A 56849-nucleotide genomic window follows, 5' to 3' on the forward strand; every position below is an offset into this window, starting at 1 on the left:
GCTCACGCATCAGCACGTACGCCACACCCCGCACCTCGACCTCGGCGCGGTCCTCCGGGTCGTACAGCACCCGGTCGCCCGGCTCCACGGTCCGCCCCGCGCCGGTTCTGCGTCCCGCTCCGCCTCACTGGGCGCCGGGACGCACCAGTCCGCTCTCGTACGCGTACACCGCGGCCTGCACGCGGTCGCGCAGGGAGAGCTTGGTCAGCACGTGTCCCACATGCGTCTTGACCGTCGTCTCGCTCACGAACAGGTCGGCGGCGATCTCCGCGTTGGACAGCCCGCGCGCCACCAGCTTCAGCACCTCCACCTCACGCTCGGTGAGGGTGTGCAGGGCGTCCGGCACGGGCTCCTCGCCCGAGGGCAGGTGGTCGGCGTACTTGTCCAGCAGGCGGCGCGTGATGCTCGGCGCCAGCATGGCCTCTCCCGACGCCACCACCCGGATGGCCTGCACCAGCTCGACGGCCGGCGCGTCCTTCAGCAGGAAGCCGCTGGCCCCGGCGCGCAGCGCCTCCACCACGTACTCGTCGAGGTCGAACGTCGTCAGCACCAGGACCTTCGCCGGGCCGTCCCGCCCGGGGCCGGTGATCTGGCGCGTCGCCTCCACCCCGTCCATCCGCGGCATCCGGATGTCCATCAGGACGACATCGGGCTGGAGCGCCCGCACCTGGTCGATGGCCTGCAGGCCGTCACCGGCCTCACCGACCACCGCGAGATCGCCCTCCGCCTCCAGGATCATCCGGAAGCCGGTGCGCAGCAGTGGTTGGTCATCGACGAGCAGGACGCGGATAGCCACGTGATCTCCTTAAAGGCCTTCGAGGGCCACCGGCCGACCGGCCTCGGCCGGCTCCATTCTGCCCTGCGCGGCCTCCACCGGTCCGGCCGGGCGCACGGACAGCGGATACACCGGGGGAGTCCCGCCGAACTCCGGACAGACCGCCCGGTGGTCGCACCAGCCGCACAGCTTCGTCGGCCGCGGGCGCCACTCGCCGGTCTCCGTGGCCAGCCGGATCGCCTCCCACAGCGCGAGCAGCTTGCGCTCCACCCGCTCCAGGTCGGCCGGGACGGGGTCGTACGTCATGACGTCCCCGCTGCCGAGGTAGACGAGCTGGAGCCGGCGGGGCACCACCTTCTTCAGGCGCCACACCACCAGGGCGTAGAACTTCATCTGGAACAGGGCGCTCTCCGCGTACTCCGGCCGGGGCGCCTTGCCCGTCTTGTAGTCGACGATGCGGACCTCGCCCGACGGGGCGACGTCGACCCGGTCGATCACCCCGCGCAGCCGGAGCCCCGAATCCAGCTCCGTCTCGACGAACAGCTCCCGCTCGGCGGGCTCCAGGCGTGTCGGGTCCTCCAGCGAGAACCACCGCTCCACGAGCCGCTCCGCCTCGCCCAGCCACCCCGCCAGCCGCTCCCCTCCCGGATCTCCCTCGAACAGCTCCGTCAGCTCGGGCTTCGACTCCAGCAGCCGGTCCCACTGGCCGGGGACCAGCGCCCTGGCCGCCGGAGCCGTACGGTCGGCCGCGGGGGCGTCGAACAGGCGCTCCAGCACCGCGTGCACCAGAGTGCCCCGGGTGGCCGCCTCACTGGGCTTCTCCGGCAGCCGGTCGATGACCCGGAAGCGGTAGAGCAGGGGGCACTGCATGAAATCGTTCGCGCGCGACGGCGACAGGGACGTGGGCGGCTGAGGCTGGCGCGGTACGGACGTCATGTCGAAGACCCTACGGCCCGCCGCCGACACCCCGCGGCATACCATCGACCGGAGAGCTCGCGCACGGCACGATCGTGGCCAATCCACCTACCGGAGGGATCCCGTGGACGACAGCGGCGACAGCGGGCACCCGCAGCAGCCCGGCGCAGGAGGCGAGGGCCCCGGCACCGGACCGGACAAGGACAAGCCCCGGCGCCCGGCGGAACCGGGCGGCGGCCTGCTCATGGGCCGCCCCTTCGGCGTGCCCGTCTACGTGGCACCCAGCTGGTTCGTCGTCGCGGCCCTGATCACCTGGGTCTTCGGCGGGCAGCTCGACCGCGTCCTGCCGGAACTCGGCGGCGCCCGTTACCTGGTGGCGCTCTTCTTCGCCATCGCCTTCTACGCGTCGGTGCTCGTCCACGAGCTCGCCCACACCGTCGCCGCCCTGCGCTACAAGCTGCCGGTGCGCCGCATCCAGCTCCAGTTCTTCGGCGGGGTCTCCGAGATCGAGAAGGAGACCGAGACGCCCGGCCGCGAGTTCGTCCTCGCCTTCGTGGGGCCCCTGCTCTCCCTCGTCCTCGGCGGCCTCTTCTTCATCCCGCTCCAGTTCGTCGAGGCGGGCACCGTCCCCGGCGTGCTCCTCGCCGGGCTGATGATCTCCAACCTCATCGTCGCCGCGTTCAACCTGCTGCCCGGCCTGCCCCTCGACGGCGGGCGGATGCTGCGCGCCGTCGTCTGGAAGATCACCGGCAAGCCGATGAGCGGCACCGTCGCCGCCGCCTGGGTCGGCAGGGGCCTCGCCATCGCGGTCTTCGTCGGCCTCCCGCTGCTCACCCACACCGGGGCCCTCGGCAACGCGACCGAGGACATCAGCGGCTTCGAGACCGTCACCGACGCGCTCCTCGCGGCCATCCTCGCCGCGATCATCTGGACCGGGGCCGGCAACAGCCTGCGGACCGCCCGGCTCCGCGAGCACCTCCCCGACCTGCGGGCCCGCACCCTGACCCGGCGCGCCGTGCCCGTCGAGTCCGCGACCCCGCTCTCGGAGGCCCTGCGCCGCGCCAACGAGGCCGGCGCACGCGCCCTGGTCGTCGTCGACGGACAGGGCGCCCCCAAGGGCGTCGTCCGGGAGGCGGCCATCGCCGGGGTCCCCGAGCACCGCCGCCCCTGGGTGCCGGTCAGCGGCCTCGCCCAGGACCTCACCGACGGCATGCGGGTCTCCGCCGAACTCGCCGGCGAGGCGCTCCTGGACCGGCTCAAGGCGACCCCCGCCACCGAGTACCTCGTGGTCGAGGACACCGGTGAGATCTACGGCGTCCTGTCCACCACCGACGTCGAGCGCGCCTTCATCAAGGCGATGGCCCGGCCCTCGGCCTGACGCCCCGGAAAGGGGCCCCCGAAATACCGGTACGCTGTTCACATGTCCGAACCGACCGGTGCCGCCCGCCGTCGCGGCCCCTTCAAGGTCGGGGACCAGGTCCAGCTCACCGACCCCAAGGGACGCCACTACACCTTCACGCTCGAAGCCGGGAAGAACTTCCACACCCACAAGGGTTCTTTCCAGCACGACGAGCTGATCGGTGCTCCCGAGGGCAGTGTTGTCCGTACCACGGGAAACGTCGCCTACCTCGCGCTGCGCCCCCTGCTCCCCGACTACGTCCTGTCCATGCCCCGCGGTGCCGCCGTGGTCTACCCCAAGGACGCGGGGCAGATCCTGGCCTTCGCCGACATCTTCCCCGGCGCACGCGTCGTGGAGGCGGGAGTCGGCTCCGGAGCGCTCAGCACCTTCCTGCTGCGCGCCATCGGTGAGCAGGGCATGCTGCACTCCTACGAGCGCCGCGAGGACTTCGCCGACATCGCCCGGCAGAACGTCGAGCGCTACTTCGGCTCGCCGCACCCCGCCTGGGAGCTCACGGTCGGCGACCTCCAGGACAACCTCTCGGACTCCGACGTCGACCGCGTCGTGCTGGACATGCTCGCGCCCTGGGAGTGCCTGGAGGCCGTCTCCAAGGCGCTGGTCCCCGGAGGCATCCTCTGTGCCTACGTCGCGACCACGACCCAGCTCTCCCGCACCGTGGAGTCCATCCGCGAGATCGGCTGCTTCGCCGAGCCGCAGCCGTGGGAGTCGATGATCCGCAACTGGCACGTCGAGGGTCTCGCCGTCCGGCCCGACCACCGGATGATCGGCCACACCGGCTTCCTCGTCACCGCCCGCCGCCTCGCGGACGGTGTGGAGCCGCCCCTGCGCCGCCGCCGCCCCTCCAAGGGCGCCTACGGCGAGGACTACGACGGCCCCGGCGGCCGCAGCGGCGGCGCGAAGCGCGACGACTGACCCCCGCCCCCCGTACCGGCGCCGCCGCCGTGTTCCCGGACCGACCCGGGAACACGGCGGCGGCGCTTTCGTGCGGACCGCCACGACCCCGCGGTTCCCCCCGGGTGTGAGGTGTGGCACGATGCTGGCCACCCCCTCCCGCCGGCCTCCGTCCGGCACCGGCCGTCCAGGCCTCCAGGAACCACAGGAGACATACCGCGTGCAGACCTCCGCGCTCCCGGACCTCGCGCACACCGACGCCAAGCCCGTGCACTGGCTCGCCACGGCGACGGCGATGGCCGCCGTGGTCGCCGCCGCGGGTCTGTTCCAGCCGGACGCCACCGCCACCGCCTCGGCGTCCGAGCACCGGGCCGCCGCACGCGACAGCGCGGCGCCCGCCGTGACGGCCCCCGACCCGGCCGGCGTCACCTATCCGCTCGACTGCGGGCCCGTCGGGCAGACCGTGGCCCGGAGCGCTCCCGGAGACCTCGACGGGGACGGCGGACCCGAGACCGTGGCCGTCGTGCACTGCGCCGCCGGGTCCGGCACCCCGCCCAGCGGCATCTACGTGCTGACAGGGCGGAACGGCGCCGCACCCCGAGTCGTGGCGACCCTGGTGGACCCCGCCGAGAAACTGAACGTCACCGACTTCACCGTCCGTGACGGACGGATCTCGGCGACCCTGCTCGGCTACTCCTCCCCGAGCGTGCCGCGCTGCTGCCCGGACGAGCTGGAGAGCGCCACCTGGCAGTGGAAGGGCAACGCCTTCGTGAGGTCCGCCGGTCCCGCCGGCTCCACCGCCCGCAGCGCCTGAGCCGTCACTCCGCGTCCGGTCCGTACACCTCCACGCTGTCCGAGACGCGACGGACGTGGATGCAGTCGCCCGGGCACTCCTTGGCCGAGTCGACGACGTCCTGGAGCAGGGGCAGCGGCACCGGGGTGGTGGCCCCCTTGTCCTGGAGCAGCTCGTCCTCGTCGCTCTTCACGTACGCGAGACCGTCGATGTCCAGCTCGAACACCTCGGGTGCGTACTGCACGCAGATGCCGTCGCCGGTACACAGGTCCTGGTCGATCCACACCTCGAGGTCCTGGGTGGCGCCGTCGCCCGGGGCGTCCTGCTGCACGGTCATATGTCCTGCCGTTCCCTGCGTATGCGAAGCAATTGAAGCGATCCCTGACGGGTGTTGAACGCTTCGACGATACAACCGGCTGCTTTCCGGTGCCGAAGGGTGGGTATTCCCTTGGCGTGAGTGAGGGCGCAAGGGTGAAGATCGGACAGACTCCCGGGTCTTTGTGATCTAGGGGTTTCAATCATCACCCACCCAGGTAGGGTCAGGAAGCGTCCAGCTCCCCTTGGAGGAGGTGAGGACCGTGGCAGCCCACGACGACGACATCAACCGCGGCACCCGGCCCGCGCGCGGGTCAGAAGACCCGGCCGGCCAGGTCGCCTATCTCGAGCAGGAAATCGCCGTCCTGCGACGTAAGCTCGCCGACTCTCCGCGTCATACGAGGATTCTCGAAGAGCGGATCGTCGAGTTGCAGACCAACCTGGCGGGCGTGTCCGCACAGAACGAGCGGCTCGCCAACACGCTCCGCGAGGCCCGCGACCAGATCGTCGCCCTCAAGGAGGAGGTCGACCGGCTGGCCCAGCCACCGGCCGGCTTCGGTGTCTTCCTGCAGGCCAACGAGGACGACACCTGCGACATCTTCACCGGGGGCCGCAAGCTCCGGGTGAACGTCAGCCCCAGCGTGGAGCTCGAAGGCCTCCGGCGCGGCCAGGAGGTCATGCTCAACGAGGCGCTCAACGTGGTCGAGGCCATGGAGTTCGAGCGGGCCGGGGACATCGTCACCCTCAAGGAGATCCTCGAGGACGGCGAGCGCGCCCTGGTCATCGGGCACACCGACGAGGAACGGGTGGTGAGGCTCGCCGAGCCGCTGCTGGACATCACCATCCGCCCCGGCGACGCCCTGCTGCTGGAGCCCAGGTCCGGCTACGTCTACGAGGTGGTCCCCAAGAGCGAGGTCGAGGAGCTCGTCCTCGAAGAGGTCCCGGACATCGACTACGAGAAGATCGGCGGCCTGGGCGACCAGATCGAGCTGATCCGCGACGCCGTCGAGCTCCCGTACCTCCACCCGGACCTCTTCAGGGAGCACGAGCTCCGCCCGCCGAAGGGCATCCTGCTCTACGGCCCTCCCGGCTGCGGCAAGACGCTCATCGCCAAGGCCGTCGCCAACTCGCTGGCCAAGAAGGTCGCCGAGGTCACCGGGCAGCCCGCGGGCAAGAGCTACTTCCTCAACATCAAGGGCCCCGAGCTCCTCAACAAGTACGTCGGTGAGACCGAGCGGCACATCCGCCTGGTCTTCCAGCGTGCCCGGGAGAAGGCCGGCGAGGGCACCCCCGTCATCGTCTTCTTCGACGAGATGGAGTCCCTCTTCCGCACCCGTGGCTCCGGTGTCAGCTCGGACGTGGAGAACACCATCGTCCCCCAGCTGCTCGCCGAGATCGACGGTGTGGAGGGCCTGGAGAACGTCATCGTCATCGGCGCCTCCAACCGCGAGGACATGATCGACCCCGCGATCCTGCGCCCCGGCCGCCTCGATGTGAAGATCAAGATCGAGCGTCCGGACGCCGAGGCGGCCAAGGACATCTTCGCGAAGTACCTCACCCCCTCGCTGCCGCTGCACTCGGACGACCTGGACGAGCACACCGGGTCGAAGGAGGCCGCCGCCCACGCGATGATCCAGTCCGTCGTGGAGCGGATGTACACGGAATCAGAGGAGAACCGCTTCCTCGAGGTCACCTATGCGAACGGCGACAAGGAAGTCCTGTACTTCAAGGACTTCAACTCCGGGGCGATGATTCAGAACATCGTGGACCGGGCGAAGAAAATGGCCATCAAGGCATTTCTCGAGCAGGGCCAGAAGGGCCTGCGCGTCTCCCATCTCCTCCAGGCGTGCGTGGACGAGTTCAAGGAGAACGAGGACCTGCCCAACACCACCAATCCGGACGACTGGGCCCGGATCTCCGGAAAGAAGGGCGAGCGGATCGTCTTCATCCGCACGCTCGTCACCGGAAAGCAGGGCGCGGACACCGGTCGTTCCATCGACACGGTGGCGAACACCGGACAGTACCTGTAATACGCGGACCGGCTGCGGACGCCCGAAGGGTGTCCGCAGCCGGCCGTTCTCCCGGCAGCGCCGGCCACACCCGAACAATGACGCAATGGATCTCCCCACCGGCGCAGCGGCGCTCTAGGCTCTGCCGTACCGCCGAGTCGCGCAGTGCGGGGACGGGCACCGCGGACCAGCAGCGGTTCGCGAGCGCCGCTCCCGGAGGGGAGCGCCGCCGGGCAAGGAGGGCCGCATGACCGTACGGCGAGTGATGGGCATCGAGACGGAGTACGGGATCTCCGTCCCCGGTCAACCCAACGCCAATGCCATGCTCACCTCGTCCCAGATCGTCAACGCCTACGCGGCGGCGATGCACCGGGCGCGCCGCGCCCGCTGGGACTTCGAGGAGGAGAATCCGCTGCGTGACGCGCGAGGCTTCGACCTCGCCCGTGAGACCGCCGACTCCAGCCAGCTCACCGACGAGGACATCGGCCTGGCCAATGTCATCCTCACCAACGGTGCGCGGCTGTACGTCGACCACGCGCACCCCGAGTACAGCTCACCCGAGATCACCAATCCGCTGGACGCGGTGCTCTGGGACAAGGCCGGCGAACGGGTGATGGCCGAGGCGGCCGAGCGGGCCGCGGCGATCCCCGGGGCCCAGCCGATCCACCTCTACAAGAACAACACCGACAACAAGGGCGCGTCCTACGGCACGCACGAGAACTACCTGATGAAGCGGGAGACCCCCTTCTCGGACATCGTGCGCCACCTGACGCCGTTCTTCGTCTCGCGCCAGGTGGTCACCGGCGCGGGCCGGGTCGGCATCGGCCAGGACGGCCACGAGCACGGCTTCCAGATCAGCCAGCGCGCCGACTACTTCGAGGTCGAGGTCGGCCTGGAGACCACGCTCAAGCGCCCCATCATCAACACCCGCGACGAGCCGCACTCGGACGCCGAGAAGTACCGCAGGCTCCACGTGATCATCGGCGACGCGAACCTCTCCGAGATCTCGACCTACCTCAAGCTCGGCACCACCTCCCTGGTCCTGGCCATGATCGAGGACGGCTTCATCAACGTCGACCTGGCGGTCGACCAGCCGGTCCGCACCCTCCACCAGGTCTCGCACGACCCGGGCCTGAAGCAGCTGGTCACGCTCCGCAGCGGCCGGACACTCACCGCGGTGCAGCTCCAGATGGAGTACTTCGAGCTGGGGCGCAAATACGTCGAGGAGCGGTACGGCGCGGACGCCGACGAGCAGACCAAGGACGTCCTCGTGCGCTGGGAGGACACCCTGAACCGGCTGGAGAACGACCCGATGAGCCTGTCGGGCGAGCTGGACTGGATCGCCAAGCGGGAGCTCATGGAGGGCTACCGGCGCCGGGACGGCCTGGACTGGGACGCCCCGCGCCTGCACCTGGTGGACCTCCAGTACGCCGACGTACGGGCCGACAAGGGCCTGTACAACCGTCTGGCCGCCCGGGGCAGGATCAAGCGGCTGCTGGACGAGAGCGACGTGGAGCGGGCCCGTACGAAGCCCCCGGAGGACACCAGGGCCTACTTCCGGGGCCGCTGCCTGGAGCAGTACGCCGACGACGTCGCCGCGGCCTCCTGGGACTCGGTCATCTTCGACCTGCCCGACCGCGACTCGTTGCAGCGGGTGCCCACGATGGAACCGTTGCGGGGTACACGCACCCATGTGAAGGAGCTCCTGGACCGCTGCCGCACGGCGGAGGAGCTGGTCCGGACGCTGACCGGGGCCTGAAAGACGTCCCGGCTGGGAATCAATCAGATGACCTCCTGACGTTGAGGAAAGTACCGGGCCAATGTCGGACCCCGTGGGTAGGGTCTGATCAAGTGCTTCGAACCGAGCGGGGTGAGCTACATGGCGACCAAGGACACCGGCGGCGGACAGCAGAAGGCGACACGTTCGACCGAGGGGACCGAGGAGCAGGCGCAGGACGCGCAGGCATCCGAGGACCTCAAGGAGCGGCAGGAGAAGCTCAACGACGACGTCGACGACGTCCTCGACGAGATCGACGACGTGCTCGAGTCCAATGCCGAGGACTTCGTCCGGAGCTTCGTGCAAAAGGGCGGGCAGTAAGCGGAAGTCCCCGGACCGGCACACGAGAAGTGGCATTCCGGCTGTGAGAGCGGTCCGCTCCTTCCCTGCGTCGCGCCGGACGGGAATCCACCCGCCGGGTTCCGGCCCCGGTGCCGGGGGTGCGTGGCCTCACAGGGGCCCGCGCACCCCCGGCACCACCGGGCGGGCCGGGGCGTTCACCCGGAGCTCCACCGCGGCCCGGCCGGGGCCGTGATCCCGTCGCGGCGGGCGTCCGCACGATCCGCTCAGCTGCTCCCGCCGTTCATGTGGATCACTGTCACAAGACGGGTAGGGTCCGAGGCGTACTGTGCTTCAACTGCAATCCGGCCATCGGCACGTTGGGGGACGATCCTGACTCCTTGCGCGGGGCCATCGCATACCTGGAGGGAAACGCGTGGAAGCCAACACTCGTAGCACCGGGCGTCTACCAGCTGCCTTCCTGACGCCGGGATCGTCCTCGTTCATGGACTTCCTGTCCGACCACTCACCCGAGATCCTTCCCGGCAACCGCAGCCTGCCGCCGCTGCAGGGCGCCGTGGAGGCGCCGCACGGCACGACCATCGTCGCGGCCTCGTTCCCCGGCGGCGTGGTGCTCGCCGGTGACCGGCGGGCGACCATGGGCAACATGATCGCGCAGCGCGACATCGAGAAGGTCTTCCCGGCCGACGAGTACTCCGCGGTGGGGATCGCCGGCACGGCGGGCCTCGCCGTGGAGATGGTCAAGCTGTTCCAGCTGGAGCTGGAGCACTTCGAGAAGGTCGAGGGCGCCACGCTCTCCCTGGAGGGCAAGGCCAACCGCCTCTCCACGATGATCCGCAGCAATCTGGCGATGGCCATGCAGGGCCTCGCGGTCGTCCCGCTGTTCGCCGGGTACGACGTCGACCGTGAGAAGGGCCGGATCTTCTCCTACGACGTCACCGGCGGGCGTTCCGAGGAACACGGCTACGCGGCCACGGGCTCCGGCTCCGTGTTCGCGCGCGGGTCGATGAAGAAGCTGTACCGCAACGACCTGACGGAGGAGCAGACGCTCACCCTGGTCGTGCAGGCGCTGTATGACGCCGCCGACGACGACTCCGCCACCGGTGGCCCGGACGTCGCCCGCCGGATCTACCCGATCGTCACCGTCATCACCGACGAGGGCTTCCGCAAGCTGGCCGACACGGAGTCCTCGGAGATCGCCCGCGCGATCCTGGAGCGCCGGCTGGAGCAGCCCGACGGCCCCCGTGCCGCGCTGCTCTGACCCCTCCGACTCCTCCTCGACGCACTCTCACTGACAGAAAGGGACGGACAGCCGGTGTCGACTCCGTTCTATGTCTCACCCCAGCAGGCCATGGCCGACCGGGCGGAATACGCCCGGAAGGGCATCGCCCGCGGTCGCAGCCTGGTCGTGCTGCAGTACGCCGACGGCATCGTGTTCGTCGGCGAGAACCCGTCCCGCGCGCTGCACAAGTTCAGCGAGATCTACGACCGGATCGGCTTCGCCGCCGCCGGCAAGTACAACGAGTACGAGAACCTCCGCATCGGCGGGGTCCGCTACGCCGACCTGCGCGGATACACCTACGACCGGGACGACGTGACGGCCCGTGGGCTGGCCAACGTCTACGCCCAGACGCTCGGCACCATCTTCTCCAGCGCGGCCGAGAAGCCGTACGAGGTGGAGCTGGTCGTCGCCGAGGTCGGTGTCGGGCCGGAGGGCGACCAGATCTACCGGCTGCCGCACGACGGCTCGATCGTGGACGAGCACGGCTCGGTCGCGGTCGGCGGGAACGCCGAGCAGATCAGCAGCTTCCTCGACCAGCGCCACCGGGACGGGATGTCCCTCGCCGAGGCTCTCAAGCTGGCGGTGCAGGCGCTCTCCCGCGAGGCCAACGGCAACGAGCGGGAGATCCCCGCCGAGCGCCTCGAAGTGGCGGTCCTGGACCGGACGAGGCCGCAGCAGCGCAAGTTCAAGCGGATCGTCGGCCGGCAGCTCACCAGGCTGCTGGACGCGGACGGCGCGGGGGCGACCCCGACGGACGCCCCGTCCGACACCGAGGAGCCCGAGGGCGGCACTCCGGCCGCCGGTACCGACACCCCCGGGAAGGGAACCGACACGCCCGGGAAGGGCAGCGACGGTCCCGACGCGGGCACGGACGGCGGCACGAAGGAGTAGCCGGCTCCCAGAGCCCCGACGGTGCCCCCGGCCACGGCCGGGGGCACCGTCATGCCGGGGGCACCGTCATGCCGGGGGCACCGTCATGCGACGGGCGGGGGTGCGGTGGAGCCGCGTGCCACCAGGCGCACGGGGAGGTCGTGCCGCGCGGCGGGCCGGCCCTCCAGAACGTCGAGCAGGGCCGCCATGCCCTGCTCGCCCACCTGCTCGGCCGGGAGGCCCACCGTGGTCAGCTCCGGTTCCACCGCCGTGGCGAGGGCCAGATCGTCGAAGCCGGTCACGGAGATGTCGTCGGGGACCCGCAGCCCCCGTCTCCGCACCGCCTTGCAGGCACCGGCGGCCAGGATGTCGTCGTCGCACACGAGGGCGGTGGGCGGCGGGCCGGGGGAGCCCAGCGCCCTCTCGACGGCCTCGCGTCCCGCACGTACGTCCAGGGGGGCCGTCACGGTGTGCAGGACGGTCCCGGGGACGCCACCCAGCGCCTCCCGCAGCGCCCGGGCGCGCACCGCGAAGGTCCAGGTGTCGACGGCGGACGCGAGGTGCACGAACCTGCGGTGGCCGAGGCCCAGCAGGTGGTCCGCCACCTGGCGCATGCCGTCCGCGATGTCGAGGTTCACCCACGCCGCCGCGCCGTGGTCCTCGGGGTCGCTGTCCAGCATCACCAGCGGGAGGCCGGTGCCCCGCAGCGCGCCCAGGGCGTCCGCGGCCATCGACGAGGCGATCACCCCGTCCAGCGCCGCACGGGCCGAGGCGAACGGGTCCCGGGCGGGTCCGGTGCCGTCGGGGGACGGGTAGAGGACCACACCGAAGTCGTGCTCGGCGGCGACGGCCGCGGCCCCGGTGTGCACCCGGGCGAAGAACTCGTTGGTCAGCGCGGGCACGACGAGCAGCGCCGTGCGGGTGCGGCCCGTCCGGAGGCTGCGGGCCGCGAAGTTCGGACGGTAGCCGAGCTCCCGGGCGGTGCCGCGCACCCGCTCGGCGGTCGCCGCCGACACCCTGCCCCGCCACTTGTCGCCGAGCACGAGCGAGACCGTGGCCTGCGAGACGCCCGCGTCCCGTGCCACGTCACGGCTGGTCGGCCGGGATGGGGCGGGCTGCCGCGCGCTGCTCACTCGTGCCTCCGTGCTGGGCCGGTCGGACGCCGCGGGATGGACCGCCGGGCTGCCCACATGGTACGTATGAGCCCCGACGTTATACGTAAAACCCCGCGGCTGTGACACCGTCGGGGGAGAGGGGCGGACATGGCCGCGGGGTATCTGGACATCCTCCGGACGCGGCACGCCGCCCGGCTGCTGACCGGGACGCTGGTCGGACGGCTGCCCAACGGCACCGCCCACATCGCGATCGTCCTGTTCACCCGGGCGGAGGGCGGCAGCTACACCCTGGCCGGCGCCCTCGCCGCGGCCTACGGTCTGGCCACGGCGGTGGGCCAGCCCCTGCTCGGCCGCGCCGTCGACCTGTACGGCCAGCCGCGCGTCCAGTTCCCCGCGGCCGTGGTCTCCGCACTCGGCATGGCGGTGCTGGCGCTGGCGGGCCTCGGCTCGCTCCCGCTGGCGTACGCGGCGGTCGTCGTGGCCGGTGTGTCCACACCGCCGCTGGAGGGCGGGCTGCGCGCCCTCTGGCCGACCGTCCTGGGCCGTGAGGACCGGGTGCACCGGGCGTACGCCATGGACGCGGTGGCCCAGGAGGTCATGTTCACCGTGGGCCCCCTCCTCGTGACGGTCCTGGTCGCGCTGTGGTCGCCCGCCGCCGCGCTGCTCGTCATCAACGTCCTGGGGGTCCTGGGGGCGCTGTCCGTCGTCCTGTCCGAGCCCTCCCGGACGTGGCGCTCGGCACCCCGCGAGGCGCACTGGCTGGGCGCCCTGCGCTCGCCCGGACTGCTCGCCCTGCTGGGCGCCTTCTTCTTCGTGGGCCTCGCGCTCGGCTCGATCACGGTGGCGGGCGTCGCCTACGCCGACGACCAGGGCCGGGAGTCCGTGTACGGCTGGCTGATGGCCGCACTCGGCCTCGGCGCGCTGATCGGCGGAGTGGTCTACGGGGCGCGGCAGTGGGCCGGAGCGCCCGAACGCCGGCTGCGGGGCATCGTCGCGCTGCTCGCCCTGGGCTACCTGCCGCTGATGCTCACGCCCGGCGTACCGGCCATGACCGCGCTGGCGGCGCTCGCCGGGGTGTTCCTGGCGCCCGCGATCGCCTGCTCGTTCATCGTCGTGGACCGGCACGCGCCGCAGGGCACCGTGACCGAGGCGTTCTCCTGGCTGGTGACGACCTTCGGCGTGGGCGCCGCGGCCGGAACCGCGGTGGCCGGCCCGGCCGTCGAGGCGGGCGGCACGGCGTGGAGTTTCGCCGTCGCGGGGGCCGGTGGAGTGGCGGCGCTGCTGGTCCTGCTCGCCACCGGAAGGGTCCTCGCAGCTCCCGGGCGTACGCCCGCGGTCGTGGCCGGTTCGGAAAATGATCGGAACGGTGCAGCCGAACCCGGTTTCAGCTCAGGCCGTAAGGCGTAATGTTCAGTCATGGACCGCCGCATTTTCGGGCTGGAGAACGAGTACGGCGTCACGTGCACGTTCAGGGGACAGCGCCGACTGTCACCTGACGAAGTGGCGCGCTACCTCTTCCGCCGTGTCGTGTCATGGGGCCGCAGCAGCAATGTCTTCCTGCGGAACGGCGCCCGCCTCTACCTCGACGTGGGATCGCATCCGGAATACGCAACACCCGAATGCGACAACGTGACCGAACTCGTCACGCACGACAAAGCGGGCGAGCGCATTCTCGAAGGCCTGCTCGTCGACGCCGAACGACGCCTGCACGAGGAGGGAATCGCGGGCGACGTCTATCTCTTCAAGAACAACACCGACTCGGCCGGAAACTCCTACGGGTGCCACGAGAACTACCTCGTGGCGCGGCACGGGGAATTCTCCCGGCTCGCGGACATCCTCATTCCGTTCCTCGTCACCCGTCAGCTCATCTGCGGCGCCGGCAAGGTGCTCCAGACGCCGCGCGGAGCCGTCTACTGCGTGAGCCAGCGGGCCGAGCACATCTGGGAGGGCGTCAGTTCCGCCACGACCCGCTCCCGGCCCATCATCAACACCCGGGACGAGCCGCACGCCGACGCCGAGCGCTACCGCCGGCTCCACGTCATCGTCGGCGACTCCAACATGTCCGAGACGACCATGCTCCTCAAGGTCGGCGCCACCGACCTCGTGCTGCGCATGATCGAGGCGGGCACCGTGATGCGCGACCTGACCCTGGAGAACCCGATCCGGGCCATCCGCGAGGTCAGCCACGACATCACGGGGCAGCGCAAGGTGCGCCTGGCCAGCGGCCGGGAGGCCTCCGCCATCGAGGTCCAGCGCGAGTACTACGAGAAGGCCGTCGACTTCGTCGAGCGCCGGGGCATCCGCACCGGCACCGTCGACCAGGTCCTCGAACTGTGGGGCCGCACCCTGGACGCCATCGAGGCCGAGGACCTCGACCGGATCGGCACCGAGATCGACTGGGTCATGAAGTACAAGCTCATCGAGCGGTACCGGGCCAAGCACAACATGACGATGTCGAACCCGAGGGTCGCCCAGATAGACCTCGCCTACCACGACATCCACCGTCGCCGGGGCCTCTACTACCTCCTGGAGCGCAAGGGCCAGGCCACCCGCATCTGCAACGACCTGAAGATCTTCGAGGGCAAGTCGGTGCCCCCGCAGACCACCAGGGCGCGGCTGCGCGGCGACTTCATCCGCCGGGCCCAGGAACAGCGGCGGGACTTCACCGTCGACTGGGTCCACCTCAAGCTCAACGACCAGGCGCAGCGCACCGTGCTGTGCAAGGACCCCTTCCGTTCCGTCGACGACCGGGTGGAGAAGCTGATCGCGGGCATGTGATCCGGGACAGGACGTCCCTCCCGGACGCGGCCGGGCCCCGTACGTTCCTCGTACGGGGCCCTCCGTTCGGCCCGGGGGCCGTCCCGTCGTCCCTGGTGGACGGGCGTGCGGCGGCGGACATGGTGCACCGCGAGGCGCAAGGGCGTTCGCATACCGGACGTATGCGGGTGTTCCGACGGCGCGGCGGGGCGCCGCAGTTGTCCTCGCGCGCCCGCCGGGGACGACGGGACAGCCCTTAGAGTGGCGGGGACCGTTCACGTGCCGTCTGAGATCTGAGGAACCAGTGCGCCGACTTGCCGGCCTTCTCGTCGTCCCCCTTCTGCTGCTGTCCACAGCGGCATGCGGCGACGACAAGGCCTCCGACTCCGCCTCGACCGAGAAGGGCTTCCCCGCGATCACCGCGGGCGCGAAGTTCGGCGAGAAGCCCACCCTGGCGAAGGGTGAGGGCGATCCCCCCAAGGAGCTGAAGACCGACGTCATCAGTGAGGGTGACGGCGCGCAGCTCAAGAACGGCGACGCGATCCAGGTCAACTACCTCGGTCAGGCCTGGGACTCCACGAAGCCGTTCGACAACAGCTTCGACCGCAAGCAGCCCTTCGACCTGACGCTCGGCGCGGGCATGGTCATCCAGGGCTGGGACAAGGGACTCGTCGGCAAGAAGGTCGGCAGCCGCGTCGAGCTGGTGATCCCGCCGGACCTCGGCTACGGCGAGCAGGGCCAGGGCGACATCAAGCCGAACGCGACCCTCGTCTTCGTCGTCGACATCGTGAAGGCGACCCAGATCCCGGCGTCCGCCGAGGGGTCCGAGGTGGCCCAGGACAACATCGACCTCCCCAAGGTCGGCACGAAGACCGACGGCAAGGCCCCCACGGTCACGATCCCCAAGAGCGACCCGCCGAAGAAGCTGGTCTCCAACTACGTCCTGGAGTCCAAGGGCGAGGTGATCAAGGAGACGGACAGCGTGGTCGTGAACTACGTGGGTCTGCTCTGGAAGGACAGCAAGCCCTTCGACAGCACCTACCAGACCGGCAAGACCCAGACCTTCCCGCTGGCCCAGGTCACCCTGAAGGGGCTCAAGAACGGACTGGTCGGCAAGAAGGTCGGCAGCCGCGTGCTGCTCGTCATCCCGCCGGACCAGGCCTTCGGTGACGAGGCGCAGCAGTCCATCCCCGCCAAGTCCACCCTCGTGTTCGCCGTGGACCTCCTGGCGAAGATGTAAGACTGTCCCGGTTACGCAGTTCATCAGTAAGAGGAGCAGCTCAGTGAGCATCGACAAGCCCGAGATCGACTTCCCGGGTGGCGAGCCGCCGGCCGACCTGGAGATCAAGGAAATCTGGGAGGGCGACGGACCGGTGGCCCAGGCGGGTCAGACCGTCTCCGTGCACTACGTCGGTGTGGCCTTCTCCACCGGCGAGGAGTTCGACGCCTCGTGGAACCGCGGCACCCCGCTGCAGTTCCAGCTCGGTGCCGGTCAGGTCATCGCCGGCTGGGACAAGGGTGTCCAGGGCATGAAGGTCGGCGGCCGTCGCCAGCTGACCATCCCCGCGCACCTCGCCTACGGCGACCGGGGCGCGGGCGGCGGCGCCATCGCCCCGGGCGAGACGCTGATCTTCGTCTGCGACCTCGTCGGCGTCTGATCCGTCCGTCCGCAGCAGTCAGGGCCCGTGCCGTGAGGCACGGGCCCTCGCTTTGGCCCGGACACCCCGGGGCGGTACGGTCGACGGTCGGAGAGCACGTCGAGAAAGGGCGTCGATGGCGATTGCCAAGGCCGAACGGCTGATGAACCTGGCACTGTGCCTGCTGGGTACCCGGCGTCCGCTCAGCAAGCGTGAACTCCGCGGGTCCATCGAGGCCTACCTGGAGGCGGGCACCGACGAGTCCTTCAACCGGATGTTCGAGCGGGACAAGGACGACCTGCGCGAACTCGGCCTGATCATCGAGACCGTCGAGAACCTGGACGGCGACACCGGATACCTCGCGCGCCGCGACAGCAACCGGCTGCCCCCGATCACCCTGGACGCGGAGGAGGCGGCGGCCCTCGGGCTCGCCGCGAAGGTCTGGCAGCAGGCCCGCCTCGCCGGCGCTGCCAGCGGCGCCCTGCAGAAGCTGCGGGCCGCCGGCATGCCGGAGGCCGGGGACGCCTACGAGCCGCACAGCGCCCTCGAACCCCGCATCCCGGTCCACGAGGCCGCCTTCGAACCGCTGATGCTCGCCTGCCGGGACCGCCGCCCGGTGACCTTCGACTACCGCAAGGGCAACGCCGCCCGCCCCGAGCAGCGCCAGGTCGAGCCCTGGACCCTCGAATGCTGGCGCGGCCACTGGTACCTCGCCGGCTGGGACCGGGACAGGGGCGCCGAGCGGGTGTTCCGGCTGTCCCGGATCTCGGGGCGGGTCCGCTCCCGCGCCGGGGCCTTCACGGCCGCCGTCCCCGACGCCGTCACCGTCCGGGAGACCGTGGAGAGCTGGGCCGGCGAGACCGCCACCCGGACCGCCCGCATCCGGCTGCGCGCCGGTTCCGGCTACCCGCTCCGCTCCCGTGCGACCTCCGTACGGGAACTCGGCGACGGCTGGGACGAGTTGGAGATCCCGTACGGGCACGGGCTGGACGCCTGGCTGGTCGAGTTCGGGCCCGACGTGATCGTCAGCGAACCCGCCGATCTGCGGGCCGACGTGATGGACCGGCTGCGCGCCGTGGCCAAGGACTGAGGGGGACCCGTACTCGTGGCCACGAACGCGATCGACCAGACCCGGCGGATGCTCTCCCTCGTCACCTATCTGCGCGAGCGGCCCGGCGCGCACGTCCAGGACGTGGCCCGGGCCTTCGGGATCACCGAGGACGAGCTGATCTCCGACCTCGACGTCCTGCCCATGTGCGGGACCAGCTTCCGCGGCGGGGACCTGCTGGACATCGACACCGACGGCGACCGGATCTGGTGGCACAACCCCGACGACGTCGCGGAGCCGCTGCGGCTCGCCGCCGACGAGGCGACCGCCCTGCTCGTCGCCGCCCGCGCCGTCGCCACGCTCCCCGGACTGCGGGAGAGCGACCGGCAGGCCCTGGTGCGCGCCACCGCGAAGCTGGAGACGGCGGCCGGCGAGGTGGGGGCGGCCAGCTCGCGGCTCTCGGTCACCTTCGAGTCCGAGGGCGGCGTCTTCGCCGACGTGGACCGTGCGATCTCCGAACGCCGCCGCCTCTGGCTGCGCTACTACTCGCCCGCGCGGGACGAGCTCACCGAGCGGGAGGTCGACCCGATCAGGCTGTTCGCGGTCGGCCGCACCTACCTGGAGGGCTGGTGCCGGCTCACCGAGGCGCGGCGCACGTTCCGGCTCGACCGGGTCGCCGAGATCAGGCTCCTCGACGCGCCGTCCGCCCCGCCCGAGCTGGAGCTGCGCGACCTCTCCGCGGGGCTGGTCCAGCCCGCAGCCGAGGACCCGGAGGTGGTGATCGAGGTCGGCCCCGGCGGCCGGTGGGTCGCCGAGTACTACCCGCACGACAGCGCGGAGGAACTGCCCGACGGCGGTCTGCGGATCACCCTGCGCACCCCCGACCCGGCCTCCCTGCGCAGGCTCGCCCTGCGGCTGGGCGGCGAAGGGCGCATCACGTCGCCCCCGGACCTGGCCGAGAGCGCCAGGCTGGCGGCACGCGAGGCGCTGGCCGCCTACGACGGCGCGCTCTGAGCGGCCGGCCCCGGTGCACCGAGGAGACAGAGGCCCCATGACCGCGCCACCGCGCACACCGGCCGGACCCGTCACGGTTCCGGTGCCCGACGCCGTACGCTTCCGGGCGGCCTGCCCGGACTGCCGTGAGCGGTTCGAGCTCGCGGCGGGTGCCCTGCGGCTCGCGATAGGGGCCGGTCGCCGCACCACCTTCTACTCCTTCACCTGCCCCGTGTGCGGCACCGCGGTCCGCAAGCCGGCCGGGGAGCGCGTCGTCGAGCTCCTCACCGGCGGCGGGGTGCGGACGCTGCGCCTGCACACCGCCCCGCGGTAACGAGAGACGTCGAGGAAACCCCCATGTTCTGGCCCATGCTCGCCATCGCTCTGGGATTCGCCGGCCTGGCCGTGCTCGGCGTCCTGGCCGTCCGGGTCTTCGTCGAGGCACAGCGGCTCGCCGGACAGGTCTCCGCCACCACGCGGCGGATCAACCGAGCGGCCGAGGATCTCGAACGAGCGGCCGCCACCCTCGCCGACACCGGGGAGTCCCGGCCACGGCGGAGCGCGGCCTCCTGATCCGCCGTTCCGGGGGGTACGCTGCTGGAGCGGCCCAGGCCGGGAGGTGCGGGCCGCAAACGGGAGTACGCACAGGCATTGCCCGGCGTTCACCCCTGCGGGTTACGATCGCTGCCAGCGCGAAGGCCGGATCCGGTCCGGCCGGACAGGTCGCGAGCCCACCCTCCGGACGCCTCAGTGAAAAGGAAGTCGCACATGATCGGCAATCTGAAGCCCCTCGAGATCGTTCTGATCATCGCTGTCGTCCTGCTGCTCTTCGGTGCCAAGAAGCTTCCCGACATGGCGCGTTCGCTCGGCAAGTCGGCCCGCATCCTCAAGAGCGAGGCCAAGGCGATGAAGAAGGACGACGCGGAGCCCGCGGCGCCCACCACGGAGACCGTCGCGGACCCCACCCCGCCCGCGGCCCCCGCCCGCACCATCCAGGCCGCTCCGGGGGACGTCACCAGCGCCCGCCCGGTGAACAGCGACGCCAAGCCCACCGCCCAGAGCTGACAGCCTGATCCGCACCGCCGCACGCTGTCGTACGAGACGAGGGAAGTGGGTTGCTCAAGTCCGCCCGCAAGCAGGAGAAGGACGACGAGGGGCGGATGCCTCTCCTCGATCACCTGCGTGAGCTGCGCAACCGCCTGCTGAAGTCGGTCCTGGCGATCGTCGTCGCCGTGATCGTGGCGGCCTTCTTCCAGAAGGAGATCTTCGAGTTCCTGATGAAGCCGATCCTGGACTCGGTCGGCTGCAAGAACGGCGCCGTGACCATGGTCAACGGCCGGCCCTGCGCCGAGATGACCACCAACGGTCTGCTGTCGCCGTTCACCATCGCGCTGAAGGTGTCCCTGATGGCGGGCGTGCTGGTGGCCACTCCGGTGTGGCTCTACCAGCTGTGGGGGTTCGTGGCCCCCGGCCTCCACAAGCACGAGAAGCGCTACTCGGTCGCCTTCGTCGTGGCCGGGGTGCCGCTGTTCGTCGCCGGCGCCTACCTGGCGTACGCGATCCTGCCGCAGACCGCGGAGATCATGCTCGGCTTCACGCCGGACAACGTGAAGAACCTGCTGCCGCTGGACGACTTCCTGGACCTGATCACCCGCATGGTGATCGTCTTCGGCCTGGCCTTCGAGCTGCCGCTGCTGCTCATCCTCCTCAACCTGACCGGCGTGCTCTCCGGGGCCCGCATGCTGCGCTGGTGGCGCGGCATGATCGTCGGCCTGACCGCGTTCGCGGCGATCGCCACCCCCGGCGGCGAGCCCATCTCGATGCTGCTGCTCGCGGGTCCGCTCGCGGTGCTCTACTTCATCGCGGTCGGCATCTCGCTGCTCAACGACAAGCGCAGGCGGCGGGCCGACCCCGACGCCGGACTCGACGACGACGAGGCGTCGCAGCTGGACCTGAACCCCGAGGCGGTGGGCGCCGTCGAGCCGGTGTCCCGGCCGGCCCTGCCGGGACAGTCGAACGGTGACGCGGACGGCGGGCGCTCGCAGCGGCTCAACGGTTACGACGACATCACCTGACCGGTAAGGTCCCGCGGGTGACCAGCGAGATCACCCTCTTCGTCAATCCCACCGCGGGCGGCGGCCGGGGCGCGCGTGCCGCGCAGCCGGCCGCTTCCGCGTTCCGGGACGCCGGCTTCTCCGTGCGGACGGTCCTCGGCGTGGACGCCGGCGACGCCCTGGGACGGGCCCGGGAGGCCGTGGCGGGCGGGACCGGAGCGCTCATAGCCGTGGGCGGGGACGGCATGATGTCCCTCGCCCTCCAGGCGGTGGCCGGCACCTCGACGCCGCTCGGCGCCGTGGCCGTGGGCACCGGGAACGACTTCGCGCGCGCCCTCGGGCTGCCGGTCCGCGACCCGGCCGCGGCCGGGCGGCTGGCCGCCGAGGCGCTGAAGGCCGGGGCGGTCCGCTCGATCGACCTGGGCCGGGCGGGGGAGCGGTGGTTCGGCTCCGTGCTGGCGTCCGGCTTCGACTCGCGCGTCAACGACCGGGGGAACCGGATGCGCCTGCCCGGCGGGCGTTTCAGGTACGACCTGGCGGTCCTCGCCGAGCTGGCGGCCCTCAGACCGATCCCCTACCGGGTCAGGCTGGACGGCGGCCCGGTGACCGAGACCGAGGCGACGCTGATCGCGGTGGGCAACGGCACCTCGTACGGCGGCGGCATGCGGATCTGCGCCGGCGCGGTGATGGACGACGGGCTGTTCGACGTCACGGTGGTCGGCCCGTGCAGCCGGACCACCCTGCTGAGGGTCTTTCCCCGGGTCTACCGGGGGACGCACCTGGACCACCCGAAGGTCACCGTCCACCGGGTGGCGTCGATCGAGCTGGCGGCGCCCGGTGTCACGGCGTACGCGGACGGCGAGCCGCTGGGCGCGCTGCCGCTCACCGCCACCTGCGTACCCGGCGCGGCGCGGGTCCTTGCAGCGTGAATTAAAGATCGGGCTGACTGTCGTACGGGGCGGGTAGGCTCGTAGCAAGATGACAGAGGACCTCTCACCAGCTGAGCGATACCAGGCGTCCCGGGTCCGGGCGGCCGAGCAGGCCACCGCCCTCGGACCCTTCCGCGAGATGTACGCCTTCGGCCTGGACCCGTTCCAGATCGAGGCCTGCAAGGCGTTGGAGGCCGGCAAGGGAGTGCTGGTCGCGGCCCCCACCGGGTCGGGCAAGACGATCGTCGGTGAATTCGCCGTCCACCTGGCGCTGCAGCAGGGCCGCAAGTGCTTCTACACCACGCCGATCAAGGCCCTGTCCAACCAGAAGTTCACCGATCTCGTCCGGCGGTACGGCGCGGACAAGGTCGGCCTGCTGACCGGCGACAACAGCGTCAACGCGGACGCACCCGTGGTCGTGATGACCACCGAGGTCCTGCGCAACATGCTGTACGCGGGTTCCCAGTCCCTCACCGGCCTCGGGTACGTGGTCATGGACGAGGTCCACTACCTCTCCGACCGCTTCCGTGGAGCCGTGTGGGAGGAAGTGATCATCCACCTGCCGGAGTCGGTGACCCTGGTGTCGCTGTCGGCGACCGTGTCCAACGCCGAGGAGTTCGGCGACTGGCTGGACACCGTGCGGGGCGACACCCAGGTCATCGTCTCCGAGCACCGGCCCGTCCCGCTGTGGCAGCACGTCATGGCCGGGCGCCGGATGTACGACCTCTTCGAGGAGGAGACCGACCACGGCGGCCGGGGCAGCGGCCGCCGTGAGGTCAGCCCGGACCTCGTCCGGCTCGCCCGGATGGAGAACCAGCGCGGGTACAACCCGCGTGAGCGCCGCCGCGGGAAGATGGTGCGCGAGGCCGACCGCGAACGCGAGCGCCGCCAGCGCAGCCGCATCTGGACCCCGTCCAGGGCGGAGGTCATCGACCGGCTCGACGCCGAGGGGCTGCTGCCCGCGATCACCTTCATCTTCAGCCGGGCCGGCTGCCAGGCGGCCGTCCAGCAGTGCCTCCAGGCCGGGCTCCGGCTCAACGACGAGGACAAACGCCGGCTGGTGCGGGAGATCGTCGAGGAGCGCACGGCGTCCATCCCGCCCGAGGACCTGCACGTCCTCGGGTACTACGAATGGCTCGAAGGGCTGGAGCGCGGCATCGCCGCCCACCACGCCGGGATGCTGCCGACCTTCAAGGAGGTCGTGGAGGAGCTGTTCGTCCGGGGGCTGGTCAAGGCCGTCTTCGCCACCGAGACGCTGGCGCTCGGCATCAACATGCCCGCGCGCTCGGTGGTCCTGGAGAAGCTCGTCAAGTGGAACGGCGAGCAGCACGCGGACATCACGCCCGGGGAGTACACCCAGCTGACCGGGCGGGCCGGCCGCCGGGGCATCGACGTCGAGGGGCACGCGGTCGTCCTCTGGCAGCGCGGGATGGACCCCGGCGCCCTCGCCGGGCTCGCGGGCACCCGCACCTATCCGCTGCGCTCCAGCTTCCGGCCGTCGTACAACATGGCCGTCAACCTCGTGCAGCAGTTCGGCCGGCACCGGTCGCGCGAGCTGCTCGAGACCTCCTTCGCCCAGTTCCAGGCGGACCGCTCCGTCGTCGGGATCTCCCGCCAGGTCCAGCGGAACGAGGAGGGCCTCGCGGGCTACAAGGAGGGCATGACCTGCCACCTCGGGGACTTCGAGGCGTACGCGCAGCTGCGCCGCGACCTCAAGGACCGGGAGACGGAGCTTGCGAAGCAGGGGGCGTCCCAGCGGCGTGCCGCGGCGGCGTCCTCCCTGGAGAAGCTGAAGCCCGGCGACGTCATCCACGTGCCGACCGGGAAGTTCGCCGGGCTCGCGCTGGTCCTCGACCCGGGTCTGCCCGCGGGGCGGGCCAACGGCCACCGGGGCCTGGACCACCACGACGGCCCGCGTCCGCTGGTGCTGACCGCCGAGCGGCAGGTCAAGCGGCTGGCGCACATCGACTTCCCGGTGCCGGTCGAGGCGCTGGAGCGGATGCGGGTGCCCAAGTCCTTCAATCCGCGTTCGCCGCAGTCCCGGCGGGACCTGGCCTCCGCGCTGCGGAGCAAGGCGGGCCACATCGATCCGGGCCGGCACCGCAGGCAGCGGGCCGCCGCGGCCGACGACCGGGAGATCGCCCGGCTGCGCACCGAGCTGCGCGCCCACCCCTGCCACGGCTGCGACGAGCGCGAGGACCACGCCCGCTGGGCGGAGCGCTACCACCGGCTGCAGCGGGACACCCGGCAGCTGGAGCACCGGATCGAGGGCCGGACGAACACCATCGCCCGGACCTTCGACCGCATCGTCGCCCTGCTGACCGAGCTCGACTACCTCCGGGGCAACGAGGTCACCGACAACGGCCGGCGCCTGGCGCGCCTGTACGGCGAGCTCGACCTGCTGGCCAGCGAGTGCCTCCGGGACGGCGTCTGGGAGGGGCTCAACCCGGCGGAGCTCGCGGCCTGCGTCTCCGCGCTGGTCTACGAGGCGCGTCAGGCGGACGACGCGGTCGCGCCCAAGCTGCCGTCCGGGCCGGCGAAGACCGCGATGGGCGAGATGGTCCGGATCTGGGGCCGACTGGACGCCCTGGAGGAGGACTTCAAGATCAGCCAGACGGAGGGGGTCGGCCAGCGCGAACCCGACCTCGGCTTCGCCTGGGCGGTCTACATGTGGGCGTCCGGGCGGTCGCTGGACGAGGTGCTCCGCGAGGCGGAGATGCCCGCCGGCGACTTCGTGCGGTGGTGCAAGCAGGTCATCGACGTGCTCGGGCAGATCGCCGCCGCCGCTCCCCGGGACGGGAGCTCGGTCGCGAAGAACGCCCACAAGGCCGTCGACGCGGTGCTGCGGGGTGTCGTGGCGTACAGCTCGGTGGGCTGAGCGGGTCACCGCGGGGCCCGGTCGCAGGGACCGGCCCGCAGGACGGCCCCGCGACCGGACGCGCAGGACGGGCACCGCCCGCGTACCGCCCGAATCAGCACGCCGCCCGGGGCCGCCCGTCCCGGCATGCCGCCCCGGGGCCGTCCGCCTCTCGGTGCTGCGCCGCGACGGGCCGCCCGGTGGAGCGACGAGTGGCCACCGGCCGGTCGTCCCGGTCCGTGGCCACCGCTGTGCGCCCTCCCGTCAGGTTTTCTTGTTCTTCATCGAAAGTCCCGCGCAGGCCGCCCCCAGCACGATCGCCAGCCCGCCGACGATGACGTTGTTGAGGATGACGCCCATGTCGGGGCCCTGGCCCACGACCCAGGTCGACGCGATCAGCCAGGCACCCAGCGCGACGATGGCCATGCTCATCCCGGTCATCCGCTCCGGCATGGCCGTGAAGCAGAGTGCCAGCACGGCGATCGCGAGGCCGATGACGAGGTTGTGCGTCACCAGGGAGGGCTGGTTCGCGGTGAAGTGGAGCACCCACGGAGAGACGGCGCAGTAGATGCCGAGCAGGAACACGGGCGCGTCCGCCATGGCGGTGGTGCGGCGCCCGCTGATCACACGGTCGTGCCGTGCCCGCATCTCTTCGGCGTCCGGGTGTCCGGAGATGTCCCTTCCGGTATGACCGGAAACGTCCTTTCCGGTGTGCGAGATGTTACTCATGAGGAAGTTCTCCTTCGCACTTGCTGGAGCGACCGCGGTCGGGAAGTGCGGCCATCAGCTCTCCACTCCAGTGTGCTCTTATATGCCCCTTATGTGTAGCTTTCTGGTGGTCGAATCCTGCGGATCCGTCGAGCCGCGGGGGCAGTGCCGACCGGCCACCTGACCGCTCCGGTCGGGCGCACGCACGGCGCCGGACCCACGGCACGAGCCCCGCGGTCCGCGCCGCTCCGGTCAGATCGGAGAGCGCGGCCCGCGGGGCTCGTGGGTCATCCCGTCAGCGTGCCGACGGCATGACGGTTCAGGCAGCCGGCATCAGGACGGTGTCGACGATGTAGACCGTGGCGTTGGCGGTCGGGACGTTGCCGCAGACGACCTTGGAGGAGTCGTTCACGGTGTACTCCTCGCCCGAACCCGCGGTCGTCAGCTTGGTCTTGGCCAGGGTGTCGAACGAACCCTTCTCCAGCTGCATCGGCGTCAGCTTCTCGCCGACCACGTGCGCGGTGAGCACCTTGGTGAGCTCCTCCTTGTTCGCGAGCAGCTTGTCCAGGTCGGCCTTCGGGATCTTGGCGAAGGCGTCGTTGGTCGGGGCGAACACCGTGATGTTCTCGGCGCTGTTCAGGGTGTCGACGAGGTCGGCCTGCTTGACGGCCGCCACCAGGGTGGACAGCGCCGGGTTGTTCGACGCGGCCGTGGCGACCGGGTCCTGGGCCATGCCCGAGAACGAGCCCTTGCCCTCCTTCGGCACCGACGCACAGCCCGGGCCGAACGGCTCGTCCATGGTCGAGGCGCTCTCGGTCGCCTTGGCGGGCGCGCTCGACGCGGCCTTGTCCGCACCGGAGTCGGACGAGGAGCTGTCGGAGTCGCCGGAGCAGGCGGTCAGGGCCAGGGGCAGCAGGACGGCGGCGGAGGCGGCGACGGCGACGCGGCGGAGGTGACGGTTGTTCATGGTGTTCTCCTGAGGAATTCGTTGTTCGACTGAAGGGAAAGTGAGGAGACGAGATCGGGAGGATCCGGTGATCAGGTCACGTCGACCACCACCGAATGCCAACCGGTGGCACCGTCGGGGACGGTGCCGACCCGCTTGTCGGTCTGGGTGGCGCCGGTGCGGTCCGTCGCACGGACCTCGAGGGTGTGATGGCCGGGAGTGGCGGGCCACTCCCACACCCACTGGCGCCAGGTGTCACGGCCGGCCTCCGCGGCCAGCCGCGCGGTGTGCCACTCCCCGCCGTCCACCCGGACCTCGACCCGGGCGATGCCCCGGTGCTGGGCCCAGGCGACACCGGCGACGGGTACGGTCCCGGCGCGCGGAGCCGCGAAGGGACGGGGCGTGTCGATCCGTGACTGGGTCTTGATCGGCGCCTCGCGGGACCAGTCGCGCTTGACCCAGTAGGCGTCGTACGCGTCGAACGTCGTGAGCTCGATGTCCTGGATCCACTTGCACGCCGAGACGTAGCCGTAGAGGCCGGGCACGACCATCCGGACCGGGAAGCCGTGGTCGAACGGCAGCGGTTCGCCGTTCATGCCCACCGCGAGCAGGGCGTCGCGGCCGTCCATGACGTCCTCGACCGGTGTGCCGATGGTCATCCCGTCCACCGAGCGCGACACGAGCTGGTCCGCCGGGCCGCCCTTCGACGGGGGCTTGACGCCCGCCTCGCGCAGCACGTCGGCCAGACGTACGCCGATCCACCGGGCGTTTCCGACGTAGGGACCGCCCACCTGGTTGGACACGCAGGTCAGCGTGATGTCCCGCTCGACCAGCTCCCGCTTCAGGAGGTCCTGGAAGCTCAGGGTGACCGGCCGTGCGACACCCTTCCCGTGGATCCGCAGTCGCCACCCGTCGGCGTCGACGCGCGGGACCACCAGTGCCGTGTCCACCCGGTAGAAGTCCTTGTTCGGGGTGGTGAAGGAGCTGAGGCCCCGGATGTCCAGCTTCGCCCCGGCGGGAATCGCCGGGGCCGGTGAGGCCGGAGCGGGCAGCACCACGTCGCCGCGGGAGGCGGCGACCCCGGCCAGCTGGTCACCCTGGAGCCGTCGCCCGAGGAATCCCGCACCGGCCGAGGCCGCCGCCGCCGCGGTCGCCGCGACGACGAAGCCGCGGCGGTCGAACGCGCCCCGGACCCGGTCGTCCGGCTCCGTCCCCCCAGCCGCGGGGGGCGGGCCGGTGACCGGGGCCAGTCGGCCGACCAGGAGATACAGCACTCCCGCCGCGACCAGCGCGCCCACGACCGAAGGCAGTGCATCGGTCGGACGGCCCTCGGGCCGTCCGACCGCGGACACCGCCCCGACCACTCCGAAGACCAGGACGGCCGCGGCGCCGGCCCGCCGGTACCGCAGCGCGAGGATCCCCACCGCCATGGCGAAGAGCGCCAGGAGGACGAGGATCCCGAGCTGCAGGACCAGCTTGTCGTCGGTGCCGAAGTTCCGGACGGCGAAGTCCTTCACGGCCGGGGGAGTGCGGTCGATGACCGCCCCGCCCACCGCCGTGACCGGACCCGCCTCGGGACGCACGGCGGCCGCGACCAGTTCGGCGACGCACAGGGCGGTGAACCCGGCGATCACTCCGCCGAGCGCGGCGCACGCGGCGCGCACCCGGCGGGACCGGGCGGTCCCTTGCTTCTGCGAAACGTCTTGGTCTGTCGTCACGCCGGGAATTCGACGCGGATCGGCGGACGGATTGGTCGTTCACTCGATCGAATTAATTCCGATCATCGGCCAATCCGCGGGGACCGCTGTCTCGAATGACCTCTGAGGGGCACTGGGAAACGGACCCGGCCAGGCATGCAACACCGGAAGGAACCCGAATGACTGGGGAGCGGCGGCGCACAGCCGTAGTGGGCAGCGGGGTCGCGGGACTGACCGCCGCGCACGTCCTGGGAAGGGCGCACGACGTGACGCTCGTCGAGGCGGACGAGCGGGCCGGCGGGCACGCGCACACCCACGACCTGACCACGTCGGACGGCGGGACCCATCGCGTCGACTCGGGGTTCATCGTGCACAACCGGCGGACCTACCCGCACCTGCTCCGGCTCTTCGACGAGCTCGGAGTGGCCACGCAGGAGTCGGAGATGAGCATGTCCGTGCGCTGCGAGGGGTGCGGACTGGAGTACGCGGGCGCCCGCGGCGCCGCCGGCCTGTTCGCGCAGCCCGGTTCCGTGCTGCGCGGCCCGTACCTGCGCATGCTCACCGAGGTGCCGCGCTTCCACCGCGCGGCCAGGGCCCTGCTCGCCCTGCCGGAGGGGACCGCCGAGATGACCCTCGGCGAGTTCGCCCGGCGCGGGCGGTTCTCCCCCTACTTCCGCGCGCACTTCCTCACCCCGGTGGTCTCCGCCGTCTGGTCCTGCGACCCGGTGACCGCGCTGAGCTACCCCGCCCGCTACCTCTTCCGGTTCCTGGAGCACCACGGGATGCTCACGATCGGCGACTCGCCGGTCTGGCGCACCGTCACCGGCGGCTCCCGCGAGTACGTCGACCGCGTCGTCAAGCAGGTGCACACGCTGCGGACGAACGCCCCGGTCACGTCCGTCCGCCGGCACAGCGACGGCGTCGAGATCGTCACCGCGGACGGCACGACGGAGCAGTACGACGCGGTGGTCCTCGCCACCCACCCCGACCAGGCCCTCCGGCTGCTCGCCGACCCGACCGACGAGGAGCGGCGGACGCTCGGGGCGTTCCGCTACTCCCGCAACCCCACACTGCTGCACACCGACACCACGCTGCTGCCCCGCAGCCGCGGGGCGGCGGCCTCCTGGAACTACGTCATGCCGTCCTGCGCCGCCGACGCCGACCGGGTCACCGTCAGCTACGACATGAACCGCCTCCAGCGGCTCGACGCTCCCGAGCGGTTCGTCGTCACGCTGAACGGCGCCGACCGGGTCGACCCGGACCTCGTACGCGCCCGGATGGTGTACGAGCACCCCGTCTTCACGCCCGAGTCGGTCGCCGCCCAGGCACGGCTGCCCGCCCTCTCCGGACCGGTCACCGCCTATGCCGGGGCCTACCACGGCTGGGGGTTCCACGAGGACGGCTGCCGTTCCGGCGTCGAGGCGGCCGCCGCGCTCGGGGTGGCCTGGTGACCGGCGCCCTCTACCCGTGCACCGTGGCGCACGTGCGGACCTCCCCCCGCCGCTACGCCCTGCGGCACCGCACCTACCTGTGGCTCATCGACCCGGACCGCCCGCCGCGGCTGCCGGCCGTCCTGCGCCCGCTGGCGGGCTTCGACGCCCGTGACCACTTCGGCGGGACCGCGCCCACCGTCAGGGCCGGACTCGAACGGTTCCTGCACAGCCGGGGCGTCGAGCTCGGTGACGGCACCGTCACCATGCTCACCCAGGCCCGGGTCCTCGGCCACGTCTTCAACCCGCTGACCGTCTACTGGTGCCGCCGCGCCGACGGAAGCCCGCTCTGCGTGGTCGCCGAGGTGCACAACACCTACGGCGAACGGCACTGCTACCTGCTGCGCCCGGACGCCGAGGACCGTGCGGACACCCGCAAGGACTTCTACGTGTCGCCGTTCTTCCCGGTCGACGGCGACTACCGGATGCGGCTGCCCGAACCGGACGGGCGACTGAGCCTGACCGTCCACCTGGAGCGCGAGGGTGCCCGCCCGTTCACCGCGACCGTACGGGGTACACGGCGTCCCGGTACGCCCGTTCAGCTGCTGCGGCTGTTCCTCCGCCACCCGTTCTCCACGGTGGTCGTCTCCGCCGCCATCCGCTTCCACGGCATCCGGCTCTTTCTCCGCCGGCTGCCCGTCCAGCCCCGCCCCTCCCACCCCACCCAGGAAGGCATGCAGTGAAGGTGCCCACCTCTCCCACTTCCCCCAGCGCTCCCACCCCGTTCGCCTCGCCCGTGCCCAGTGGCGCGGTCCCGGCCCAGGCGCGGACCGGGACGCCGTTCCTCGGGGGTGCCGACCCGCGGCGCTGGCCCGACGTCGCCGCCCAGCCACGGGCCTCCGCGGTCCGGACCGCGGTGGCCGAACGCCTGGTCAGGCACGCGCTGGCCCGGCTCCCGCTGCGCGCCCGGCTCGCCGGCCGCGACAGCATCGGACTGGGCGGGCCGCTCATGGAGATCCGCCGGCCGGACGCGTTCTTCCGGCGGATCGGTGCGAGCGGGCTCATCGGCTTCGGCGAGTCCTACATGGCCGGCGAATGGGACTCGCCCGATCTGGTCGGCGTCCTCACCGTCCTCGCGGGGAACGCGGCCGAGCTCGTCCCCGCACCGCTCCAGAGGCTGCGCCGTCTGTGGGCGCTGCGGCAGCCCGCCTCGCAGGCCAACACCCCCGAGGGCTCCCGGGACAACATCAGCCACCACTACGACCTGTCCAACGACCTGTTCGCGCTCTTCCTCGACGAGACGCTGAGCTACTCCTCGGCGGTCTTCCGCGGATTCCCCGCCGACCAGGACCTGCTGCCCGCGGCCCAGCACCGGAAGATCGACCTGCTGCTCGACTCGGCCGGTGTGGGCCCCGGTACCGAACTGCTGGAGATCGGCACCGGCTGGGGCGAACTCGCCCTCCGCGCCGCCGCCCGCGGTGCCCGCGTCACCACCCTCACCCTCTCCCGCGAGCAGCAGGAGCTGGCCCGGGGCCGGATCCGGGAGGCCGGTCACGAGGACCGCGTCGACGTGCGGCTCTGCGACTACCGGGACGTCACCGGCACCTACGACGCGATCGTCAGCGTCGAGATGATCGAGGCCGTCGGCGAGGAGTTCTGGCCGGTGTACTTCCGGACGCTGGAGCGCTGCCTCGCCCCCGGCGGCCGGGTCGCGCTCCAGGCCATCACCATGCCCGACGACCGGATGCTCGCCAGCCGCAGCACCTACACCTGGATCCAGAAGTACATCTTCCCCGGCGGACTGCTCCCCTCCACCGAGGCCGTCGAGCGCGCCACCACCGCCCACACCGGGCTGCGGATCCGGCAGCGCAGCACCTTCGGCCTGCACTACGCCGAGACCCTGCGCCTGTGGCGGGAACGCTTCGAGGAGCGTGCCGCCCAGGTCGACGCACTCGGCTTTGACGCGGTCTTCCGCCGCATGTGGACCTTCTACCTCGCCTACTCCGAGGCCGGATTCCGGTCCGGTTACCTCGATGTGCAGCAGATTCTCCTGACCCGTGAGGACACCGCGTGAACACCCTTACCGACGCCCCGGGAGCCGGAGCGGCGCAGCGCATCGCCCCGGTCATCGAGCAGTTCCTCGGCGGTCCGCCGCCGGTCAGGATCAGGATGTGGGACGGCAGCGAGACCGGCCCCGAGGACGCCCCCACGGTGCACGTCCGTTCCCGTCGCGCCCTGCGCAGGCTGCTGTGGCAGCCGGGCGAACTCGGCCTCGCCGAGGCCTACATCACCGGTGACATCGACATCGCCGACGACCTCGCGGCCGGGCTGCGCGCCATGCGCCGCGCGTCCCGGGACCAGGGCCTCGGCCTGCCCCGTCCCGGTGTCGCCGACCGCCTCCGCGCCGCCGGGACGGCGCTGCGCCTCGGCGCCGTGGGCCCGCGTCCGCCGGTGCCCGCGGCCCGGGCCGGGCTCAGCGGCGCCCTGCACAGCAAGGCCCGCGACCGGGCGGCCATCAGCCACCACTACGACCTCTCGAACGCCTTCTACTCCCTGCTGCTGGACGAGACCATGGCCTACTCGTGCGGCTACTGGACCGGGACCGGCCCGGACTACGGAGCCGCCGACGCCCAGCGCGACAAGCTGGAGCTGATCTGCCGCAAGCTCGGCCTGCGGCCCGGCGCCCGCCTCCTCGACATCGGCTGCGGCTGGGGATCGCTCACCCTCCACGCGGCGAGCAGGCACGGGGTCCGCGTCACCGCGGTCACCCTGGCCAAGGAGCAGGCGGCGTACGTGCGCGGACAGGTCGAGGAGCGAGGTCTCCAGGACCTCGTCGAGGTGGTCAACTGCGACTACCGCGACGTCACCGGCCGGCCGGACTTCCGGGGCGGGTACGACGCCGTGTCCACCGTCGAGATGGGGGAGCACGTCGGCGACGCCGAGTACCCGGCGTTCACCGCGCTGCTGCACTCGGTGCTCCGTCCGCAGGGCCGTGCCCTGGTCCAGCAGATGTCCCGCGGCACCACGGCTCCCGGCGGCGGCGCGTTCATCGAGTCCTACATCGCGCCGGACATGCACATGCGACCGCTCGGCGAGACGGTCGGACTCCTCGAAGGGGCGGGCCTGGAGGTCCGTGACGTGGAGTCGATGCGCGAGCACTACGTGCTGACGGTCGAGGCCTGGCACCGGACGCTGGAGGAGCGCTGGTCCGAGTTCGTGGCCCTCGTCGGGGAGGAGACCGCCCGGGTCTGGCGCCTCTACCTGGTGGGTGCCGCGCTGGCCTTCGAGGAACGCCGCATGGGCGTGGACCAGATCCTCTCGGTGCGGCCCGACGCGCACGGCGCGGCGGAGATGCCGCCCACCCGCCACCGCTGGTACGAGGGACTCGGTGCTGCGGCCGGTGCGGGCACGACCGCGCCCGCCGGACCGGTCGCCGCGGGGCCGCGTGCCGGGGCCGGCCGGTGAACGGCTTCGCCTGGCAGGCCTTCGCCGTCAACCTGGGAGCGGCCGCGGGCGCCGCCCTCGCCGTCATGCTCGTGACCTTCCTGATCGCCCTGCGCAAGGGCATGCACCGGATCGTGGACGTGGCCTGGGGCCTCGGCTTCACGGCCGTCGCCCTCGTCTCCTACGCCCTGTCGGCCGACGACGGCGACCCCGCGCGCCGGCTCCTGGTGACCGTGCTGACCGCGGTCTGGGGCACGCGCCTGGCCGTCCACATCGGACGCCGGGGCCGGGGACACGGGGAGGACCCGCGCTACGCCGCCATGCTCGCCAAGGCGCCCGGCAGCCCCGCCCTGTACGCCCTGCGCAAGGTGTACCTGCTCCAGGGCGCGCTGGTCTGGCTCATCTCCCTTCCCGTGCAGGCGGGTTACTACCTGCCTGGGCCGCTCGACGCGTGGGCCTGGGCAGGTGCGGGGCTGTGGGCCGTGGGGGTCGCCTTCGAGGCGGTGGGTGACGCACAGCTGGCCCGTTTCAAGCGCGATCCCGCGAACAAGGGCCGGATCATGGACCGGGGCCTGTGGTCCTGGACCCGTCACCCGAACTACTTCGGTGACTTCTGCGTCTGGTGGGGGCTGTTCCTCGTGGTCTGCACCGACCCCGCGGTGGCCGCCGCCACCCTCGTCTCGCCCCTGGTGATGAGCCTGCTGCTGACCAAGGGCAGCGGCAAGGCACTGCTGGAGCGGCACATGGAGGGACGGCCGGGGTACGCCGAGTACGTCGCCCGCACCAGCGGCTTCTTCCCCTTGCCGCCGGGCACGCTCCGCAGGGGCTGAACAGCGGGACACGAGTGGGCCCCGGCCGGTTCTCCGGCCGGGGCCCGCCCTTGTGCGTGCGGTGCGGACCGCTCAGGCGTCCTGGAAGTCCATCAGTGCCACCGGCGCCGAGGTCGGCTCGTCGGACCCGCCCTCGGGCTCGACCGTGATGCCCATGCCGGAGGCGCGGTCCACGGGGCCGTCCAGCAGGACCGCGTCGTCCTTCGAGGACGGGTCCATCAGACCGGCCGACCGCATGGTGCCGTGGTCGTTGAACCACAGCTGGTAGACCTTGCCGCCCGGCGGCTTCGCCATGTCCGAGGCCATGAAGACCGCCCGGTTCACGCTCTGCGAGACCACCAGGGTGCCGCGGGCGCCGTCCCCGAGGTCCGAGGCGGTCGTCCGCGCGTCCGACGCGGTGAGGACCCGCGCCAGCTGCTCGTTGTACCGCTGGGCCAGGTCGGTCTCCTGCCGCGCGTCCCGGGCGACCTGGTTCTGCCACACGGCGACCCCGCCGAACGCGGCGGCCGCCGCCACACAGGCGGCGAGCGCGTACGTCGACCAGCGGCCGGCCCGGCCGGCGGAAGCCCCGGCGCGTGCGCTGCGCGAATGCGGCGGCGGCACCTGACGTACGGTCGTGATGTCCCGCAGCACCCGCTCACGGAGCGCGGGGGACGACGGTGCGGACACCGCGAGCCCCAGCCGGGCTGCGGTGGCGGACAGCTCCTTCACCTCCTGGGCACACGCCTCGCAGGCGCCCAGATGCCGTTCGAACGAGATGCGTTCGTCCTCCGGCAGCGCGTGCAGGGCGTAGGCCCCGGTCAGCGTGTGCAGTTCGGCCGTGCTCATGCGCTCACCCCCAGGCAGTCGCGCAGCCGGATGAGTCCGTCGCGCAGCCGTGTCTTGATGGTTCCCAGCGGTACGGACAGCAGTTCGCCCACCTCGCGATAGGTCAGTCCGCGGTAGTACGCCAGCGTCACCGACTCACGCTGGATCTCGGAGAGGGTCCGCAGACAGCGCCGTACCTGTTCTCTCTCCAGACGGCTCTCGACCTGCTCGGAGACCTCGTCGAAGTCCGGTGTGCGGTCGAGCAGCGCGGCCTTGTGCTCCCGGGCCGCCGACGCCTCCGCCGAGCGCACCCGGTCCACCGCGCGGCGGTGGGCGAGCGTCAGTACCCAGTTCATGGCACTGCCGCGCGCGGGCTGGTAGCGGGGGGCGGTCCGCCACACCTCGACCAGGACCTCCTGCGCCACCTCCTCGGACTGGGCCGGGTCACGGAGGACACTCCGCACCAGACCGAGGACCGGCCCGCTGACCTTGTCGTACACCTGGGTGAAGGCGTTCTGGTCACCGCGGGCGACCTGGACGAGCAACTCGTCCAGGGTGGGCCCCATCGAAGGGATCCCACTGATCTGTACGGCTTCTTTCACGTGGGGGTTCCTCCCGGAGCACGCATCGATTCACTGATGATTCGGAGTCTGCGCCCCTCCGGATTGGTCGAACATCTCATGGATGTGACGGACCGCCTGCATCCAGGACGTCGGAAACACGGAACCCGGCCGCCGTCGGGGACGGCGGCCGGGTTCCGTGGACGGCCGGGGTGAGGGGCTTCCGTCCGGACCGGTCCGGATCAAGGACTGACCGGTCCGGACCGGAGCCGACCCGTCCGGGTCAGGAGCCGACCGGCCCGGACCGGTCGGCGGGCCGCTCCGGGGGTACGGCGGGTCTCAGGCGGCGCGCTCCTGCTCGCGCTCCACCTGCTCGTTCCACTCACGCTTGACCGCGCGCCAGGCGTCGTCGTTCTGGCCGAGGCGCCAGTAGCCGGAGATCGAGAGCTGTCGCAGGGGGATGCCGCGCTCCAGCCGGAGGTGGCGCCGGATCTCCTTCACGAAGCCCGCCTCGCCGTGCACGAAGGCCTGCACCTCGCCCTCGGGGAACTCCAGCGCGCTCACCGCCGCCACCAGGGCCTCGCCGACCGGGCGGTCACCGCGGTGCAGCCAGGTCACCGAGACGCCGTCCGGGGCCACCAGCTTCTGCTCCTCCGAGGCGTCCGGCACCTCCAGGAAGGCGTGCACCGGCGCACCCTGCGGCATCCGCTCCAGCGAGGCGGCGATCGCCGGCAGGGCGCTCTCGTCGCCCACCAGCAGGTGCCAGCCGGCCGAGGCCTGCGGCGCGTAGCCGCCGCCGGGACCCAGGAAGGTCACCTGGTCGCCGGGCCTGGCCCGGGCCGCCCAGGGGCCCGCCAGGCCCTCGTCGCCGTGCACCACGAAGTCGATCGCCAGCTCGCGGGCGGCGGGGTCCCAGGAGCGGACGGTGTAGGTGCGGGTGGTGGGCCACAGCTCGCGGGGGTACTCCTCGCGGATCGCGGCCATGTCGAACGGGTGCGCGTAGCCGGCGCCCTCCGGGGCGAAGCACAGCTTGACGTAGTGGTCGGTGAACCCGTCGAGGGCGAAGCCGGCCAGGCCGTCGCCGCCGAGGACCACGCGCACCATGTGCGGGGTGATCTGCTCGGTGCGCAGTACCTGCGCCCCCTGCGCCTTGGGTGTCCGGCGTTGCGGCTGCTCTGCCACGAGGTTCTCCCTGCTCTGGGCGCACACGGCGTTCTGCTCACTTAGGCTAGCCTAAGCTAGCATCTTCATGCCTGGAGCGTGAGGAGCAGGCGCTGCAGGGCGCCCCCCAGGCCCCAGCGCGTCGCCAGGGCCTCCAGGGCCGCCGGGTCGCGGGGCTCGCGGGGGAGCGCGGGATCGAAGGCGGGCAGCGGGACGTCACCGGCGACCCGGACGACCTGGGGTGCCACCGCCACGTAGTCCCGGGCCTCGTCCAGGCGCCTGCGCTGGGACGGGGTCAGCCGGGCGGCCGGGTCGTCCACCGCGGCCATGATCCCGGCGAGGTCGCCGAAGGCGTCCAGGAGCTTGGCCGCCGTCTTCTCCCCGATGCCGGGGACCCCGGGCAGTCCGTCGCTCGGATCGCCGCGCAGCAGCGCCAGGTCGACGTACCCGGCGCCGTCCACGCCGTACTTCCCGCGCAGCCACGCCTCGTCCGTCACCTGGAGCGTCCCGACGCCCTTCAGCGGATACAGGACCCGCACCCCGCGGGCGTCGTCGACCAGCTGGTAGAGGTCCCGGTCGCCCGTCACGATGTCCACCGGTCCCGCGGCCCGCCCGGCCAGGGTGCCGATGACGTCGTCCGCCTCGTACCGGGCGACCCCCACCCGGGCGATGCCGAGGGCGTCGAGGACGGCCTCGATCACCGGGACCTGCGGGGAGAGGGTGTCGGGGACCTCCTCCTCGTCGGGGACGCCGACGGCGGTCTCGGCGGCCACCCGGTGGGCCTTGTACGTCGGGATCAGGTCGACCCGCCACTGCGGCCGCCAGTCGGCGTCCATGCAGGCCACCAGGTCGTCCGGGCGGTGGTCCTGCACCAGCCGGGCGATGAAGTCGAGCAGTCCGCGCACGGCGTTGACGGGGGTGCCGTCCGGCGCGCGCACCGAGTCCGGGACGCCGAAATAGGCGCGGAAGTAGAGGGAGGCGGTGTCGAGGAGCATCAGGCGTCGCGTCACACCCCGATGATGCCGCACCCCACCGACACCGCACGGCCGGCGAGGTCGTGGCTCCCGGGTCACACGGGCGTTCGAAGTGAGCTGGATCACACACATGTTTGGGTTGCGTAAGTGCGGGCAGGCGCGGCACCGGAGCGGACCACGTCCATTTCTCGACGGATGGGCCGTGCTCTGCGGACCGAATCCGCACCGCTCCACGGTCTGCCGAAGGGGGTGGCAGACCGTTCTCGGTTCAACGCGTGAGGTGTATGTGTCAAGGCTGCAGGCTGAGCACTTGTACAAAGTGTTCGGCAGACGACCCGATCAAGCCGTGCAGAAGCTCGAAGGCGGTACGCACCGCGACGAGTTGCGCGCCGACGGCACGACCGCAGCGGTGATCGACGCCTCGTTCACCGTGGAACCGGGCCAGATCTTCGTGGTCATGGGACTCTCCGGATCCGGAAAGTCGACCCTGCTGCGGATGCTCAACGGGCTGCTGGAGCCCACCGCCGGACGCGTGCTGTTCGACGGCCAGGACCTCACCGCCCTGAGCCCCCGCGACCTGCGCACCGTCCGCTCCACCAAGATCAGCATGGTCTTCCAGCACTTCGCGCTCTTCCCTCACCGGAGCGTGCTGGAGAACGCCGCGTACGGCCTGGAGGTCCAGGGCGTCCCGCGTGCCGAACGTGAGGCGCGCGCGACCGAGGCGCTGGAGCTGACCGGCCTCGCCGGCTGGGAGAAGTCCTGGCCCGACGAGCTGTCCGGCGGTATGCAGCAGCGTGTGGGCCTGGCCCGCGCGCTCGCCACCGACGCCGACCTGCTGCTGATGGACGAGTCCTTCAGCGCGCTCGACCCGCTGATCCGCCGCGACATGCAGGACCAGCTGCTCGAACTGCAGAAGCGCCTGAAGAAGACGATCGTCTTCATCACCCACGACCTCAACGAGGCCATGCGCCTCGGCGACCGCATCGCCGTGATGCGGGACGGTGCGATCGTCCAGCAGGGCACCGCCGAGGACATCCTCGTGCGGCCGTCCAACGACTACGTCGCCTCCTTCATCCAGGACGTCGACCGCTCCCGGGTGCTCACCGCCGGTTCGATCATGGAGGCGCCCGAGGCGGGCCGCTCCCACGCGGACCTGCTCGCCGAGGCCTCCGCGACGGTGACGTCGGAGACCCCCATAGCCGAGCTCTTCGTGCCCTTCTCCACCAGCGGGGCGGCCGTGGCCGTCACCGGTGAGGAGGGCGGCGTCGTGGGCGTCGTCCCGCGCGAGCGGCTGCTCGCGGCGCTCGGTGAGGAGCCCCAGGTGGAGCCCCCGGCCGACGCCGCGGCACCCGCCTCCCGGACCGAGGTCAAGAAGGTGATCGCCGGTGCCTAGGCTCTCCTTCGGAAGCTGGGTCGAGGACGCGGTCGACTGGCTCCAGTCGAACCTCACCTTCATCTTCGACTTCATCAAGACCGTCCTCGGCGGCATGTACGACGGCGTCAACGCCGTGCTCGGCGGCGCCGAGCCGCTCCTGATGGCCGGCATCTTCGCCGTCATCGCGTTCTGGCTGCGCGGGGTCATCCCCGCGGTGCTCACCTTCGCCGGCTTCGCGCTCATCGACTCCCTCGCCCTCTGGGACGAGGCGATGGCCACGCTCTCGCTGGTGGTCGTGGCTGCGGTCATCACCATCGTGATCGCGGTGCCCACAGGCATCTGGGCGGCGCGCAACAACCGGGTCAGCTCCGCGCTGCGGCCGGTGCTCGACGTCATGCAGACGATGCCCGCCTTCGTCTACCTGATCCCCGGCGTCATGTTCTTCGGCGTCGGTGTCACCCCCGGTGTGATCGCCACCATCGTCTTCGCGATGCCGCCCGGCGTCCGTATGACCGAGCTGGGCATCCGCCAGGTCGACAGCGAGCTGGTCGAGGCCGCCGAGGCCTTCGGCACCACGCCCAAGCACACCCTCACCCGGGTGCAGCTCCCGCTCGCCCTGCCGACGATCATGGCCGGTATCAACCAGGTCATCATGCTGGCCCTGTCGATGGTCGTCATCGGCGGCATGGCCGGCGCCGGCGGTCTCGGCGAGAAGGTCTACGCGGCCATCACCCAGCTCCAGGTCGGCCTCGCCGCCGAGAGCGGCATCGCCGTCGTCATCCTGGCCATGTACCTGGACCGGATGACCGGCGCGCTCAACGAGCGGGTCTCCCCGCTCGGCCGCCGTGCCGCCGCCAAGGTCGCCGCCGGTGCGCGACGCCTGAAGTTCGCCCACTACAAGCCGGGCACCGCCGTCGCGATGACCGGTGTCGTGGTCCTCGCGCTCGTCGCGGGCGGGCTCAACATCGCCGGCTCGTCCGACGCGGAGGCCGGTCAGGCCGACAGCGCGAACGTCGGCAAGGGCCAGAAGATCAACATGGGCTACATCCCCTGGGACGAGGGCATCGCCTCCACGTTCCTGTGGAAGGAGATCCTGGAGCAGCGCGGCTTCGAGACCGGGATCACCCAGCTCGACGCCGGTCCGCTCTACTCCGGTGTGGCCCGCGGTGACATCGACTTCCAGACGGACTCCTGGCTGCCGACGACGCACAAGGACTACTGGGACAAGTACAGCGACCAGCTGGACGACATGGGCGCCTGGTACGGCCCGACGTCGCTGGAGCTGTCGGTCCCGTCCTACGTCAAGGGCATCGACTCGCTCGAGGACCTCAAGGGCCAGGGCAAGAAGTTCGACGGCAAGATCATCGGCATCGAGTCCAGCGCCGGGATGATGGGCACCCTCAACGAGAAGGTGCTCAAGGAGTACGGCCTGGAGGGCGAGTACAAGGTCGTCTCCTCCAGCACCTCCTCGATGCTCGCCGAGCTGAACGCCTCCATCAAGAAGAAGGAGCCGGTCGTGGTGACCCTGTGGTCGCCGCACTGGGCCTACGGCAAGCACGACCTGAAGAAGCTCAAGGACCCGAAGGGTGCCTGGGGCAAGGGCGAAGAGGTCCACACCGTCGCCCACAAGGGCTTCGCGGAGAAGTCGCCCGCCGTCGCCGCCTGGCTCAAGGACTTCAAGCTCACCGAGAAGCAGCTCACGAGCCTGGAGAACGAGATCCAGACCGCGGGCCAGGGCAAGGAGCAGGACGGCGTCCGCGCCTGGCTGAAGAAGAACCCCGGCCTCGTCGACAAGCTGGCCCCGGTGCCGGGCGGCGCGGGCGGCTCGCAGCAGGGCAAGGACGCGGGCAAGACCGTCAACATGGGGTACTTCCCGTGGGACGAGGCCATCGCCTCCACCTACCTCTGGCAGAACATGCTGGAGGACCGCGGCTACAAGACCACGGTCAAGCAGCTCGACCCGGGCCCGCTCTACACCGGTCTGGCCCAGGGACAGCTCGACGTCCAGTTCGACTCCTGGCTGCCGACCACGCACAAGGACTACTGGGACCGCTACAAGGACAACCTCACCGACCTCGGATCCTGGTACGGCCCGACGTCGCTGGAGCTGTCGGTCCCGTCCTACGTCAAGGGCATCGACTCGCTCGACGACCTCAAGGGCCAGGGCAAGAAGTTCAACGGCAAGATCATCGGCATCGAGTCCAGCGCCGGGATGATGGGCACCCTGAACAAGAAGGTGCTCAAGGAGTACGGGCTCGAAGGTGAGTACGAGGTCGTCTCGTCCAGCACCTCGTCGATGCTGGCCGAGCTGAACCGGTCGATCAAGAAGAAGGAGCCGGTCGTGGTGACCCTGTGGTCGCCGCACTGGGCCTACGGCAAGCACGACCTGAAGAAGCTCAAGGACCCGAAGGGTGCCTGGGGCGAGGGCGAGCAGATCCACACGGTCGCCAAGAAGGACTTCGCCAAGGACTTCCCGGAGCTGACCGGCTGGCTGAAGGACTTCAAGCTCAGCGAGGCGCAGCTGGCCTCGCTGGAGGTGGAGCTCCAGAAGGGCGGCGCCGGCAAGGAGAAGGAGTCCGCCCGCCGCTGGATGGACGCCAACCCGGACGTGGTCGCGAAGCTGGCACCCGTCAGCTGACCCACCCGGCCCACACCGGCCATGACGAAGGGGACGGCCCCGGTAGCGAACCGGAGCCGTCCCCTTCAGGCTTGTCCGAGGGAGTCCCCGAAGGTTCCCGTCCGCCGGCTTCCCCCTCCGTCGTGCGAACGACATGCGTAGGGTGCTGGCAACCGGGAGGATGGCGAACCGGGGAGGGAGCCGGACATGGACGACAAGGAAACCCTTCGAGTGGGTGCCGCGGTCCGCCGACGCCGCAGGGCCCTCGATCTCACCCTGGCCGCGGTGGCCGGGCGCAGCGGGCTGTCCGTACCGTTCCTCAGCCAGATCGAGAACGAACGGGCCAGACCGAGCCCACGGTCCCTGGACCGGGTGGCGGAAGCACTGGAGACCACGACCGAGCGGCTGCGGGCGGCGGCGGACTCGGCGCGCGCCGTCGACGTCGTACGGGGCGGCGGCGAGGACGGGGTGCGGCGGCTGGTGCGCGGGCGGCACCAGCTCAGCGCCCTGGAGTTCGTCGGCGAGCAGGACCTCGGGCGCGAGTTCCAGCACCGCAACGACGAGGTGATGTACGTCGTGGAGGGCGCGGTCGACGTCGAGGCCGAGGGCCGGGCGCACCGGCTGGGCAAGGGCGACAGCCTCTTCCTCTCCGGCGGGGTGCGTCACCGGTGGCGGGCCACCGAACCGGGCACCCGGCTGCTGGTCGTGTCGGTCGCCGAGCACATCGACGCGACCTACGACGCCCGCCGCTGACCGGTGACCCGGGCACGCCCCCTGCGGGAGCGGCCCGCGGCGCCCGGATCAGGCGGTGCGGACCGCCGGCACGCGGGGCCCGGGCGCCGCGGGCAGCGTCCCGCCGACGAGGCCGCCCAGCGTCCGCGCCCCGGCGAAGGCCCAGGCGGCCACCAGCAGGACGTAGAGCCCCGCGGCCAGCCAGCCGAACGCCTCCAGCCCGGTGTGCCGGGCCAGTCCCGCCGCGCCGGTGACGCAGGTGCCCACCGGGAAGGTGAACCCCCACCAGGTCATCGTGAAGCGCATCCCCCGCCGCAGCGCGCGGATCACCAGCACGGCGGAGACGGCCAGCCACAGCAGGGCGAACCCCGTCACCGGCACCCCGTACAGCACGGCGAAGGCGGCGAAGGCCGGGGCGTACGGCGCGGACACCGCACCCGGTGCCACGTCGGCCAGCTGGTTGACCGCGGTCGTGGACTGGCCCATAGGGCCGAGCACCAGGAACAGCGTCGGGGTCAGCGCGAGCGGCAGGGGCCCCTCGTGGACCAGCCGTGCGAAGACCAGCGGCAGGACCACCAGGGTGGCCAGCAGCGACAGCCCGAACATCGCGTAGCAGGCCAGCAGGAGCGCCTCGCGCCCCTGGCCGGGCGGCAGCTCGGGGACCAGCAGCGGGCCGACGGCGGCCGAGACCATCGGGGCGACCAGCGGCAGCAGCCAGACCGGCGACGCGGTGCCCGGCGCGGGACGGTGCCGCAGGATCATGAGACAGGGGATCGCCACGGCCGCGGCGAGGCCCGCGACCGTGCCCGCGGTGAACAGCAGGACGTCCACCGTGACCGCGGCCCGGTGCCCGAGGACGTCCCGGCCGACCACCAGCGTGCCCGCGCCGACGGCGAGGAGCGCCATGGACGCGCAGCCGTGGAACGGGGCGACAGCCGGGTCCAGCAGATGGGCGCGGGCCTGGTCGCGGTGCAGGACCCAGTGCCCGGCGCGCGCCGCCAGCACGGCGGCCAGCAGCACCGCGGACAGCGCCCACACCACGACGCAGCCGGCCCGCAGCCCCGGCACGCCGAAGGGCAGCGCCGCCCCGGCCGTGGCCACGATCGCCGTGCCCATGACCGTGGCGTACCACTGGGGGCCGAAGTGGCGCAGGCACGGGAGCCGGCGGGAGCGGGGACGGGATGCGGCGGCCCCGGTCCGGGACCGCGAAAAGATGGCCATGCCACGATTCTCGGCGGGCGGACCCCCGCCCACCAGGGAGCACGGAGCTATGAGGTCATAGGCTGGGGTTATGTCCGGTGACGTGCCCCCGCCCTCCTCCCTCTCCCACCGGGTCCCCGACCTGGGGGCCATGGTGCTGCTGCTCGCCGTCGCCCGGCACGGCAGTCTGGGCAGGGCCGCACGGGAGGTCGGCATCAGCCAGCCGGCCGCCTCCGGCCGCATCCGGTCCATGGAGCGGCAGCTCGGCGTCGCGCTCCTGGACCGCTCGCCGCGCGGGTCGCGGCTGACGGACGCGGGCGCGCTGGTCACCGACTGGGCGCGCAGGGTCGTCGAGGCGGCCGAGGTCTTCGACGCGGGTGCCCGGGCGCTGCGGGACCGCCGCGACTCCCGGCTGCGGGTCGCGGCGAGCATGACGATCGCCGAGTACCTGCTGCCGGGCTGGCTGATCGCGCTGCGGGCCGGACGCCCCGGCACCGAGGTCTCCCTCCTCGCGGGCAACTCGGCGGCGGTGGCCCTGCGGCTGCGGGCCGGTGAGGCCGACCTGGGCTTCGTCGAGGGCCTCTCGACACCGGAGGGGCTCGACGGCACCGTCATCGCGCACGACCGGCTCGTCGTCGTGGTCGCCCCGTCCCACCCGTGGGCGCGCCGGGACCGGCTGACTCCCGGGGAGCTCGCCGCGACCCCGCTGATCCTGCGGGAACACGGCTCGGGCACCCGGCAGGTCCTGGACGCCGCCCTCGCCGCGCACGGAGGACCGGCCCGCCCACTGCTCGAACTCTCCTCCACCACCGCGGTGAAGGGGGCCGCCGAGAGCGGCGCCGGCCCCTGCGTACTGAGCGAACTGGCCCTGGGCGTGGAGCTCTCCGCGCGACGCCTGGTCACGGTCCCGGTCGCGGGCGTCCGGCTGCGCCGCCAGCTGCGGGCGGTCTGGCCCGCGGGCCACCGGCCCACCGGCCCGGCCCGCGACCTGCTCTCGCTGACCGCGGGCGGGACGACGGCCTGAGGGCTGACGCTTGTTGCCGGACGCCGGAGGGCACACGGCGCACGGCTGAGGCCGACGCGACTCGTTCCGCACCGCTCGGGCCGACGGGACGGACCCGCCCCGCGCCGCTCAGGCCGGTGTGACGGCCGCTCCGCGCCGGGCCGCCGCGGCCACCAGTGCCCGCATGATCCGCAGGTCGTCGCCCATCTCCGGGTGCCACTGGACCCCGAGCACCCACTGTGCGCCCGGCAGCTCGATCGCCTCCACCGTGCCGTCCGCCGCGTGCGCGGAGACCACCAGTCCCGGCGCGAGCCGGTCCACGGCCTGGTGGTGGTAGGTCGGTACGGACGTCTCCTCGGGCACCAGCGAGGCGTACAGCGTCTCCGGGACCGGTGTCACGCTGTGCTCACCGAGCACCCCGGTCTTGCCGAACGGGCCCGCGTGGCCGTCCACATGCTGGGTCAGGGTGCCGCCCATGGCAACGTTGAGCAGCTGCATCCCGCGGCAGATACCCAGCACCGGGGTGCCGGCCGCCCTGGCCGCGCGGAGCAGGGCCACCTCCCAGGTGTCCCGCGCATGGGCCGGCGGGCCCGTCCTGAAGTCCCGCTCCGCGCCGTACAGCCCCGGGTCGACGTCCGCCCCGCCGGCGATCACGAGACCGTCCATCCGGGCCACGACCGCCGCCGCCTTCGCCGGGTCGTCCGGCGGCAGCAGTGCGGCCGTCCCGCCGGAACGCTGGACCAGCTGGGGGTAGGCGGAGGGGAGCACCGCCGCGGGGAGTTCCCAGACGCCCCAGCGAGCCGCCGGCTCCAGATAGGTCGTGACGCCGATGAGCGGTTCGTGCATGGTGCGGTCCCTCCGGCGGCCGGTCGGTGCGCCGGCCCGGTGCAATGGTGTTGCCTCATACCTTTGTTCGTACCGGGCCGCCGCGCAAGAGGAATGATCCGGAAGGGCCGGATCAAGCCAGGAAGCCGCGGAGCAGTGCGGCGGTCCCCGCACAGTGCTCGCGCATGACCGCCCGGGCCGCCTCCTCGTCGCCGTCGAGCACCGCCTCGACGAGGGCCGTGTGCTGGTGCTGGGAGTGTTCGAGGTTGCGTACCAGCAGGGGGATGCAGTCCAGCAGGTCGTTGACGCCCGCCCGGACGGCCGCGTACCGGGCGGCGAGCGAGGGGGAGCCGGAGAGCTCGGCGAGCGTCAGATGGAAAAGGGTGTCGATCCTGCGGTAGTCGGGCAGGGGTGCCTCGTGTGTCGCCGCCAGAGCACCGCGCAGCCGCTTCGCCCCCTCGCCGTCGAGGCCGCGCGACGCGCAGAGCCCGGCCGCCCCCGACTCCAGGACCTCGCGGAACAGCAGGACGTCCTCCAGATCGACGCCCGACACCCGGCGGCGCAGCTCGTCGCCGTCGGCCGGTCCGGTGCGCGGGAGCACGAACGTCCCGCCGTACCGGCCGCGTCTCGCCTCGATCAGCCCCTGGTCCTGGAGCACCTTCAGCACCTCGCGCAGGGTGACGCGGCTGATGCCCAGGAGCGCGGCCAGCTCGCGCTCGGCCGGCAGCCGCCCGCCGTCCGGCACCAGGCCGAGCCGGACCACCTGGAGGATCTGCTCCAGCGCCTCCTCGAAGCCGTTGCCCGCGCGGACCGGCCGGAGCGCGGGCAGCAGCCGGCCGGCGGCGCCGGGATCCCCGGTTTCCTCCGCCACGTCCCGATTCCCTTCCCTCCAATGGTTCTCTCCCATACCTTAGACCGGCTGACCGAACGAGGAGTATCCCGTGGCAGACCGAACACCCCCGCTGGGGACCGACGAGCTGCGCGCACGCGTGGAGCGCGGTGAGATCGACACCGTGGTCCTGGCCTTCCCCGACATGCAGGGCCGGCTCCAGGGCAAGCGGTTCGCGGCTTCCTTCTTCCTCGACGAGGTGCTGGAGCACGGCACGGAGGGCTGCAACTACCTGCTGGCCGTCGACACGGACATGAACACCGTCGACGGATTCGCCATGTCCTCCTGGTCCGACGGCTACGGCGACTTCGCGATGCGCCCCGACCTCGCGACCCTGCGCCCGGTCCCCTGGCACGACGGGACCGCCCTGGTCATGGCCGACCTGTCCTGGGAGGACGGCTCCCCGGTGGCCGCCGCGCCCCGCCAGATCCTCCGGCGGCAGCTGGAACGGCTCGCCGCCCACGGGCTGACCGCCCACGTCGGCACCGAGCTGGAGTTCATCGTCTTCAACGACACCTACGAGCAGGCCTGGGACCGCGACTACCGCGACCTCACCCCGGCCAACCGGTACAACATCGACTACTCGGTCCTGGGTACCGGCCGCGTCGAACCCCTGCTCCGCCGCATCCGCAACGAGATGGCCGCCGCCGGGCTCACCGTCGAGTCCGCCAAGGGGGAGTGCAACCCCGGCCAGCACGAGATCGTCTTCCGCTACGACGAGGCACTCGTCACCTGCGACCAGCACGCCGTCTACAAGACCGGCGCCAAGGAGATCGCCGCCCAGGAAGGCGTCTCGCTGACCTTCATGGCCAAGTTCAACGAGCGCGAGGGCAACTCCTGCCACATCCACCTCTCGCTCCAGGACGCCGACGGGCGCAGCGTCATGGCGGGCGAGGACGGCGGCATGTCCCCCCTGATGCGGCACTTCCTCGCCGGCCAGCTCGCCGCCCTGCGCGACTTCTCCCTGCTGTACGCGCCGAACATCAACTCCTACAAGCGCTTCCAGCCCGGTTCCTTCGCCCCCACCGCCGTGGCCTGGGGCCACGACAACCGCACCTGCGCCCTGCGGGTGGTCGGCCACGGCCGCTCGATGCGCTTCGAGAACCGGCTGCCCGGCGGCGACGTCAACCCCTACCTCGCGGTCGCCGGCCTCGTCGCCGCCGGACTGCACGGCATCGAGAACGGACTGGAGCTCCCCGACGCCTGCGAGGGCAACGCCTACACCGCCGGGTACGACCAGGTCCCCACCACGCTCCGGGAGGCCGCCACCCTCTGGGAGGACAGCGAGGCGGCCCGGGAGGCCTTCGGCGACGACGTCGTCGCGCACTACCGCAACATGGCGCGCGTCGAACTGGAGGCCTTCGACGCAGCGGTGACCGACTGGGAGCTCCGCCGCTCCTTCGAACGCCTGTGAGGAACCCCGTGATCCACGAGCACCGCGTCCTGAACCCGGCGACCGAGGAACTCGTCGCCACCGTCCCCGCCACCTCGGCCGAGGAGGTCGGGGCCGCCGTCACCCGGGCCGCGGCGGCCCAGCGCACCTGGGCCGCGCTGACCCCCGCCGACCGCGCCCGGCTGCTGCGCCGCTTCGCCGTGCTCGTCGACGAACACGGCGAGCACCTGGCCCGGCTGGAGGTCACCGAAGCGGGGCACACCCTGGGCAACGCCCGCTGGGAGGCGGCCAACGTCCGGGATCTGCTGGACTACGCGGCCGGGGGAGTGGAACGCCTGACCGGGCGCCAGATCCCGGTACCGGGCGGGATCGACATCACCTTCCTCGAACCCCTGGGCGTCGTCGGGGTGATCGCCCCGTGGAACTTCCCCATGCCGATCGCCGCCTGGGGCGCCGCCCCCGCCCTCGCCGCGGGCAACGCGGTGCTCCTGAAGCCGGCCGAGACCACCCCGCTCACCGCCCAGTACCTGGCCCGGCTCGCCCTGGATGCGGGCCTGCCCGAGCACCTCTTCCAGGTGCTGCCGGGCGCGGGGGACGTGGCGGGCCGCGCCCTGGTCGAACACCCGGGCGTGGCCAAGATCGTGTTCACCGGCTCCACCCGCACCGGCAAGCAGATCATGGCCGGATGCGCGGACCGGGTGAAGCGGCTGACCCTCGAACTCGGCGGCAAGAGCCCCAACATCGTCTTCGCCGACGCCGACATCGAGGCGGCCGCGGCCACCGCCCCCCTGTCCTTCCTCGACAACGCCGGACAGGACTGCTGCGCGCGCACCCGCATCCTGGTCCAGCGGTCCGTCTACGACCGCTTCCTCGAACTGCTCGTCCCGGCCGTCGCCTCCTTCGTCGTGGGCGACCCGTGGGACGAGAAGACGCAGATGGGGCCACTGATCTCGCTGGCCCAGCTGGAGCGCGTCCGCGGGTTCGTCCCGGACGGCGCCGACGGCATCCGGGGCAGCGCCCCCACCGGCCCCGGCTTCTGGTTCCCCCCGACCGTCCTCACCGGGATCGCCCCCGACGCCCCCGTCGCCACCGAGGAGGTCTTCGGCCCCGTCGCCGTCGTCCTGCCCTTCGAGGACGAGGACGACGCCGTCCGGCTGGCCGACGGCACCGAGCACGGCCTCGCCGGCTCGGTCTGGACCCGGGACGTGGGGCGCGCCCTGCGCGTCTCCCGGGCGGTCCGGGCCGGGAACCTCTCGGTCAACTCCCATTCCGCCGTCCGCTACTGGACCCCGTTCGGCGGCTACAAGCAGTCCGGGCTCGGCCGTGAACTGGGGCCCGACGCCCTCGCGGCCTTCACCGAAACCAAGAACGTCTTCATCGGCACGGAGGTCTGAACACATGACGGACGAACCCGGGAACATCTGCCGCCGCCTGACCGGCCGCACCGCCGTCATCACCGGAGCGGGCAGCGGCATCGGGCTCGCCACCGCCCGCCGACTGGCCTCCGAGGGAGCGCACGTCGTCTGCGGCGACGTCGACGAGCGCGCGGGCAGGGCCGCCGCGGAGGAGGCGGGGGGTCTCTTCGTGCCCGTCGACGTCACCGACCCCGACCAGGTCGAGGCCCTGTTCGCCGCGGCGCACGACACCTACGGCTCCGTCGACATCGCCTTCAACAACGCCGGCATCTCGCCGCCCGACGACGACTCCATCCTCACCACCGGCCTGGAGGCGTGGAAGCGCGTCCAGGACGTCAACCTCACCTCCGTCTACCTCTGCTGCAAGGCCGCGCTGCCGTACATGCGCCGCCAGGGCCGCGGCTCGATCATCAACACCGCCTCGTTCGTGGCCCGGATGGGCGCCGCGACCTCGCAGATCTCGTACACCGCCTCCAAGGGCGGCGTGCTCGCCCTGTCCCGCGAACTCGGGGTGCAGTTCGCCCGCGAGGGGATCCGGGTCAACGCCCTGTGCCCGGGGCCGGTCAACACCCCGCTGCTCCAGGAGCTGTTCGCCACGGACCCGGAGCGCGCCGCCCGCCGGCTCGTGCACATCCCCCTCGGACGGTTCGCCGAGGCCACGGAGATCGCGGCCGCGGTCGCCTTCCTGGCGAGCGACGACTCCTCGTTCGTCAACGCCACCGACTTCCTCGTCGACGGCGGGATCTCCGGGGCCTACGTGACCCCGCTCGACTGACAGCGGACCGACGGCGGGGGCCCGCCTACAGGAAGGTGCGGCCCTCACCGCGGTACGTCGGCACGGTGGCGGTGACCCGGTCGCCCTCGATCAGCCGCAGCTCGTCGAAGCGTTCGCACAGCTCACCGGCCTTGGCGTGCCGGAACCACACCTTGTCCCCGATCAGCAGGTCGTCCGCCGGGGCCCCGATCAGCGGTGTCTGGACCTCGCCGGGCCCCTCCTGCGGGTCGTAGCGCAGGCCCTCGGGCAGGTACGGCACCGGGAGCCGGTCGGCCCCCGCCGCCCCGGACGCCGGATAGCCGCCGCCGAGCACCGTCACCACGCCCACGCCCGGCCGCCGCACCACGGGCTGCGCGAACAGCGCCGCCGGACGGCCCGTGAACGAGGTGTAGTTGTCGAACAGCCTCGGCACGTAGAGACCGGACCCCGCCGCGATCTCGGTCACCGCGGACTCGGCGGCGGTGTGCTGGACACTGCCGGTCCCGCCGCCGTTCACGAACTCCAGTCCGGGGGCCACCGCGCGGACCGCCCGCACGGCCTCCGCGCGCCGGACCGCCAGCTCCCTGCGGGCGGCCGCCTGCATCAGCCGGACCGCGCGCGAGCGGAACGGACGGCCGGCCACCGCGTCGCCGACCCCGGCGACATGGCCCTCGTACGCCATCAGCCCCACCAGCCGGAACCCGGGCCTGCGCTGCACCGAGCGTGCCAGCTCGGCCAGCTGTGCGGGGGAGTGCAGCGGAGAGCGCCGCGCGCCGATCCTGACCCGGCCGCCGAGCATCCGCAGCGAGGTGTCCAGCTCCAGGCAGACCCGCACCTCCTCCGTGCCGCCGGCCCGCGCCGCGTCGATGAACTCCAGCTGCGCGTGGTCGTCCACCATCACCGTCACCGCCGCGGCCAGCTTCGGATCGGCCGCCAGCTCGGCGTACGCGGACCGGTCGGCCGACGGATAGGCCAGCAGGACGTCGTCGAACCCGGCGCGGGCCAGCCACAGTGACTCCGCGAGGGTGAACGACATGATCCCGGCGAAGCCCGGACGCGCCAGCACCCGCTCCAGCAGGGCCCGGCAGCGCACCGACTTGCTCGCCACCCGGAGGGGCTTCCCGCCCGCCCGGCGCTCCAGATCGGCCGCGTTCGCGTCGAAGGCCTCCAGGTCGACGACGGCCAACGGCGCGTCGAGGTGGGCGGTGGCCCGGTCGTAGCGGCTCCGGTCAGCGGTACGGACAGTCATGCCCGCAGCCTGCCAGATGTCTGTACCAGTGGGTAGGGGACGTTCGGTGCAGATCCGCCCGCACCCTCCGCCGTGTTCCCACGGGGACCCGTCCACCCCGTAGAGTGACCGGCACGCGACCGACCGGCGGGCCCGTGGGCGGACGGCGGTCCGTGGCCGGTGCGGGGACGTGGACCAGGGGGGCGGATGAGTACCGAGGCGCAGCGCGCTCCCGTCCCGCCCCGACCGACAGCCCCGCCGTCCATACCCGGCAGCACCCCGGCCCCCGCCGCGTCCGGTTCCCGGCCCGTACCCCCCGCGCCCGCGCGCCCCGCCCCGTTCGCCGGGTCCGCGCCGCCCCCGCACACCGCCGCCCGGTTCCTCCCCGGCCCGCCGCCCGCCGCACCTCCCGTGCCGCCGCCCCCCGCGCCCCGGCACGGGCCCTCCGGCGCGACGGACCCCACCCCGCGCCCGGCCGCCCCGCCCCCGCCGTACACCCACCACCCGTACGCCGAGGCACCCGCCGAGACCACCACCCGGCTGCGCCCCGTCCCGGCCGGGGGACCGGGCAGGACCGTGGCCGCCGCCGTCTGCGCCGTGCTCGGCCTCGGACTCATCGGCGGCGCGGTCACCGGCCGTTGGCTCACCGGCGACTCCGCGGCCGACCCGGGCCCGGGCAGCGCGTACACCGTGGGCCGCTCCGCCTGGCACAGCGTGCCCGTCGACACCCTCTTCCCCCGCACCCTCAAGGGCGACGGCGCGGGACCGGGCGCCACCGACCGCGTCTGGACCAGGATCGGCGTCGCGGGCGACAGCGGCTGCGCGGCGGGACTGGACCCGCTGCTGCTCACCACGCTCCGCCCGGTCGGCTGCGAACGCCTGGTGCGCGCCACCTACACCGACGCCACGCACAGCAGCGTCACCACCGTCGGCATGGTGTTCACCGAGGGCGACACCGAGGCCATGGAGGCGCTCGACACCCGCTTCACCACCCAGCACCTCGCCGACCGGGCCGACCTGATGCCGCACACCCACCCGGTCGAGGGCACCGTCGCGGCCGGCTTCGGCGACCCGCAGCGTGCCAGCTGGACGGTGCACGTCCTCACCGACGTGCCTGTCGTGGTGTTCGCCGTCTCCGGCTTCGCCGACGGCCGTACGGTCACCACGCCGCAGCCCGCGGCCCGGGCCATGGCCGACGGCGCCACGACGGCCGTCGCCCAGGCGGGGCTCGGCCACGAGGCCAAGGGCATCGCCGACCGGGTGGAGCGCACCCTGCGCAGGACCGTCACCGACCTCACGGAGAAGCCGGAATGACCCCTCCCCGGTTCCGGGCGCCCGCCGTCGTCGCCGCGGCCGCCGCCTTTGTTTTGCTGCCCGCGGTGCCGGCCCACGCGGACGCCATCCGGGACCAGCAGTGGGGACTGGAGGCCCTCCACACCGCCACCGCCTGGCAGACCACGAAGGGCGAGGGCGTCACGGTCGCGGTCCTGGACACCGGCGTCGACGACGGCCACCCCGACCTCGTCGGCCAGGTGCTGCCCGGCAAGGACCTCATCGGCTTCGGCGCCGGCCGCGGCGACGGGGCCTGGGCCCTGCACGGCACCGCCATGGCCGGCATCATCGCGGGCGCCGGGAACGGCCCCGGACGGAGCGACGGCGTGCTGGGCGTCGCCCCGGGGGCGAAGATCCTGCCCGTGCGGGTGATCCTCGAATCCGGCGACCCGTCGCGCTCCAAGGCCCGCACGTCCCGCGGCAGCGCGCTGGCCGACGGCATCCGCTGGGCCGCCGACCACGGCGCCGACGTCATCAACCTCTCCCTCGGCGACGACAGCGAGTCCGCCCACCCCGAACCGGACGAGGACGCCGCCGTGCAGTACGCCCTCGGCAAGGGCGTCTCCGTCGTCGCCTCGGCGGGCAACAGCGGGGACAAGGGCGACCGGGCCTCCTACCCGGCCGCCTACCCCGGCGTGATCGCCGCCGCCGCCGTCGACGAGTACGGCACCCACGCCGCGTTCTCCACCCGCCGCTGGTACGCGACCGTCAGCGCGCCCGGAGTGGACATCGTCGTCGCCAACCCCGACCGCCACTACTACATCGAGTGGGGCACCTCCGCGGCCTCGGCCTACGTCTCCGGGGCGGTGGCCCTCGTACGCGCCGCGCACCCGGGGCTCTCGCCGGCCCAGATCAAGACCCTGCTCACCGACACCGCGGGCGACACCCCGGAGGGCGGGCGCGACGACGCCAGGGGCTACGGCACGGTCGACCCCGCCGCCGCGATCGCGGCAGGGGCGAAGCTCCGCCCCGAGGGCCTGAGCGCGCGTGCCGCCGAGGCCGGGTACACCCGGCGGTACTTCGGCTCCGGCCCCGACCCCGAGCAGGACGAGGGGAGCCCGGCCGGCCGGCTGGCCCCCGCCGCGGGCGGGCTCGGAGCCGTACTCCTCGTCCTGGCGGTCGTGCTCCGGCGCGGCGGCGGGAACGGCCGCCGGTACGGCGGCGCGGGCACCGACCGGTACGGCCGCGGCCCCTTCGCCGGGGGCCCCTACCGCTGAGCGGAGCGATGCCCTCCCATGGTCCGCCGGGTCAGCTCTGCCCCCCCCGCTGACGTCTCGGCGGGCGGTACGGCGGCGGTCCCGGGGCCGTACCGCGCCGGGCGGCGGGGGAGGCTCCCGGGCCGCTCGGCCGGCGGCCGTCCGTGCCCGCCCGCTCACCCGTGCCTCCGCCCGCCCCGTCCGTGCCCGCCCGGCCGCCCGGGCGGGGGAGGCGACCCACTACGCTCGTCGTGTGGCGCTCAAGAACATCCCGGACCCCGGTTTCTCCGACGACGACGGCACCGCCTCGCCCGCACTGACGGCGGCCCTCGCCGCCTGGGCCGAGGACCGGACGGCCGTCCCCCCGGTCCTCGCGGCACTCCGCGACGCCCGGCTGCTCGTCCCGGTCGTCGCCGTGCTCGGCGAGGTCGAGGAGGACGAGAACGGGCTGCGCCGCGAGAAGACCAGCGACATGGCCGTGCCGACGCTGCGGGCCGGCGGCCGGCGCGCCCTGCCCGCCTTCACCTCCACCGCCTCGCTGGCCCGCTGGGACCCGCAGGCGCGCCCCGTCGCCGTACCCCTGCACCAGGCGCTGCAGGCCGCCGCGCACGAGAAGGCGGACACCGTGGTGCTCGACCTCGCCGGGCCCGTCGCCTTCGAGCTGACCGGTCCGGCGCTGCTGGCCCTGGCCGAGAACCGGGCCAGCGCGGACCCGCTCGACGATCCCGCCGTCGTCGCGGCGGTGCGCGAGGCGGTGGCCGCCGAGCCCGCGGTGCTGCGGGCGCACCTCGGCCCCGGCGCGGCCGACGGCACCCTCGCCCTGGTCCTCGCGCCGGACGCCGTGGTCGCGGAGGCCGCCCGGCGGGTCGCCGACGCGCTCTCCGGCAGCGAGGTGCTGCGCGCGCGGCTGGTGCGCGGGATCGACCTGGCCCTGCTGCCGGCCGACGCCGAGGCCCCGGGCGCCCCGCTGTTCACCCGCTGACGCACGAGGAGCCCGCCGCCCCTCGCGGGCGGCGGGCTCCTCGTGCGTGCATCGGCCGTGGGCTCGGCCGGAGACTCAGCCGTAGACCGGGCCGGTGTACTTCTCGCCCGGGCCCTGGCCCGGCTCGTCCGGCACGAGCGAGGCCTCGCGGAAGGCCAGCTGCAGCGACTTCAGTCCGTCGCGCAGCGGGGAGGCGTGGAAGGTGCTGATCTCGGTCGCGCTCGCGTCGAGCAGCCCGGCCAGCGCCTGGACCAGCTTGCGGGCCTCGTCGAGGTCCTTGTGCTGCTCGCCCTCCTCGGTCAGGCCGAGCTTCACGGCGGCCGCGCTCATCAGATTCACCGCGACGGTCACGATCACCTCGACCGCGGGAACCTCCGCGATGTCGCGGGCCATGTCGTCGAAGCCGGGGTTCTCGGTGCTGGGGGTGGTCGTGTCGCTCATGCCCCACACGATAAGGCCACGCCGCCGCCGCTCCTCCTGCGGGAGCGGTGCGGGCAGCGGGTTCGCCCCGCCCCCGGAGAGCTGCTAACCTTGTGTAACGACCGGCCGGACACCTATGTGCTCGGCCCGCAAGTGGAGGCTCCGATCTCCCACCTGACCGTCCCCCGGGACGGCGGGTCACCGGTCAGGTGGCAGCCATCGTTCCGTACGGACGATGGGGCCGCCCGATTGCGCCCCGCGGTTGCACGCGGCGGTGTTCCGGTAGTCCCTGGAGCCCCGCCTGTGTCCCGTCCGGGGCATTTCTGGTTTCCCGGCTCGGTTGGTCTTTAACAAAAGACGTTACGCGGCTGTCCGCCAGGCGGTCGCGTGGTGCTACCGAGGAGGATCCATCAGCGCCGAGCCCCGCATCAACGACCGGATTCGCGTCCCCGAGGTCCGACTTGTCGGTCCCAGCGGCGAGCAGGTCGGGATTGTTCCGCTTGCCAAGGCCCTGGAGCTCGCACAGGAGTACGACCTCGACCTGGTCGAGGTGGCGGCGACAGCCCGTCCCCCCGTGTGCAAGCTCATGGACTACGGGAAGTTCAAGTACGAGTCGGCCATGAAGGCCCGTGAGGCGCGCAAGAACCAGGCGCACACGGTCATCAAGGAAATGAAGCTCCGGCCGAAGATCGACCCGCACGACTACGACACCAAGAAGGGTCACGTCGTCCGGTTCCTCAAGCAGGGGGACAAAGTCAAGATCACGATCATGTTCCGCGGTCGTGAGCAGTCCCGCCCCGAGCTGGGCTTCCGACTGCTCCAGCGTCTCGCTTCGGACGTCGAGGAGCTCGGCTTCATCGAGTCGAACCCGAAGCAGGACGGCCGGAACATGATCATGGTTCTGGGCCCGCACAAGAAGAAGACCGAAGCCATGGCCGAGGCCCGCGAGGCCCAGGCCGCCCGCAAGGCGGAGCGTCAGGGACCGACCCCCGACGCCGAGTCCGAGGGTGACACCGCTGAGGCCCCGGCCGCAGCGGCCGAGGCTCCGGCCGAGACACCTTCCGAGGCGTGACCTCCGGGGGCAGCCATCCAGGCGCCCCCGGGTCCCTCGGGAACCACCCAAAGATCTGACGTCCCTGCAGTCCGGTGCCCGCACCGTGAGGGGCGCCACTGACGAGGAGATAACGGCGCGATGCCGAAGAACAAGACGCACAGCGGTGCCAGCAAGCGCTTCAAGATCACCGGCTCCGGCAAGGTGCTCCGCGAGAAGGCCGGCAAGCGCCACCTGCTCGAGCACAAGTCGTCCAAGAAGACCCGCTCGCTGACCGGCACGGTCGTCGTGGCTCCGGCCGACGCCAAGAAGATCAAGAAGCTTCTCGGCAAGTGAGGTGCGGCCTCCGGTGCATCCGGAGGCGCCCTCGATCCGACCGGGACCCCATTCGTTTCCGGGTCGGGTGAGTCTGAACTGCGACCACCCGTCCCCGCTGCAAGGAGTTAAAAGTGGCACGCGTCAAGCGGGCGGTAAACGCCCACAAGAAGCGCCGGGCGATCCTCGAGGCCGCCAGCGGTTACCGCGGTCAGCGTTCGCGCCTGTACCGCAAGGCCAAGGAGCAGGTCACCCACTCCTTGGTCTACAACTACAACGACCGCAAGAAGCGCAAGGGCGACTTCCGTCAGCTCTGGATCCAGCGCATCAACGCGGCCGCTCGCCAGAACGGCATGACGTACAACCGCCTCATCCAGGGTCTGAAGGCCGCCAACATCGAGGTGGACCGCAAGATCCTCGCGGAGCTCGCGGTCAACGACGCCAACGCGTTCGCCGCCCTCGTCGAGGTCGCCCAGAAGGCCCTCCCGAGCGACGTCAACGCCCCGAAGGCCGCCTGATCCAGGCCGCACTTCCCAGCGCGTCCCAGCGCTTCGAGCCGGACCCGCAGGCGCACGCCGTCTGCGGGTCCGGTGCGTTGCGGCACGCGTCGCGTACGCAGTCAGCCGTACGCCGAGAAACGTACGCAGAGAAGCCGACTTACGCAGAGAGGCTCGCCGCCGACCATGGGCACCCCCGAACTGATCTCCGCCCGATCGCCGCGGATCGCCGCCGCACGCCGGCTGGCCAGGCGTAATCTCCGCGGCAAGGAGCGCAGGTTCATCGCCGAGGGGCCGCAGGCCGTGCGGGAGGCCGCCGGGCACCGGGGCG

At 72.1% G+C, this 56849-nt stretch carries 55 protein-coding genes and 2 pseudogenes (1 of these 57 running past the window's edge); 40 read left to right on the forward strand and 17 right to left on the reverse strand.

Going from position 1 to position 56849, the window contains the following annotated elements:
* From ABZ172_RS17800 to ABZ172_RS17810, 3 genes and pseudogenes are all read right to left on the reverse strand, one after another.
* Nucleotides 1-109 (reverse strand): annotated as a pseudogene (locus ABZ172_RS17800) (hypothetical protein); the annotation flags it as partial.
* 15 nt (nt 110-124) lie between these two features.
* Nucleotides 125-796, reverse strand: coding sequence for a response regulator transcription factor (locus tag ABZ172_RS17805; RefSeq protein WP_356884670.1), 672 nt, complete (start codon nt 794-796; stop codon nt 125-127).
* Between the two features lie 9 nt (nt 797-805).
* Nucleotides 806-1645 (reverse strand): PD-(D/E)XK nuclease family protein, encoded by an 840-nt coding sequence (locus ABZ172_RS17810; RefSeq protein ID WP_356884739.1) that lies wholly within the window; start codon nt 1643-1645, stop codon nt 806-808.
* A 169-nt stretch (nt 1646-1814) separates the two neighbouring features.
* Here ABZ172_RS17810 and ABZ172_RS17815 point away from each other — a divergent pair, with 169 nt between their 5' ends.
* The 3 genes from ABZ172_RS17815 (at nt 1815) to ABZ172_RS17825 (ending at nt 4815) form a co-directional block, all read left to right on the forward strand.
* Nucleotides 1815-3068 (forward strand): site-2 protease family protein, encoded by a 1254-nt coding sequence (locus ABZ172_RS17815; protein ID WP_356884671.1) that lies wholly within the window; start codon nt 1815-1817, stop codon nt 3066-3068.
* 42 nt (nt 3069-3110) lie between these two features.
* The gene (locus tag ABZ172_RS17820; protein ID WP_356884672.1) at nt 3111-4022 is read left to right on the forward strand and encodes a tRNA (adenine-N1)-methyltransferase; all 912 of its coding nucleotides are present in this window, start codon (nt 3111-3113) and stop codon (nt 4020-4022) included.
* 199 nt (nt 4023-4221) lie between these two features.
* Nucleotides 4222-4815, forward strand: a complete 594-nt coding sequence (locus tag ABZ172_RS17825; protein ID WP_356884673.1) for a hypothetical protein — start codon at nt 4222-4224, stop codon at nt 4813-4815.
* A gap of 4 nt (nt 4816-4819) precedes the next feature.
* On the opposite strand, the gene ABZ172_RS17830 is transcribed toward ABZ172_RS17825, so the two are convergent.
* Nucleotides 4820-5131, reverse strand: coding sequence for a ferredoxin (locus ABZ172_RS17830; RefSeq protein ID WP_356884674.1), 312 nt, complete (start codon nt 5129-5131; stop codon nt 4820-4822).
* Between the two features lie 241 nt (nt 5132-5372).
* Here ABZ172_RS17830 and arc point away from each other — a divergent pair, with 241 nt between their 5' ends.
* The 6 genes and pseudogenes from arc (at nt 5373) to prcA (ending at nt 11368) form a co-directional block, all read left to right on the forward strand.
* Nucleotides 5373-7139 carry a proteasome ATPase gene (gene arc, locus ABZ172_RS17835; RefSeq protein WP_356884675.1) on the forward strand — a complete coding sequence of 589 codons (1767 nt, stop codon included), beginning with the start codon at nt 5373-5375 and terminating at the stop codon, nt 7137-7139.
* A 226-nt stretch (nt 7140-7365) separates the two neighbouring features.
* Nucleotides 7366-8877: a depupylase/deamidase Dop gene (gene dop / locus ABZ172_RS17840; protein WP_356884676.1), complete on the forward strand. Its 1512-nt coding sequence runs from the start codon at nt 7366-7368 to the stop codon at nt 8875-8877.
* A 120-nt stretch (nt 8878-8997) separates the two neighbouring features.
* A complete protein-coding gene (locus ABZ172_RS17845; RefSeq protein ID WP_356884677.1) occupies nt 8998-9216 on the forward strand; it encodes a ubiquitin-like protein Pup in 219 nt (72 codons plus the stop codon).
* A gap of 251 nt (nt 9217-9467) precedes the next feature.
* Nucleotides 9468-9659: pseudogene (locus ABZ172_RS17850) on the forward strand (endonuclease VII domain-containing protein); the annotation flags it as partial.
* The gene (gene prcB / locus ABZ172_RS17855; protein WP_356884678.1) at nt 9611-10456 is read left to right on the forward strand and encodes a proteasome subunit beta; all 846 of its coding nucleotides are present in this window, start codon (nt 9611-9613) and stop codon (nt 10454-10456) included. The pseudogene ABZ172_RS17850 and the gene prcB, both read left to right, overlap by 49 nt.
* A gap of 54 nt (nt 10457-10510) precedes the next feature.
* Nucleotides 10511-11368 (forward strand): proteasome subunit alpha, encoded by an 858-nt coding sequence (prcA, locus tag ABZ172_RS17860; RefSeq protein WP_356884679.1) that lies wholly within the window; start codon nt 10511-10513, stop codon nt 11366-11368.
* 83 nt (nt 11369-11451) lie between these two features.
* Here prcA and ABZ172_RS17865 read toward each other — a convergent pair whose 3' ends face one another.
* Nucleotides 11452-12480 (reverse strand): LacI family DNA-binding transcriptional regulator, encoded by a 1029-nt coding sequence (locus ABZ172_RS17865; protein WP_356884680.1) that lies wholly within the window; start codon nt 12478-12480, stop codon nt 11452-11454.
* 129 nt (nt 12481-12609) lie between these two features.
* Between ABZ172_RS17865 and ABZ172_RS17870 the strand changes: the two genes are divergently transcribed.
* From ABZ172_RS17870 to ABZ172_RS17925, 12 genes are all read left to right on the forward strand, one after another.
* On the forward strand, nt 12610-13869 hold the full coding sequence (locus tag ABZ172_RS17870) for an MFS transporter (protein ID WP_356884681.1): 1260 nt from the start codon (nt 12610-12612) through the stop codon (nt 13867-13869).
* A 9-nt stretch (nt 13870-13878) separates the two neighbouring features.
* A complete protein-coding gene (pafA, locus tag ABZ172_RS17875) occupies nt 13879-15240 on the forward strand; it encodes a Pup--protein ligase (RefSeq protein WP_073751411.1) in 1362 nt (453 codons plus the stop codon).
* A gap of 283 nt (nt 15241-15523) precedes the next feature.
* The gene (locus tag ABZ172_RS17880) at nt 15524-16459 is read left to right on the forward strand and encodes an FKBP-type peptidyl-prolyl cis-trans isomerase (RefSeq protein ID WP_356884682.1); all 936 of its coding nucleotides are present in this window, start codon (nt 15524-15526) and stop codon (nt 16457-16459) included.
* A 43-nt stretch (nt 16460-16502) separates the two neighbouring features.
* Nucleotides 16503-16877, forward strand: coding sequence for an FKBP-type peptidyl-prolyl cis-trans isomerase (locus tag ABZ172_RS17885; protein WP_014157205.1), 375 nt, complete (start codon nt 16503-16505; stop codon nt 16875-16877).
* Between the two features lie 115 nt (nt 16878-16992).
* Nucleotides 16993-17946 (forward strand): WYL domain-containing protein, encoded by a 954-nt coding sequence (locus ABZ172_RS17890; RefSeq protein ID WP_356884683.1) that lies wholly within the window; start codon nt 16993-16995, stop codon nt 17944-17946.
* Nucleotides 17947-17961: 15 nt separating this feature from the next.
* A complete protein-coding gene (locus ABZ172_RS17895) occupies nt 17962-18918 on the forward strand; it encodes a WYL domain-containing protein (protein ID WP_356884684.1) in 957 nt (318 codons plus the stop codon).
* A 37-nt stretch (nt 18919-18955) separates the two neighbouring features.
* Nucleotides 18956-19231 carry a hypothetical protein gene (locus ABZ172_RS17900; RefSeq protein ID WP_356884685.1) on the forward strand — a complete coding sequence of 92 codons (276 nt, stop codon included), beginning with the start codon at nt 18956-18958 and terminating at the stop codon, nt 19229-19231.
* Nucleotides 19232-19254: 23 nt separating this feature from the next.
* On the forward strand, nt 19255-19470 hold the full coding sequence (locus ABZ172_RS17905; protein ID WP_356884686.1) for a hypothetical protein: 216 nt from the start codon (nt 19255-19257) through the stop codon (nt 19468-19470).
* Between the two features lie 195 nt (nt 19471-19665).
* Nucleotides 19666-19962, forward strand: a complete 297-nt coding sequence (tatA, locus tag ABZ172_RS17910) for a Sec-independent protein translocase subunit TatA (protein ID WP_356884687.1) — start codon at nt 19666-19668, stop codon at nt 19960-19962.
* A gap of 50 nt (nt 19963-20012) precedes the next feature.
* Nucleotides 20013-20972 (forward strand): twin-arginine translocase subunit TatC, encoded by a 960-nt coding sequence (tatC, locus tag ABZ172_RS17915; RefSeq protein ID WP_356884688.1) that lies wholly within the window; start codon nt 20013-20015, stop codon nt 20970-20972.
* 17 nt (nt 20973-20989) lie between these two features.
* Nucleotides 20990-21880 carry a diacylglycerol kinase gene (locus ABZ172_RS17920; RefSeq protein WP_356884689.1) on the forward strand — a complete coding sequence of 297 codons (891 nt, stop codon included), beginning with the start codon at nt 20990-20992 and terminating at the stop codon, nt 21878-21880.
* 49 nt (nt 21881-21929) lie between these two features.
* On the forward strand, nt 21930-24758 hold the full coding sequence (locus ABZ172_RS17925; RefSeq protein ID WP_356884690.1) for a DEAD/DEAH box helicase: 2829 nt from the start codon (nt 21930-21932) through the stop codon (nt 24756-24758).
* Between the two features lie 243 nt (nt 24759-25001).
* On the opposite strand, the gene ABZ172_RS17930 is transcribed toward ABZ172_RS17925, so the two are convergent.
* The 3 genes from ABZ172_RS17930 to ABZ172_RS17940 all read right to left on the reverse strand — a co-directional run bounded on the left by ABZ172_RS17930 (nt 25002) and on the right by ABZ172_RS17940 (nt 28055).
* Nucleotides 25002-25466, reverse strand: coding sequence for an SPW repeat protein (locus tag ABZ172_RS17930; protein ID WP_356884691.1), 465 nt, complete (start codon nt 25464-25466; stop codon nt 25002-25004).
* 298 nt (nt 25467-25764) lie between these two features.
* Complete coding sequence (locus tag ABZ172_RS17935) at nt 25765-26412, reverse strand: fasciclin domain-containing protein (RefSeq protein WP_356884692.1); 648 nt, start codon at nt 26410-26412, stop codon at nt 25765-25767.
* Nucleotides 26413-26483: 71 nt separating this feature from the next.
* Nucleotides 26484-28055 carry a sulfite oxidase gene (locus tag ABZ172_RS17940; RefSeq protein WP_356884740.1) on the reverse strand — a complete coding sequence of 524 codons (1572 nt, stop codon included), beginning with the start codon at nt 28053-28055 and terminating at the stop codon, nt 26484-26486.
* A 212-nt stretch (nt 28056-28267) separates the two neighbouring features.
* Here ABZ172_RS17940 and ABZ172_RS17945 point away from each other — a divergent pair, with 212 nt between their 5' ends.
* The 5 genes from ABZ172_RS17945 to ABZ172_RS17965 are packed head-to-tail and all read left to right on the forward strand — an operon-like array spanning nt 28268 to nt 33792.
* Complete coding sequence (locus ABZ172_RS17945; protein WP_356884693.1) at nt 28268-29539, forward strand: FAD-dependent oxidoreductase; 1272 nt, start codon at nt 28268-28270, stop codon at nt 29537-29539.
* The gene (locus tag ABZ172_RS17950) at nt 29536-30261 is read left to right on the forward strand and encodes a DUF1365 domain-containing protein (protein WP_356884694.1); all 726 of its coding nucleotides are present in this window, start codon (nt 29536-29538) and stop codon (nt 30259-30261) included. The genes ABZ172_RS17945 and ABZ172_RS17950 overlap by 4 nt, the downstream gene beginning before the upstream one ends.
* 53 nt (nt 30262-30314) lie before the next feature.
* Nucleotides 30315-31592 carry a cyclopropane-fatty-acyl-phospholipid synthase family protein gene (locus ABZ172_RS17955; RefSeq protein ID WP_356884741.1) on the forward strand — a complete coding sequence of 426 codons (1278 nt, stop codon included), beginning with the start codon at nt 30315-30317 and terminating at the stop codon, nt 31590-31592.
* Nucleotides 31589-32983: a cyclopropane-fatty-acyl-phospholipid synthase family protein gene (locus tag ABZ172_RS17960; RefSeq protein WP_356884695.1), complete on the forward strand. Its 1395-nt coding sequence runs from the start codon at nt 31589-31591 to the stop codon at nt 32981-32983. Before ABZ172_RS17955 ends, ABZ172_RS17960 begins: the two co-directional genes overlap by 4 nt.
* Nucleotides 32980-33792, forward strand: a complete 813-nt coding sequence (locus ABZ172_RS17965) for a DUF1295 domain-containing protein (protein ID WP_356884696.1) — start codon at nt 32980-32982, stop codon at nt 33790-33792. The genes ABZ172_RS17960 and ABZ172_RS17965 overlap by 4 nt, the downstream gene beginning before the upstream one ends.
* Before the next feature lie 72 nt (nt 33793-33864).
* Here the strand turns inward: ABZ172_RS17965 and ABZ172_RS17970 are convergent, their stop codons facing one another.
* From ABZ172_RS17970 to ABZ172_RS17985, 4 genes are all read right to left on the reverse strand, one after another.
* Nucleotides 33865-34620, reverse strand: coding sequence for an anti-sigma factor (locus ABZ172_RS17970; RefSeq protein ID WP_356884697.1), 756 nt, complete (start codon nt 34618-34620; stop codon nt 33865-33867).
* Entirely contained in the window at nt 34617-35201 is a 585-nt protein-coding gene (locus tag ABZ172_RS17975) for a sigma-70 family RNA polymerase sigma factor (protein WP_356884698.1), read from the reverse strand. Before ABZ172_RS17975 ends, ABZ172_RS17970 begins: the two co-directional genes overlap by 4 nt.
* Before the next feature lie 297 nt (nt 35202-35498).
* On the reverse strand, nt 35499-36341 hold the full coding sequence (locus ABZ172_RS17980) for a siderophore-interacting protein (protein ID WP_356884699.1): 843 nt from the start codon (nt 36339-36341) through the stop codon (nt 35499-35501).
* A gap of 65 nt (nt 36342-36406) precedes the next feature.
* Nucleotides 36407-37315 carry a 5'-3' exonuclease gene (locus ABZ172_RS17985; RefSeq protein ID WP_356884742.1) on the reverse strand — a complete coding sequence of 303 codons (909 nt, stop codon included), beginning with the start codon at nt 37313-37315 and terminating at the stop codon, nt 36407-36409.
* A 265-nt stretch (nt 37316-37580) separates the two neighbouring features.
* On the opposite strand from ABZ172_RS17985, the gene ABZ172_RS17990 reads away from it, so the two are divergent.
* The 3 genes from ABZ172_RS17990 to ABZ172_RS18000 all read left to right on the forward strand — a co-directional run bounded on the left by ABZ172_RS17990 (nt 37581) and on the right by ABZ172_RS18000 (nt 42039).
* On the forward strand, nt 37581-38687 hold the full coding sequence (locus ABZ172_RS17990; protein WP_356884700.1) for a glycine betaine/L-proline ABC transporter ATP-binding protein: 1107 nt from the start codon (nt 37581-37583) through the stop codon (nt 38685-38687).
* A complete protein-coding gene (locus tag ABZ172_RS17995) occupies nt 38680-41307 on the forward strand; it encodes an ABC transporter permease/substrate binding protein (protein ID WP_356884701.1) in 2628 nt (875 codons plus the stop codon). Before ABZ172_RS17990 ends, ABZ172_RS17995 begins: the two co-directional genes overlap by 8 nt.
* Nucleotides 41308-41493: 186 nt before the next feature.
* Nucleotides 41494-42039 (forward strand): cupin domain-containing protein, encoded by a 546-nt coding sequence (locus ABZ172_RS18000; protein WP_356884702.1) that lies wholly within the window; start codon nt 41494-41496, stop codon nt 42037-42039.
* Nucleotides 42040-42087: 48 nt separating this feature from the next.
* On the opposite strand, the gene ABZ172_RS18005 is transcribed toward ABZ172_RS18000, so the two are convergent.
* Nucleotides 42088-43239 (reverse strand): TDT family transporter, encoded by a 1152-nt coding sequence (locus ABZ172_RS18005; protein WP_356884703.1) that lies wholly within the window; start codon nt 43237-43239, stop codon nt 42088-42090.
* 70 nt (nt 43240-43309) lie between these two features.
* Here ABZ172_RS18005 and ABZ172_RS18010 point away from each other — a divergent pair, with 70 nt between their 5' ends.
* Nucleotides 43310-44242, forward strand: coding sequence for a LysR family transcriptional regulator (locus ABZ172_RS18010; RefSeq protein ID WP_356884704.1), 933 nt, complete (start codon nt 43310-43312; stop codon nt 44240-44242).
* Nucleotides 44243-44350: 108 nt separating this feature from the next.
* On the opposite strand, the gene ABZ172_RS18015 is transcribed toward ABZ172_RS18010, so the two are convergent.
* Both ABZ172_RS18015 and ABZ172_RS18020 read right to left on the reverse strand, forming a co-directional pair.
* A complete protein-coding gene (locus tag ABZ172_RS18015; protein WP_356884705.1) occupies nt 44351-45067 on the reverse strand; it encodes a gamma-glutamyl-gamma-aminobutyrate hydrolase family protein in 717 nt (238 codons plus the stop codon).
* A 112-nt stretch (nt 45068-45179) separates the two neighbouring features.
* Nucleotides 45180-45917 carry an FCD domain-containing protein gene (locus ABZ172_RS18020; RefSeq protein ID WP_356884706.1) on the reverse strand — a complete coding sequence of 246 codons (738 nt, stop codon included), beginning with the start codon at nt 45915-45917 and terminating at the stop codon, nt 45180-45182.
* Between the two features lie 70 nt (nt 45918-45987).
* Between ABZ172_RS18020 and ABZ172_RS18025 the strand changes: the two genes are divergently transcribed.
* Genes ABZ172_RS18025 through ABZ172_RS18035 form a run of 3 tightly spaced genes read left to right on the forward strand, consistent with a single transcriptional unit; the run spans nt 45988 to nt 49518 of the window.
* A complete protein-coding gene (locus tag ABZ172_RS18025; RefSeq protein ID WP_356884707.1) occupies nt 45988-47349 on the forward strand; it encodes a glutamine synthetase family protein in 1362 nt (453 codons plus the stop codon).
* Between the two features lie 8 nt (nt 47350-47357).
* Nucleotides 47358-48722 (forward strand): aldehyde dehydrogenase family protein, encoded by a 1365-nt coding sequence (locus ABZ172_RS18030; RefSeq protein ID WP_356884708.1) that lies wholly within the window; start codon nt 47358-47360, stop codon nt 48720-48722.
* Nucleotides 48723-48726: 4 nt separating this feature from the next.
* On the forward strand, nt 48727-49518 hold the full coding sequence (locus ABZ172_RS18035) for a 3-oxoacyl-ACP reductase (RefSeq protein ID WP_356884709.1): 792 nt from the start codon (nt 48727-48729) through the stop codon (nt 49516-49518).
* Nucleotides 49519-49543: 25 nt separating this feature from the next.
* Here the strand turns inward: ABZ172_RS18035 and ABZ172_RS18040 are convergent, their stop codons facing one another.
* Nucleotides 49544-50746 (reverse strand): amino acid deaminase/aldolase, encoded by a 1203-nt coding sequence (locus ABZ172_RS18040; RefSeq protein ID WP_356884710.1) that lies wholly within the window; start codon nt 50744-50746, stop codon nt 49544-49546.
* 390 nt (nt 50747-51136) lie between these two features.
* Here ABZ172_RS18040 and ABZ172_RS18045 point away from each other — a divergent pair, with 390 nt between their 5' ends.
* The 3 genes from ABZ172_RS18045 (at nt 51137) to ABZ172_RS18055 (ending at nt 54235) form a co-directional block, all read left to right on the forward strand.
* On the forward strand, nt 51137-52039 hold the full coding sequence (locus ABZ172_RS18045; protein ID WP_356884711.1) for a hypothetical protein: 903 nt from the start codon (nt 51137-51139) through the stop codon (nt 52037-52039).
* Entirely contained in the window at nt 52036-53274 is a 1239-nt protein-coding gene (mycP, locus tag ABZ172_RS18050) for a type VII secretion-associated serine protease mycosin (protein WP_356884712.1), read from the forward strand. Before ABZ172_RS18045 ends, mycP begins: the two co-directional genes overlap by 4 nt.
* Before the next feature lie 232 nt (nt 53275-53506).
* Nucleotides 53507-54235: an SseB family protein gene (locus tag ABZ172_RS18055; protein ID WP_356884713.1), complete on the forward strand. Its 729-nt coding sequence runs from the start codon at nt 53507-53509 to the stop codon at nt 54233-54235.
* 75 nt (nt 54236-54310) lie between these two features.
* On the opposite strand, the gene ABZ172_RS18060 is transcribed toward ABZ172_RS18055, so the two are convergent.
* Entirely contained in the window at nt 54311-54676 is a 366-nt protein-coding gene (locus tag ABZ172_RS18060) for a DUF1844 domain-containing protein (protein WP_205021838.1), read from the reverse strand.
* Nucleotides 54677-54995: 319 nt separating this feature from the next.
* Between ABZ172_RS18060 and infC the strand changes: the two genes are divergently transcribed.
* From infC to ABZ172_RS18080, 4 genes are all read left to right on the forward strand, one after another.
* Nucleotides 54996-55727, forward strand: a complete 732-nt coding sequence (gene infC, locus ABZ172_RS18065; RefSeq protein ID WP_356884714.1) for a translation initiation factor IF-3 — start codon at nt 54996-54998, stop codon at nt 55725-55727.
* A 120-nt stretch (nt 55728-55847) separates the two neighbouring features.
* Entirely contained in the window at nt 55848-56042 is a 195-nt protein-coding gene (gene rpmI, locus ABZ172_RS18070) for a 50S ribosomal protein L35 (protein WP_030918579.1), read from the forward strand.
* Nucleotides 56043-56155: 113 nt separating this feature from the next.
* A complete protein-coding gene (gene rplT / locus ABZ172_RS18075; protein WP_003970214.1) occupies nt 56156-56539 on the forward strand; it encodes a 50S ribosomal protein L20 in 384 nt (127 codons plus the stop codon).
* A gap of 165 nt (nt 56540-56704) precedes the next feature.
* Nucleotides 56705-56849, forward strand: partial view of an RNA methyltransferase gene (locus tag ABZ172_RS18080; protein ID WP_356884715.1) — the beginning only. It continues 695 nt past the right edge of the window; 145 of the gene's 840 nt are visible here — the first part of the coding sequence; the start codon lies at nt 56705-56707; its stop codon lies off the right edge, out of view.

The organism is Streptomyces sp. NPDC006296 (genome assembly GCF_040613235.1).
GTDB lineage: Bacteria > Actinomycetota > Actinomycetes > Streptomycetales > Streptomycetaceae > Streptomyces.

Coding starts and splice junctions, on each gene's coding strand:
- ABZ172_RS17810 (WP_356884739.1), bottom strand. CDS start 1,645: ATGCAGTGCCCCCTGCTCTACCGCTTCCGGGTCATCGACCGGCTGCCG.
- ABZ172_RS17820 (WP_356884672.1), top strand. CDS start 3,111: ATGTCCGAACCGACCGGTGCCGCCCGCCGTCGCGGCCCCTTCAAGGTC.
- ABZ172_RS17830 (WP_356884674.1), bottom strand. CDS start 5,131: ATGACCGTGCAGCAGGACGCCCCGGGCGACGGCGCCACCCAGGACCTC.
- dop (WP_356884676.1), top strand. CDS start 7,366: ATGACCGTACGGCGAGTGATGGGCATCGAGACGGAGTACGGGATCTCC.
- ABZ172_RS17845 (WP_356884677.1), top strand. CDS start 8,998: ATGGCGACCAAGGACACCGGCGGCGGACAGCAGAAGGCGACACGTTCG.
- ABZ172_RS17870 (WP_356884681.1), top strand. CDS start 12,610: ATGGCCGCGGGGTATCTGGACATCCTCCGGACGCGGCACGCCGCCCGG.
- pafA (WP_073751411.1), top strand. CDS start 13,879: ATGGACCGCCGCATTTTCGGGCTGGAGAACGAGTACGGCGTCACGTGC.
- ABZ172_RS17890 (WP_356884683.1), top strand. CDS start 16,993: ATGGCGATTGCCAAGGCCGAACGGCTGATGAACCTGGCACTGTGCCTG.
- ABZ172_RS17900 (WP_356884685.1), top strand. CDS start 18,956: ATGACCGCGCCACCGCGCACACCGGCCGGACCCGTCACGGTTCCGGTG.
- ABZ172_RS17905 (WP_356884686.1), top strand. CDS start 19,255: ATGTTCTGGCCCATGCTCGCCATCGCTCTGGGATTCGCCGGCCTGGCC.
- tatA (WP_356884687.1), top strand. CDS start 19,666: ATGATCGGCAATCTGAAGCCCCTCGAGATCGTTCTGATCATCGCTGTC.
- ABZ172_RS17925 (WP_356884690.1), top strand. CDS start 21,930: ATGACAGAGGACCTCTCACCAGCTGAGCGATACCAGGCGTCCCGGGTC.
- ABZ172_RS17930 (WP_356884691.1), bottom strand. CDS start 25,466: ATGAGTAACATCTCGCACACCGGAAAGGACGTTTCCGGTCATACCGGA.
- ABZ172_RS17935 (WP_356884692.1), bottom strand. CDS start 26,412: ATGAACAACCGTCACCTCCGCCGCGTCGCCGTCGCCGCCTCCGCCGCC.
- ABZ172_RS17945 (WP_356884693.1), top strand. CDS start 28,268: ATGACTGGGGAGCGGCGGCGCACAGCCGTAGTGGGCAGCGGGGTCGCG.
- ABZ172_RS17970 (WP_356884697.1), bottom strand. CDS start 34,620: ATGAGCACGGCCGAACTGCACACGCTGACCGGGGCCTACGCCCTGCAC.
- ABZ172_RS17985 (WP_356884742.1), bottom strand. CDS start 37,315: ATGCTCCTCGACACCGCCTCCCTCTACTTCCGCGCCTATTTCGGCGTC.
- ABZ172_RS18000 (WP_356884702.1), top strand. CDS start 41,494: ATGGACGACAAGGAAACCCTTCGAGTGGGTGCCGCGGTCCGCCGACGC.
- ABZ172_RS18005 (WP_356884703.1), bottom strand. CDS start 43,239: ATGGCCATCTTTTCGCGGTCCCGGACCGGGGCCGCCGCATCCCGTCCC.
- ABZ172_RS18010 (WP_356884704.1), top strand. CDS start 43,310: ATGTCCGGTGACGTGCCCCCGCCCTCCTCCCTCTCCCACCGGGTCCCC.
- ABZ172_RS18015 (WP_356884705.1), bottom strand. CDS start 45,067: ATGCACGAACCGCTCATCGGCGTCACGACCTATCTGGAGCCGGCGGCT.
- ABZ172_RS18035 (WP_356884709.1), top strand. CDS start 48,727: ATGACGGACGAACCCGGGAACATCTGCCGCCGCCTGACCGGCCGCACC.
- ABZ172_RS18040 (WP_356884710.1), bottom strand. CDS start 50,746: ATGACTGTCCGTACCGCTGACCGGAGCCGCTACGACCGGGCCACCGCC.
- mycP (WP_356884712.1), top strand. CDS start 52,036: ATGACCCCTCCCCGGTTCCGGGCGCCCGCCGTCGTCGCCGCGGCCGCC.
- ABZ172_RS18060 (WP_205021838.1), bottom strand. CDS start 54,676: ATGAGCGACACGACCACCCCCAGCACCGAGAACCCCGGCTTCGACGAC.
- rpmI (WP_030918579.1), top strand. CDS start 55,848: ATGCCGAAGAACAAGACGCACAGCGGTGCCAGCAAGCGCTTCAAGATC.